49 protein-coding genes, 1 tRNA gene and 2 pseudogenes (2 of these 52 only partly in view) are annotated in these 57671 nt (G+C 72.9%); 28 read left to right on the forward strand and 24 right to left on the reverse strand.

Annotated features, from left to right (window positions below; genetic code table 11):
* From ABD287_RS02680 to ABD287_RS02690, 3 genes are all read right to left on the reverse strand, one after another.
* Positions 1-547 carry the 5' portion of a FecCD family ABC transporter permease gene (locus tag ABD287_RS02680; protein ID WP_425565483.1) on the reverse strand. It extends 476 nt beyond the left edge of the window, so 547 of the gene's 1023 nt are visible here — the first part of the coding sequence; it begins with the start codon at positions 545-547; its stop codon lies off the left edge, out of view.
* Between the two features lie 41 nt (positions 548-588).
* Positions 589-1545, reverse strand: coding sequence for a FecCD family ABC transporter permease (locus tag ABD287_RS02685; RefSeq protein WP_425565484.1), 957 nt, complete (start codon positions 1543-1545; stop codon positions 589-591).
* A 105-nt stretch (positions 1546-1650) separates the two neighbouring features.
* A complete protein-coding gene (locus ABD287_RS02690) occupies positions 1651-2616 on the reverse strand; it encodes an ABC transporter substrate-binding protein (RefSeq protein ID WP_344167531.1) in 966 nt (321 codons plus the stop codon).
* A 264-nt stretch (positions 2617-2880) separates the two neighbouring features.
* Between ABD287_RS02690 and ABD287_RS02695 the strand changes: the two genes are divergently transcribed.
* Both ABD287_RS02695 and ABD287_RS02700 read left to right on the forward strand, forming a co-directional pair.
* On the forward strand, positions 2881-3696 hold the full coding sequence (locus ABD287_RS02695; protein ID WP_344167534.1) for an ABC transporter ATP-binding protein: 816 nt from the start codon (positions 2881-2883) through the stop codon (positions 3694-3696).
* 1 nt (position 3697) lies between these two features.
* Complete coding sequence (locus ABD287_RS02700; protein WP_344167537.1) at positions 3698-6253, forward strand: ABC transporter permease; 2556 nt, start codon at positions 3698-3700, stop codon at positions 6251-6253.
* A gap of 83 nt (positions 6254-6336) precedes the next feature.
* Here ABD287_RS02700 and ABD287_RS02705 read toward each other — a convergent pair.
* Positions 6337-6489: pseudogene (locus ABD287_RS02705) on the reverse strand (IS3-like element ISTesp3 family transposase); the annotation flags it as partial.
* A gap of 13 nt (positions 6490-6502) precedes the next feature.
* Between ABD287_RS02705 and ABD287_RS02710 the strand changes: the two are divergent.
* Positions 6503-6717, forward strand: a pseudogene (locus ABD287_RS02710) (IS630 family transposase); the annotation flags it as partial.
* 104 nt (positions 6718-6821) lie between these two features.
* On the opposite strand, the gene ABD287_RS02715 reads toward ABD287_RS02710, so the two are convergent.
* Positions 6822-7619: a siderophore-interacting protein gene (locus ABD287_RS02715; RefSeq protein WP_344167540.1), complete on the reverse strand. Its 798-nt coding sequence runs from the start codon at positions 7617-7619 to the stop codon at positions 6822-6824.
* Between the two features lie 203 nt (positions 7620-7822).
* On the opposite strand from ABD287_RS02715, the gene ABD287_RS02720 reads away from it, so the two are divergent.
* The 10 genes from ABD287_RS02720 (at position 7823) to ABD287_RS02765 (ending at position 19649) form a co-directional block, all read left to right on the forward strand.
* Positions 7823-8593: a 2,3-dihydro-2,3-dihydroxybenzoate dehydrogenase gene (locus tag ABD287_RS02720; RefSeq protein WP_344167543.1), complete on the forward strand. Its 771-nt coding sequence runs from the start codon at positions 7823-7825 to the stop codon at positions 8591-8593.
* 22 nt (positions 8594-8615) lie between these two features.
* Positions 8616-9770 carry an isochorismate synthase gene (locus ABD287_RS02725; RefSeq protein WP_344167546.1) on the forward strand — a complete coding sequence of 385 codons (1155 nt, stop codon included), beginning with the start codon at positions 8616-8618 and terminating at the stop codon, positions 9768-9770.
* A 5-nt stretch (positions 9771-9775) separates the two neighbouring features.
* The gene (locus ABD287_RS02730) at positions 9776-11398 is read left to right on the forward strand and encodes a (2,3-dihydroxybenzoyl)adenylate synthase (RefSeq protein WP_344167549.1); all 1623 of its coding nucleotides are present in this window, start codon (positions 9776-9778) and stop codon (positions 11396-11398) included.
* Positions 11399-11405: 7 nt separating this feature from the next.
* On the forward strand, positions 11406-12044 hold the full coding sequence (locus tag ABD287_RS02735; RefSeq protein WP_344167551.1) for an isochorismatase family protein: 639 nt from the start codon (positions 11406-11408) through the stop codon (positions 12042-12044).
* Positions 12041-13105, forward strand: coding sequence for a 3-deoxy-7-phosphoheptulonate synthase (locus ABD287_RS02740; RefSeq protein ID WP_344167554.1), 1065 nt, complete (start codon positions 12041-12043; stop codon positions 13103-13105). Before ABD287_RS02735 ends, ABD287_RS02740 begins: the two co-directional genes overlap by 4 nt.
* The gene (locus tag ABD287_RS02745) at positions 13102-14232 is read left to right on the forward strand and encodes a glycosyl hydrolase (RefSeq protein ID WP_344167557.1); all 1131 of its coding nucleotides are present in this window, start codon (positions 13102-13104) and stop codon (positions 14230-14232) included. The genes ABD287_RS02740 and ABD287_RS02745 overlap by 4 nt, the downstream gene beginning before the upstream one ends.
* On the forward strand, positions 14229-16835 hold the full coding sequence (locus tag ABD287_RS02750; protein ID WP_344167560.1) for an alpha/beta fold hydrolase: 2607 nt from the start codon (positions 14229-14231) through the stop codon (positions 16833-16835). The genes ABD287_RS02745 and ABD287_RS02750 overlap by 4 nt, the downstream gene beginning before the upstream one ends.
* A 62-nt stretch (positions 16836-16897) precedes the next feature.
* Positions 16898-17488 (forward strand): chorismate--pyruvate lyase family protein, encoded by a 591-nt coding sequence (locus tag ABD287_RS02755; RefSeq protein WP_344167563.1) that lies wholly within the window; start codon positions 16898-16900, stop codon positions 17486-17488.
* Positions 17485-18669 (forward strand): 4-hydroxybenzoate 3-monooxygenase, encoded by a 1185-nt coding sequence (locus ABD287_RS02760; protein WP_344167566.1) that lies wholly within the window; start codon positions 17485-17487, stop codon positions 18667-18669. Before ABD287_RS02755 ends, ABD287_RS02760 begins: the two co-directional genes overlap by 4 nt.
* Complete coding sequence (locus ABD287_RS02765) at positions 18666-19649, forward strand: glycosyltransferase family 2 protein (RefSeq protein WP_344167569.1); 984 nt, start codon at positions 18666-18668, stop codon at positions 19647-19649. Before ABD287_RS02760 ends, ABD287_RS02765 begins: the two co-directional genes overlap by 4 nt.
* Here ABD287_RS02765 and ABD287_RS02770 read toward each other — a convergent pair.
* The 9 genes from ABD287_RS02770 to ABD287_RS02810 form a co-directional block, all read right to left on the reverse strand.
* Positions 19611-20546: a glycosyltransferase family 2 protein gene (locus tag ABD287_RS02770; protein WP_344167572.1), complete on the reverse strand. Its 936-nt coding sequence runs from the start codon at positions 20544-20546 to the stop codon at positions 19611-19613. The genes ABD287_RS02765 and ABD287_RS02770 overlap by 39 nt on opposite strands.
* Positions 20543-21883, reverse strand: coding sequence for a lipopolysaccharide biosynthesis protein (locus ABD287_RS02775; RefSeq protein WP_344167575.1), 1341 nt, complete (start codon positions 21881-21883; stop codon positions 20543-20545). The genes ABD287_RS02770 and ABD287_RS02775 overlap by 4 nt, the downstream gene beginning before the upstream one ends.
* Entirely contained in the window at positions 21880-22629 is a 750-nt protein-coding gene (locus tag ABD287_RS02780) for a hypothetical protein (protein ID WP_344167578.1), read from the reverse strand. Before ABD287_RS02780 ends, ABD287_RS02775 begins: the two co-directional genes overlap by 4 nt.
* Positions 22626-24437 carry a hypothetical protein gene (locus tag ABD287_RS02785; RefSeq protein ID WP_344167581.1) on the reverse strand — a complete coding sequence of 604 codons (1812 nt, stop codon included), beginning with the start codon at positions 24435-24437 and terminating at the stop codon, positions 22626-22628. Before ABD287_RS02785 ends, ABD287_RS02780 begins: the two co-directional genes overlap by 4 nt.
* Positions 24430-25728 (reverse strand): glycosyltransferase family 2 protein, encoded by a 1299-nt coding sequence (locus ABD287_RS02790; protein WP_344167584.1) that lies wholly within the window; start codon positions 25726-25728, stop codon positions 24430-24432. The genes ABD287_RS02785 and ABD287_RS02790 overlap by 8 nt, the downstream gene beginning before the upstream one ends.
* Positions 25725-26891 (reverse strand): glycosyltransferase, encoded by a 1167-nt coding sequence (locus tag ABD287_RS02795; protein WP_344167587.1) that lies wholly within the window; start codon positions 26889-26891, stop codon positions 25725-25727. The genes ABD287_RS02790 and ABD287_RS02795 overlap by 4 nt, the downstream gene beginning before the upstream one ends.
* Positions 26888-27946, reverse strand: a complete 1059-nt coding sequence (locus ABD287_RS02800; RefSeq protein WP_425565470.1) for a glycosyltransferase family 2 protein — start codon at positions 27944-27946, stop codon at positions 26888-26890. Before ABD287_RS02800 ends, ABD287_RS02795 begins: the two co-directional genes overlap by 4 nt.
* Complete coding sequence (locus ABD287_RS02805; RefSeq protein WP_344167593.1) at positions 27943-28989, reverse strand: YncE family protein; 1047 nt, start codon at positions 28987-28989, stop codon at positions 27943-27945. The genes ABD287_RS02800 and ABD287_RS02805 overlap by 4 nt, the downstream gene beginning before the upstream one ends.
* Positions 28990-29074: 85 nt before the next feature.
* A complete protein-coding gene (locus ABD287_RS02810) occupies positions 29075-32935 on the reverse strand; it encodes an amino acid adenylation domain-containing protein (protein ID WP_344167596.1) in 3861 nt (1286 codons plus the stop codon).
* Positions 32936-33044: 109 nt separating this feature from the next.
* On the opposite strand from ABD287_RS02810, the gene ABD287_RS02815 reads away from it, so the two are divergent.
* On the forward strand, positions 33045-34283 hold the full coding sequence (locus tag ABD287_RS02815) for an alpha/beta hydrolase-fold protein (RefSeq protein ID WP_344167599.1): 1239 nt from the start codon (positions 33045-33047) through the stop codon (positions 34281-34283).
* Here ABD287_RS02815 and ABD287_RS02820 read toward each other — a convergent pair.
* The gene (locus tag ABD287_RS02820; protein WP_344167602.1) at positions 34280-35803 is read right to left on the reverse strand and encodes a carboxypeptidase regulatory-like domain-containing protein; all 1524 of its coding nucleotides are present in this window, start codon (positions 35801-35803) and stop codon (positions 34280-34282) included. The genes ABD287_RS02815 and ABD287_RS02820 overlap by 4 nt on opposite strands.
* A gap of 124 nt (positions 35804-35927) precedes the next feature.
* Here ABD287_RS02820 and ABD287_RS02825 point away from each other — a divergent pair, with 124 nt between their 5' ends.
* From ABD287_RS02825 to ABD287_RS02850, 6 genes are all read left to right on the forward strand, one after another.
* Positions 35928-36278: a sterol carrier family protein gene (locus tag ABD287_RS02825; protein ID WP_344167605.1), complete on the forward strand. Its 351-nt coding sequence runs from the start codon at positions 35928-35930 to the stop codon at positions 36276-36278.
* Between the two features lie 207 nt (positions 36279-36485).
* Positions 36486-38030, forward strand: a complete 1545-nt coding sequence (purF, locus tag ABD287_RS02830) for an amidophosphoribosyltransferase (protein WP_344167608.1) — start codon at positions 36486-36488, stop codon at positions 38028-38030.
* 69 nt (positions 38031-38099) lie between these two features.
* Entirely contained in the window at positions 38100-39188 is a 1089-nt protein-coding gene (gene purM / locus ABD287_RS02835) for a phosphoribosylformylglycinamidine cyclo-ligase (protein ID WP_344167611.1), read from the forward strand.
* A gap of 31 nt (positions 39189-39219) precedes the next feature.
* Positions 39220-40341 (forward strand): cyclophane-forming radical SAM peptide maturase AmcB, encoded by a 1122-nt coding sequence (gene amcB, locus ABD287_RS02840; protein WP_344167765.1) that lies wholly within the window; start codon positions 39220-39222, stop codon positions 40339-40341.
* A gap of 19 nt (positions 40342-40360) precedes the next feature.
* Positions 40361-40516, forward strand: a complete 156-nt coding sequence (gene amcA, locus ABD287_RS02845; protein ID WP_344167614.1) for a multiple cyclophane-containing RiPP AmcA — start codon at positions 40361-40363, stop codon at positions 40514-40516.
* An 82-nt stretch (positions 40517-40598) separates the two neighbouring features.
* Positions 40599-41342: a hypothetical protein gene (locus tag ABD287_RS02850; protein ID WP_344167617.1), complete on the forward strand. Its 744-nt coding sequence runs from the start codon at positions 40599-40601 to the stop codon at positions 41340-41342.
* A 32-nt stretch (positions 41343-41374) separates the two neighbouring features.
* Here ABD287_RS02850 and ABD287_RS02855 read toward each other — a convergent pair whose 3' ends face one another.
* Positions 41375-41569 (reverse strand): DUF3073 domain-containing protein, encoded by a 195-nt coding sequence (locus ABD287_RS02855; RefSeq protein ID WP_344167620.1) that lies wholly within the window; start codon positions 41567-41569, stop codon positions 41375-41377.
* A gap of 187 nt (positions 41570-41756) precedes the next feature.
* On the reverse strand, positions 41757-42836 hold the full coding sequence (locus tag ABD287_RS02860) for a Leu/Phe/Val dehydrogenase (RefSeq protein ID WP_344167623.1): 1080 nt from the start codon (positions 42834-42836) through the stop codon (positions 41757-41759).
* 163 nt (positions 42837-42999) lie between these two features.
* Here ABD287_RS02860 and ABD287_RS02865 point away from each other — a divergent pair, with 163 nt between their 5' ends.
* The gene (locus ABD287_RS02865; RefSeq protein WP_344167626.1) at positions 43000-43833 is read left to right on the forward strand and encodes a DUF8083 family protein; all 834 of its coding nucleotides are present in this window, start codon (positions 43000-43002) and stop codon (positions 43831-43833) included.
* 408 nt (positions 43834-44241) lie between these two features.
* Entirely contained in the window at positions 44242-44451 is a 210-nt protein-coding gene (locus ABD287_RS02870) for a BldC family transcriptional regulator (RefSeq protein WP_189115003.1), read from the forward strand.
* Positions 44452-44715: 264 nt separating this feature from the next.
* Here the strand turns inward: ABD287_RS02870 and ABD287_RS02875 are convergent, their stop codons facing one another.
* The gene (locus tag ABD287_RS02875) at positions 44716-45729 is read right to left on the reverse strand and encodes an aldo/keto reductase (protein ID WP_344167633.1); all 1014 of its coding nucleotides are present in this window, start codon (positions 45727-45729) and stop codon (positions 44716-44718) included.
* A 99-nt stretch (positions 45730-45828) separates the two neighbouring features.
* Between ABD287_RS02875 and ABD287_RS02880 the strand changes: the two genes are divergently transcribed.
* The gene (locus ABD287_RS02880; RefSeq protein ID WP_344167636.1) at positions 45829-46386 is read left to right on the forward strand and encodes a hypothetical protein; all 558 of its coding nucleotides are present in this window, start codon (positions 45829-45831) and stop codon (positions 46384-46386) included.
* Positions 46383-47783 (forward strand): PrsW family intramembrane metalloprotease, encoded by a 1401-nt coding sequence (locus ABD287_RS02885; RefSeq protein ID WP_344167639.1) that lies wholly within the window; start codon positions 46383-46385, stop codon positions 47781-47783. Before ABD287_RS02880 ends, ABD287_RS02885 begins: the two co-directional genes overlap by 4 nt.
* Positions 47784-47850: 67 nt before the next feature.
* On the opposite strand, the gene ABD287_RS02890 is transcribed toward ABD287_RS02885, so the two are convergent.
* Positions 47851-49176, reverse strand: a complete 1326-nt coding sequence (locus ABD287_RS02890) for an ABC transporter substrate-binding protein (protein WP_344167642.1) — start codon at positions 49174-49176, stop codon at positions 47851-47853.
* A 121-nt stretch (positions 49177-49297) separates the two neighbouring features.
* Between ABD287_RS02890 and ABD287_RS02895 the strand changes: the two genes are divergently transcribed.
* The gene (locus ABD287_RS02895) at positions 49298-49699 is read left to right on the forward strand and encodes a hypothetical protein (protein WP_344167645.1); all 402 of its coding nucleotides are present in this window, start codon (positions 49298-49300) and stop codon (positions 49697-49699) included.
* Here the strand turns inward: ABD287_RS02895 and ABD287_RS02900 are convergent.
* The 4 genes from ABD287_RS02900 to ABD287_RS02915 form a co-directional block, all read right to left on the reverse strand.
* Positions 49637-50584 (reverse strand): EamA family transporter, encoded by a 948-nt coding sequence (locus tag ABD287_RS02900; RefSeq protein ID WP_344167648.1) that lies wholly within the window; start codon positions 50582-50584, stop codon positions 49637-49639. The two genes, ABD287_RS02895 and ABD287_RS02900, sit on opposite strands and share 63 nt — an antisense overlap.
* A gap of 65 nt (positions 50585-50649) precedes the next feature.
* Positions 50650-51258 (reverse strand): FMN-binding protein, encoded by a 609-nt coding sequence (locus tag ABD287_RS02905; protein WP_344167651.1) that lies wholly within the window; start codon positions 51256-51258, stop codon positions 50650-50652.
* 17 nt (positions 51259-51275) lie between these two features.
* Positions 51276-52775, reverse strand: coding sequence for a ferredoxin reductase family protein (locus tag ABD287_RS02910; protein WP_344167654.1), 1500 nt, complete (start codon positions 52773-52775; stop codon positions 51276-51278).
* 136 nt (positions 52776-52911) lie between these two features.
* Positions 52912-55242, reverse strand: coding sequence for a hybrid sensor histidine kinase/response regulator (locus tag ABD287_RS02915; RefSeq protein WP_344167657.1), 2331 nt, complete (start codon positions 55240-55242; stop codon positions 52912-52914).
* A 174-nt stretch (positions 55243-55416) separates the two neighbouring features.
* Here ABD287_RS02915 and ABD287_RS02920 point away from each other — a divergent pair, with 174 nt between their 5' ends.
* Positions 55417-55689, forward strand: a complete 273-nt coding sequence (locus tag ABD287_RS02920; protein ID WP_344167659.1) for a hypothetical protein — start codon at positions 55417-55419, stop codon at positions 55687-55689.
* Positions 55690-56400: 711 nt separating this feature from the next.
* On the opposite strand, the gene ABD287_RS02925 is transcribed toward ABD287_RS02920, so the two are convergent.
* Positions 56401-56477, reverse strand: a tRNA-Phe gene (locus tag ABD287_RS02925).
* Positions 56478-57264: 787 nt separating this feature from the next.
* Here ABD287_RS02925 and ABD287_RS02930 point away from each other — a divergent pair.
* Positions 57265-57555: a hypothetical protein gene (locus ABD287_RS02930; RefSeq protein ID WP_344167662.1), complete on the forward strand. Its 291-nt coding sequence runs from the start codon at positions 57265-57267 to the stop codon at positions 57553-57555.
* Between the two features lie 97 nt (positions 57556-57652).
* A protein-coding gene (locus ABD287_RS02935; protein ID WP_344167665.1) for a VOC family protein crosses the window boundary here: on the forward strand, positions 57653-57671 show its start. It continues 353 nt past the right edge of the window; only the first 19 of its 372 coding nucleotides appear in the window; the start codon lies at positions 57653-57655; the stop codon falls past the right edge of the window.

Raw genomic sequence — 57671 nt, forward strand, 5'->3', positions numbered from 1 at the left:
TGGCGTCGCTCAGCTCAGCCCGGCTGACCAGGAAATTGTTGTAGGCGACCAGCATGGCGCTGACTCCGATGCCGACGAGCACCAGCAGGTAACCTTGCGCCCCGCCCCGCAGCGCCAGCAGGTAGACCACCGCCGCGGTGGTCAACCCACCGAGGAACGCCCCAACGGTCGCCTCGGCGGTCCCGCCGCCGAGGACCAGCAGGACCGTCACGGCGCCGGCGGCGGCGCCCTGCCCGAAGCCGATGATGTCCGGGCTGCCGAGCGGGTTTCGGGTCAGCGTCTGGAAGATCGCCCCGGCGACTCCGAGGGCCGCGCCCACCGCCAACGCGGTCAACGCCCGGGGCAGCCGGCGCCGGGTGACGAACAGCTCGGCCATCGGGGAGCCCTCGCCGACGATCGCGCGCGCCGCGTCACCCAGTGGCACCCGATAGTCGCCGACAGACGCCGCGAGGACCAACGCGGCCAGGCACAGCACGAGCAGGAGCAGGCCGACCACCAGCGGCCGCCAGCGGATCCGGAACGAGATCCGTTCCCCGAACAGCCGCACCGGCGCCGCCGGACGTTGCCGGCTTCGGACGACGTCGGCGTTCACAGCTGCGCCATCCGGCGCCGGCGGATGAGCGCGATGAACAGCGGCGCGCCGACGAACGCGGTCACGAGTCCGGCCTCCAGCTCGCCGAGGTCGAGCAGCACCCGCCCGGTGACGTCGGCGGCGAGGACCAGGCACGGCCCCAGCAGCGCCGAGTAGGCGAGCACCCAGCGTTGGTCCGGCCCGACCAGCGCCCGGGCGGCGTGCGGGACGGCCAGGCCGACGAACGAGAACGGGCCGGCCGCGGCGGTGGCGGCGCCGCAGAGGACGGTGATGACCCCGGCGGCGGCGAGTCGGGTGTGGCCCAGCCGTAGCCCCAGCGCCCGGCTGGTGTCGTCGCCGAGGGCGAGGACGTTGAGCGGCCAGGCCAGCGCCAGGCCGGCAAGGACCCCCAAGGCCAGGAACGGCGCCATCGGAACGAGAACGTCCAGGCCACGGCCGGCCAGGCCGCCGACGATCCAGAACCGGAACTGGTCCAGCGCCTTGTCATCAGCCAGCTGAACGGCCCAGGTGTAGGCGATGAGGGCGGCGCTGACAGCGGTGCCGGCCAGTGCCAGCCGCACTGGGCCGGTGGCCCGACCGGTGGCGCCGATCGTGTAGACGATTACCGCCGCCGCGCCGGCGCCAGCGAAGGCGAACCAGATGTACTCCAGCGGACTGGTGAGACCGAGAAAGCTGATCGCCGAGACGACCGCGGCAGCCGCCCCGCCGTTGACGCCGAGCAGGCCCGGGTCGGCGAGCGGGTTTCGGGTCAGCGCCTGCATGAGCGCCCCCGCGACGCCGAGCGCGGCGCCGACGGCGATCGCGAGCACCGTCCGGGGGACCCGCTGGCGCGCCACCACGGCGGCGTCGTAGGAGCCGTCCGGGGCCAGCAGGGCGTCCAGGACGGTCGACAGCGGAAGCGAACGTGCCCCGACGGCCACGCTAGCCAACGCGAGCACGACCAGCAGCGCCAGGCACAGCGCCAGCCCGGCGATCCGGGCGGCGCCGTGCTGGCCGCTGTTGGCCGCCGCTGGCGCGGCCGTCGAGGTTGCGCTGGTCACCGCTGTCGACCAGGCCAGTCAGGCGCCGAGGGCCTTGCTGATGTCGTCGAGCACGACGGTGGCGGCGATGGGCCCGCCGCGGGAGGTCCACGGCACGCCGTCCACAGTGACGACCTTCTTGGCCTGGACGACCTTGAGCTTGGACCAGACCGGGTTCTTCTCGGCCTGGGCCAGCGCCGCCGCCCCGTCGTTGTTCAGGGTGCCCAGGAACAGCCAGTCGGCGTCGAGGACGTCCAGCTTCTCCAGGCTCACCGGATCGGAAGGCCCGGTGCCCTCGGTGAGTTGGCCCGCCGGCCGGCCGAGGCCCAGATCGGCGACGATGGTGCTGGCGAAGTGCTGCTTCTGGAGGTAGGACGGGCCCTGCGGGTTCCACCGGACGAGGCTGACGTCGGCCTTGGCGTTCTTGGCGATCGCGGTCTTGACCTCGCCGACCTTCGCGTCATACGTGGCCAGGACCTCGTTCGCCTTGTCGTTGCGGTTCAGCGCCTCGGCCACGCCCTTAAGGCTGGTCTTCCAGTCGTCCTCGACGGTGCTGGTGACCACGGTCGGGGCGATCGCGTTGAGGTCGGCGATCTGCTTGGGGTCCGGCTTGACGAAGTGGCCGTACAGGATGACGTCCGGTTTCGGGCTCAGCGCGGCGATAGCCTCGACATTCGGCTTGATGATCTCGCCGACGATGGTCGCGCCAGGCGCCTTGTCCTTCAGATAGCCGGCGATGCTGTTGCCCTGGCGGGACTTGCTAGCGCCGATCGGCGTGACGCCGAGAGCGATGGCGGCGTCCAGGTCGGTCTCCGCGAGCGCCACGACGTTGGTCGGCTTGACCGGAACCTTGACCTGCGCGCCGGTCGCGTCGGTGACGGTGCGGGTTTCGCCGGTCGCGGCTGGCGCGGTGGTGTCGCCGCCGCCGCCACAGCCAGCGAGCGCTACCACGCCGGCCACTGCCAACGCGGTGAGCCGCGCCGGCGCGAGGAGCTTGCGAATCATGGTTCTCCCAATCAGGTGAAGGGCGAGCGCCGGCAGGCTAGCAGGCCAGGCGAGCCTTACCTAATCAGGCGACGAGGTCGCGAGGCATCGGGAGGGCTCGCCGTCATGCATCGATACCCCTCCCTGCCCATGCGCCCCATCGGCCGCCGCGGCTAGGGGACCCGAACTCATGATCAACTAACCCGCTGCCCGCTACTGACCCACGCTCCTAGCGTTACCGCCGACAGCAACGTTCTCGGTAGTGCCATAGGTGGCGGCGGTCTGATGGGATTGGGTATCTATCCATGCCAGCCGAAATGGGGTCCGATGGCCGGTTCGCTGGAGCCCCGCTCCGCACCTGTACAGGCGCTGCGCCCGGCGCCGATCGCTTACACCGTCGGCCTCAGAAAGGTCTACGGTGAGGGCGAGTCGCAAGTCCTCGCACTGTGCAATGTAGACATACAGCTTCAGGCGGCCGAGTTCACCGCCATCATGGGTCCGTCGGGATCCGGGAAGTCCACACTGCTGCAGTGCATGGCCGGTCTCGACCATCCCACAGGCGGTCAGGTGGTGGTCGAGGGTGTGGATCTCGGTCGACTGTCCCCGGGTAGGCTCACCGACCTACGCAGGGACCGACTCGGCTTCGTGTTCCAGTCGTTCAACCTGATTCCTCAGCTCACCGCGTTGGAGAATCTGACGCTGTCCGAACGGCTGGGCGGCGCCCGCGTCGACCCCGCCTGGCTGTCGCACCTGACCACGGCCTTCGGCCTGACCGATCGGCTGCACCATCGGCCGGCACAGCTATCCGGCGGCCAGCAGCAGAGGGTGGCGGTAGCGCGTGCGCTGGCCCACCGGCCGGCGATCGTTTTCGCCGACGAGCCGACCGGCAATCTCGATTCCCGTACCGGCGCAGAGGTCTTACGCCTGCTGCGAAACGCTGTCGCGCAGACTGGGCAGACCGTGGCGATGGTGACCCACGACCCCGTCGCCGCCGCGTATGCGCACCGCGTCGTGTTTCTGCGCGACGGCGCTGTTGTCGCCCATCTGGCCTCACCGACCGCAGAAGCCGTGCTGCAGCGGCTTGCCATCTTGGAGGGTTGACATGGTCCTAATGGCGTGGCGGAGCCTGCGTTCGCGGTGGGTCGCCACTCTCGCCTCCCTGCTGGCGGTCGTCGTTGGCACGGCGTTGGTGGTGGCGGCGTTGGTGGTCGGCGCCTCGGCCGAGGCGGGGGGTGCGGCGCAGGCGCAACGGCAGTGGCGGCTGGACGGCGCGGATCTTGTGGTCCGGGTGGGTGCCTCTCTCGAGACGTCGGCCGGCTTGGCGGTGGCGCTCAATGAGAGGCCACGGCTGTCGGAGGCGCAACTTGTGGCTGTCGCGGGGGTCCCCGGTGTGGGTGACCTCGCATTGGACGCCGGCTTCTCGGCATTCGTCGTGCATAACGGTACGCACGTCGGGAACGGCGCCGTCCGCTCCTGGGGGCACTCCTGGGCGACTGCGGTGGCCGATCCGGTCCGTCTGACCAGCGGCGCGGCGCCACAGGGTCGGGACGAGGTAGCGGTGGACGAGGCGGTCGCCCGGGCCGCCGGCCGGAGCGTCGGCGACCGGATCGACGTCCTCACGGCAACGGGTGTCCACCAGTACCGCCTGTCCGGGATTGTGGCGCGAGCAGGCCAGGAGTCCGCGTACGCGGTCTTCTTCGATAACAGCACGGCGGCCGAGCTCGGCGGTGCCCCGACTGTCGGCCTGGTCCGGCTGGACCCGGGTGCCTCTGCGGCCGACGTGACCCGGCGGATTCGCGCGTCGGTGCCAGGCGTCGAGGTGCTGTCCGGCGCCGACAAGGGCGCGACGATGCTGGGACCCACGGAGACGGAAGCCCTCGCCGGCGGCATGGGTCAGTTCATCGGAACGATGTCGGCTTGCGCGCTGTTGATCACCGTGTTCGTGATCGCGAGTACCTTGTCGCTGTCGGTGGCGCAGCGGCGGCGGGAGCTGGCCATGCTGCGCGCGGTGGGGGCCTCACCGGGCCGGGTTCGCCGGCTGGTTCTCGGTGAGGCTGCCCTGCTGGGCATCGTCGGCGGTTTGCTGGGCGCTCTGGCCGGCGTCGCGCTGGCGGCGGCAGGCCTACGGCTGTTCGCCGGTGCCGGGCTCATGCCGGAGGGCCTGCCGTTGGCCGGGGTGCCCAGCGGGGTTCTGGCCGGCCTGGCCGCCGCTGGGCTCACCACGATCGTCGCCGGCAGCCTGCCGGCCTGGCGGGCTTCCCAAGTGGCTCCGAGCGAGGCGTTGCGCGCGGTCTACGCCCCGCCGCGCCGTCTCGGCGCGGCACGCACCGTGCTCGGCGTCGTCTCAGCCGCCGTGGGGGTCCTTCTTCTCGTAACCAGCGCGGTGCTGCAGTCGCCGGTGAACACCCTCAAGGGGGCCATCGCCACATCACTGATCTTCACGGCGGCGCCGTTCCTGGTTCTGGGAGCGTCCTTGTTGGGCCCGGTGACAGTCGGCGTGTTACTGCGCCTCGCCGCTCCGGTGCTGGGACGCACCGCTGGCGGATTCCTGGCTGCCCGGTCGATCGCCGCAGACCGGCGGCGGGCGGTCGGACTTGCAACGCCGCTGATGTTGATGGTTGCGGTGGCGTGTGTGCTCCTGTTCCAGGATTGGGCGACGTTCGCCGGCAAATCGCGCAACTACGAGCAGCGCTTGGCGGCCGAGCTGGTGGTAGCCGGGCCGCACATGCTCGGGGTTCCGTCCGTGGTCGAGCAACGGGTGGCCACTGTGCCGCACGTCGCGGCGGCCTCGGGCACGGTCAGCTCATGGGTGTACGCCACCAGCAAAGGCAGCGCCCCACCCAACGTCGAGGCGCTGGGCGTCAATCCGCGTACGATCTCGGAGGTCCTGGACCTCCCAACGGTCTCGGGCTCGTGGAAGTCCTTCGATAACGAGGCGGTGGCGGTCTCGGAAGCCACTGCCACCGAGCGTGGTTGGCGGCCAGGCGTAATGATCGACTATCGGCTGCCTGACGGCGTTCCGGCGAAGGCGACCGTCGCCGTCGTCTACCGCGGCGACAACACGCTCGCCGGGATGCTCGTGCCGCGTCGCGTACTCCTACCGCACCTGCGTGATCAGTTCGACACCGCCGTCTACCTGCGATTGCGGCCCGGGGTAGAGGTCGCCGCAGCGAGGAAGACGGTGTCCGAGAAACTCGCCGACATCCCGGGTGCAGCCGTGCAGAATCGTTCGGTCCATCTGGACACCATGTCGCAGCAGAGCACGGGCGACAACTGGATCGTGTACCTGTTCGTCGCGATGCTGGCCGGCTACGCCGGGATCGCGGCCATCAACGCGCTCATCGGCTCGTCGGTCGGTCAGGCTCCTCTCTTCGCGATGGCGCGCCTAGCCGGCGCCAAGACGCGACACGTGTTGGGCTGGATCGGCGCCGAGGCCGGATTCGCCGCGCTCTCTGGCGTAGTGCAGGGCACGGTGATCGCCGCCGCGGTGATGATTTCCTACGGATACCTGTTGACATCCGAGCTGTGGCTGCCGTTTCCCGGCGGGCAATACCTGTTGATCTGCGCGACAGCGCTCCTAGTCGCGGCTGTGGGAGCGCTCGCGCCGGCCAGGTTGGCAGTCAGTGCCCAATCCCGTGACTTAACGCAGGGCCGATGACAGATTGACACCGGGGCGGAGCGGGGGCTTGCCCCGGATCTTGAACACGGGGGTTATGCGGCTGCTGCGAGCGTAGCCGGGGGATCGGCGAACGCGCGTCGGCCTTGCGGGGTTTCGCGTTTGAAGGTCGCGTTAAACGACTCGGTGAGGGCGTTGTCGGCCGAGTTGCCCACGGCGCTCATCGATTGGCGGACTCCGGCGGTCTCGCAGGCGGCGGCGAAGGCCTTGGAGATGTATTGGGCGCGTTCAACCCCCCGGTGGCTGGCCCAGCATCCTCGCCTGATGCTGATCACCGGGTGGTCCGCTGCAGCCCCCAAGACAAGCCCGTCGAACGCATCTGGGCCGCGTTGAAAGAACACATCGCCAACACCGCTTCCGCCATCATGGCCGACCGGATACGACAAGCCCAAACGTTTCTTCCGCAACCGCACCACCACCAGAACCTCACCACCGCCGCGCCGTAGGCCACCCGCTACGACTGTGAGGATCCTGCTCCAGGCAACCCTCACGATCGCCTCGATCATGGATGGCTACGACCTACACCTGCCTCAAGATCCACCAGATTGGCCTAGTCCTGCTCGGCGTGGTGATCGAAGTTGGTCTCTCCGCGCTTCCAGTACCCGTCGACCACGAACGCGTCCTTCGGGAGACGTTCCCGCAGGTGGCGGCGGATCGGCCGCAGTGACCCCGCCTCGCCGGCGACCCAGGCGAAACCGTCGCCGGGTGGCAGGTCGAAGGTCGTGACGGCCTCGGCGAGGAGATTGGTCCCGGCCGGCGCGCGGTCGCGCCGGAGCCAGGTGACGGTCGCCGCCGCGGCCGTCGGCAACGACTGTTCCTCGGTCGCGTCGGCCACCTCGACGAACACGTAGGCCCGCGCTCCCGCCGGCAACCACTCCAGCCAACGCGACAGGGCGGGCAGTGCCGTCTCGTCGCCGCCGAGCAGATACCAGTCCAGGCCGACGGGAGGGAGGACCGAGCCGCGTGGGCCAAGGACCCCCACAGCGTCGCCGGGTCGGGCGTTGTCAGCCCAGGTGGCGGCGGGACCGGTTCCGTGGACGACGAAGTCGATGTCCAGCTCGCCGTCGGCCGGCCAGTACGCCCGCACCGTGTAGTCCCGGAACACGTGCCGGGCGTCCCGCTCCAGACCGCGCGGGCCGACGGTCGGCATCAGCGGCGGCTCGCCGCGGCGCTCGGGGAAGAACAGCTTCACATGGTCGGCGGGCGCCTGCTCCTGGAAGCCGGCGAGGTCAGGGCCGGCGAGGGTGACCCGGATCATCCGGGGTGAGATCCGCTCGGTCCGACGCACCCGCAGCAGTCGCGGAACAAGGTCATATCGGACGACCCTGGTCGTGGGCGCCGCGCTCATGCCGGGTCTGCCTGGATGACGCGGTTCGCACCGCGGTTGTTGCTCATGATTGTTCCGTTTCTGCACGCAATGCCTGTTCAGGCAATGCTTCCGAAATATCCCAGGGGCGACGACGGAGGCGGCCCCTGATTTCCCTGCCGCGACGCCAAGGATTACCTTAGGCCAGGCTCTCCTAATATAGAGCCTCATCGAGGGGGTCAACCATGTACGGCGACAGTTTCCGCGGTCGCGTCGCCCTGGTGACCGGCGCGGCCGGCGGCATCGGCGCCGCGGTGGCGGCCGCCCTCGCCGAGCACGGCGCGGCCGTCGCCAGCGTCGACATCGACGCCGACGGACTCAGCCGCGACGCCGGGCGCCCGAACTGCCGGCACTACGTCTGCGACGTCAGCGACGCCGCGCAGGTGGCGGACACCGTCCGCCGGGTCGAACAGGATCTGGGCCCGGTGGACATCTGCGTCAACGCCGCCGGCGTGCTGCGGCCGGGGCCGGCAGCGTGGATCAGCGACGCCGACTGGGCCGCCACCTTCGCCGTCAACGTCACCGGCGTCATGCAGGTCAGCCGGGCGGTCGCCGGACAGATGACCCGGCGGCGGCGCGGCGTCATCATCACCGTGTCGTCGAACGCCGGGGGAGTGCCCCGCGCCGGCATGGCCGCCTACGCCGCGTCCAAGGCAGCCTCGACGATGTTCACCAAGTGCCTCGGCCTGGAGCTGGCCCGGCACGGTGTGCGGTGCAACGTGGTCGCCCCCGGCTCCACCGACACCGCCATGGGCCGCCAACTGTGGACCGACGACCGCGGCGCCGACGCGGTCATCGCCGGCGATCCGGACGCGTTCCGGGTCGGGATCCCCCTGGGCCGGATCGCCGACCCGGCCGACATCGCCGACGCCGTCGTCTTCCTCGCCTCCGACGCGGCCCGGCAGATCACCATGCACGACCTGTACGTCGACGGCGGCGCCAGCCTGCGCGCCTGAGCCCACAGCGAAGGACTCCCCCATGACCGTCGCACCCTGCCCCGCCGACGCCACCGCCACCGAACTGCTCGCCCGGCACACCGCCGACGACGCCTTCTACTTCGCTTCGCCGACCGGCGGGCTCCTGGCCAGCCAGGCCGGCGCCGTCCTCGACGTCGGCGGGGAGCTGACCGACATCGCCGGCGCCGTCGACACCGCCCTCGCAGCCCACCCCGCCGACCGGGTCGTCGTCGGCGCCGTCGGGTTCGACCCGGCCACCCGCGTCCGGCTCAGCGTCCCGGAGCAGGTGTGGCGCAGCGGGCCGTTGCCCACCGGCCTGGCCATTCCGGCCCAGCGGCCCGGAGGGGGGATGCGCGCGCGCCGGGAGTTGCCCAGCTGCGCCCGTTACGCCGCCGGAGTCCAGGCGGCGGTGGCCGAGATGGCCGCCGGCGGGCTGTCCAAGGTGGTCCTCGCCCGGGCGTTGGAGATCACCACCGCGGCGCCCGTCGACACGGCGCTGCTGCTGCGCCGGCTCGCGGCCCGTGACCCCGGCGGGTACCTGTTCGCCGTCGACACCGGGGGCGGGTCGACGCTGGTCGGCAGCAGTCCGGAGTTGTTGGTGTCCCGACGCGGGGCCGAGGTGGTGGCCAATCCGTTGGCCGGTTCGACGCCCCGATCGGCCGACCCGGTCGAGGACGCCCGCCGGGCGCGGGCCCTCCTGACGTCGGAGAAGGACCAGCGCGAGCACGCGGTCGTTGTCGCCGCCGTCCGGGGCGCGCTCGGCCGGCTCGGCGTGGACCTGCGGCCGCCGGCCGCTCCGACGCTCGTGAGCACCACCGCGATGTGGCACCTGGGCACCACCGTCCGCGGCCGGGTCGCCGACCCGTCGGTGTCGGCCCTTCGACTGGCCGCCGCGTTGCACCCCACCCCGGCCGTGTGCGGAACGCCGCCGGAGCGGGCCCGCGAGGTCATCGCGGCCCACGAGTCGGCTGACCGTGGGTTCTTCGCCGGGCTCACCGGGTGGCAGGACGCCGCCGGCGACGGCGAGTGGGCCGTCACGCTCCGCTGCGCCCAGGTACGTGGCGACCAGGTGCTGCTGTACGCCGGCGCAGGGGTGGTGCCGGGCAGCCAGCCCGAGGCCGAGCTCGCCGAGACCGAGGCCAAGTTGGGCACCGTCCTGAACGGACTCGGACTGTGACCGCCGTGTCGGACGGTCCTGAGCTGACCCGGTGGCCGGCCGCCGTGGCGGCGGCGTACCGGACGGCCGGGTACTGGCGCGGCCAGTCGTTCGGGGCAGCGCTGCGCGAATGGGCCCGGCGGTCCGGCGACCGTCCGGCGGCGCTCGACGGCGACCGGACGCTCAGCTACGCCGCCCTGGACGCCGCCGCCGACCGGTTCGCGGCCGGCCTGGTCGCCCTCGGCGTCAGGGCGGGCCAGCGGGTCGTCGTGCAGCTGCCCAACACCGCCGACTTCCTCCCGGTGGTGTTCGGCCTGTGGCGCGCCGGGGCCGTGCCGGTCTTCGCCCTGCCGGCGCACCGGCACAGCGAGCTGGGCTACTTCTGCCGGCACAGCGACGCCGTGGCGCTCATCATCCCGGACCGGATCGGGGGCTTCGACCACAGGAGCATGGTCGACGCCATCCGGGCGCAGGCCCCGACGCTGCGGCATGTCATCGTCGCCGGCGAGCCGGGCCCGCACACCGCGCTGTCCGACATCGACGTCGAGCCGGTGGAGTTGGCTGATCCGGACCCGTCCGGCCTGGCCTTCCTCAACCTTTCCGGGGGCAGCACCGGCCTGCCGAAACTGATCCCCCGGACCGCCGACGACTACCTGTACAGCGTCCGGGTCAGCGTCGAGATCTGCCGACTGGGCCCGGAAACCCGGTACCTGTGCGCGCTGCCGGTGGCGCACAACTTCACCCTCAGCTCCCCGGGCGTGCTGGGCGTGCTCATGGCGGGCGGGACCGTCATCATGTGTCCGAACCCGGCCCCGGACACGGCCTTTCCGCTGATCGAGCGGCGCCGGGCGACGATGACCGCATTGGTGCCGCCGCTGGCGTTGCTGTGGCTGAACGCCGACCGGTCCGGGGTGGACCTGTCGTCGCTGCGGCTGCTCCAGGTGGGCGGGGCCCGGCTACCGGACGAGGCGGCCCGGCGGGTACGCGGCGAGCTGGGCTGCGCGTTGCAGCAGGTGTTCGGGATGGCCGAAGGGTTGGTCAACTACACCCGGCTGGACGACCCGGACGAGGTGGTCAACACCACCCAGGGCCGGCCGATGTCACCGGCGGACGAGGTCCGGATCGTCGACGACGCCGACCGGGAGGTGCCCGACGGGCAGGTCGGGCACCTGCTCACCCGGGGGCCGTACACCGTCCGTGGGTACTTCCGGGCGGCCGCCCACAACGCCACCGCGTTCACCGCCGAGGGCTTCTACCGCACCGGGGACCTGGTCCGGCGCACCCCCGACGGCAACCTCGTCGTCACCGGCCGGGCCAAGGACCAGATCAACCGCGGCGGCGAGAAGATCGCCGTGGACGAGATCGAGGCGCACCTGCTGGCCCACGACGCGGTGCACGACGCGGTCCTGGTCGGGGTGCCGGACCAGCACCTGGGCGAGCGTAGCTGCGCCGTAGTCGTCCTGCGCCCGAAGGCGCAGCGGCCGAGCCCGGCGGCGCTCCGGCGGTTCGTCCGCGAGCGGGGCCTGGCCGGGTACAAGACGCCGGACCGGATCGAGATCGTCGACGAGTTCCCGGTCACCGGGGTCGGCAAGATCAGCAGAGCGGCGCTGCGTGCCGCCCTGCGCCGCACGTTCACCGAGGAAAGGTAGGCCCGTCGTGGCGCTTCCCGCCATCTCCGCGTACCCGCTGCCGCGCGCCGAAGAGCTGCCGGCCAGCGGCTGGTCGTGGCGACTCCACCCGCGTCGGGCGGTGCTGCTCGTCCACGACATGCAGCGGTACTTCACCCGCCCGTTCGCCGGCGCCGAGCCGCTGGGGGCCGCCGTGGCGAACATCGACCGGCTGCGCCGCGCCTGCGCCGACGCGGGCGTGCCCGTCATCTACACCCGCCAGCCCGGCGGGCAGAGCCGGGCCGAGCGCGGCCTGTTGCAGGACGTGTGGGGGCCCGGCCTGCCGGCCGATCCGGAGCTGGAGACGATCGTGGCCGAGCTGACGCCGGCGCCAGGCGACACGGTCCTGACGAAGCGCCGTTACAGCGCGTTCCTCGGCACCGACCTGGCTGACCGGCTCGCCGGCCGCGACCAGATGATCATCACGGGGATCTACGCCCACATCGGAGTGACCGCGACCGCCGTCGAGGCGTTCTCCCGCGACATCGCCCCGTTCCTGGTCGGCGACGCGGTCGCCGACTTCAACGCCGCACACCACGCCGACGCGCTGCGCTACGTGGCCGGCCGGTGCGGGGTGGTCGTCGACACCGACGCAGCCGTGACGGCCCTGGTCGGCGTGCCGGCATGACCACCGGCAGCGTTGCCCGCCCCGCCGCGCCGGCCGGTCCGGCCCAGCCGACTGCCGTCGTCGAGGCGCTCCCCAGCTTGGCGGCGTTGGAGGCGGCGGCGCCGCTGTCCGCGCTGCGGGCTCAGGTGACCGCGCAACGGCGACAGACCAGGGCGGTCCTCGACGGCCACGACGACCGTCTCATGGTCATCGTCGGACCGTGCTCGGTACACGACCCGGCCGCCGGGCTGGAGTACGCCGCCCGGCTGGCCGAAGCGGCCCGGGCGTACCGCGACGACCTGTTCGTGGTGCTGCGTGCCTACCTGGAGAAGCCGCGCTCGGTGCTCGGCTGGCGGGGCCTGGTGCCCGACCCCGGCCTCGACGGCGGCGGCGACCTGACCCGCGGCCTGGTGCTCGGCCGGCGGTTCCTGGCCGACGCGGCCGGGCACGGCCTGCCGCTGGCCACCGAGTTCGTGGACCCGATGCTCGCCCCGCTGCTGGCCGACGCGATCAGCTGGGGCTCGGTCGGCGCCCGCACCGTCCACAGCCAACCGCACCGGGCGCTCGCGGCGGGCCTGCCGATGCCGGTCGGGTTCAAGAACGCCCTGGACGGCGATGTCGGCGCCGCGGTGGACGCCGTCCGGGCGGCGGCGGCCATCCATGTCTATCCGGCCCTCGACGCCGACGGGGCCGCGGTGATCGTGCGCGCGGCCGGCAACCGGGACGGCCACGTCGTGCTGCGCGGCGGCGCCCACGGACCTAACCACGACGCCCATTCGGTGAGCATGGCGCAGGATCTGCTCCGGGCGGCCGGGCTGCCCGTCCGGTTGGTCGTCGACGCCTCGCACGGCAACAGCGGCAAGGATTACCGGCGCCAGCCGGCGGTCGTTGGGGACCTGGCTGACCAGGTCGGCGCCGGGGACCGGGGCTTGGTCGGCGTCATGATCGAGTCGTTCCTGGTCGGCGGCCGGCAGGAGCGGCCCGATCGGTACGGCGTCTCCATCACCGATGGCTGCCTGGGCTGGGACGACACCGCCGCGGCGCTGCGGGTGTTGGCGGCGGCCGCGCGGAGCCGTCGGTGAGCGCCCGCAAGGCCCGCCGGGGCCTGGCGGCGACGACCGTCGCGGCGCTGGCCGCCGTCGTCGCCGTGGTCGCCGCCGGGTGCGACGACAGCGCCGCGGCGCCGCCAGCACCCGCGGCGCCGCGGGTCGCGGACCCGTCCGGCCTGGTCACGACGGTGCGGACCGCCGCCGACGGCGTCCGCGTCGCCGACCTGATCAACCGGCCCCGGGTCGCCGGCGCCTGGCCCAGCGAGGCCGGCGCGTCCGGGGTCAACGGCGACCCTTTGATCGACAAAGCGTCGGTGGAGAACTTCTGCCGGTGGCGCGGCCGCCGGTGCGCGATCGCGCACGCCTTCACCGACCGGCGCGGCTGGGCCCCGATGACCACCGGCAGCGGCTGGATGTTCCAGGCGTTCGCCGGCTTCGAGGGCGCGCTGGTGATCTCACAGGGCCTGGTGCCGGAGGGCCGCGCCGACGACCTGGACGACTGCGCCGCCGGCCAGTTTGACCACCTGTGGCACGGGTTCGGCAAGCTCATGGTCGACCACCGCCGGGCCAGCTCCGTGGTCCGGCTGGGCTGGGAGTTCAACGGCGCGTTCATGCCCTGGCACGGCGGCGACCCGGCCACCTGGACCGCCTGCTACCGCCGGGCCGCCGGACAGATCCGTGCCGCGAACCCCGAGGTGGTCCTGGACTGGACCATCAACGCCCACACCACGCCCCCGAACATCTGCGGCGGTGTCAGCACCGGCTGCTACCCGGGCGACGAATGGGTGGACATCATCGGTATCGACAACTACGACCACTATCCGTCGTCGGCCGACAGGGCCGAGTTCGACCGGGTGGCCCAGGCGCCCGAGGGCCTGTCCTGGCTGTACCGGTTCGCCGTCCGCCGGGGCAAGCTGTTCTCGGTCGGCGAGTGGGGCATCGCCCCCGGGTCGGCCGGCAACCCGAGCCGGGAGAACCCGCAGTTCGTCGACTGGATGCACCAGTGGTTCGCCGCCCACTCCGACCGACTGGCCTACGAGGCGTACTTCCACAGCTGCCACGCCGGGGGCATCCAGTCCACTCTCATCGGACCGGCGTCGGCCGGCTGCCGGCAGAACCCGAACGCCGCCGCCCGCTACCGGACGCTGTTCGGCCGATGAACGACCAGACCAGCGCCGTGCCCGCGATCCCCCCGCTGACCGCCGGGCCGTGGGACGGCTCGACCCTGGACCGGCTGGCCGACATCGCCGCCGCCGCGCCCCACCGCCCGGCCCTGTGCGCCGGCGGCGAGCGCGTCAGCTACGCCGAGCTGCTGCGTCGGGCCGGGCGGATCGCCGCCACGGTTCCGGCGGCCCCGCCGGGCGAGCCGGTGGCCACGCTCGTCCCGCAGACCGTCGCCGGGCTGGTCGGCATCGTCGGCGCGCTGACCACCGGGCGCCCGGTGGCGTTGCTGGACCCGATGCTGCCGGCCGAACGGATCGCGCTCATCGCCGCCCGGGCCGGCGCCAGGACGTGCCTGACCGATCCGGCGCTGCGGCCGCTGGCCGAGGCGGCCGGGCTCACCGCCGTCCACATCGACCCGGCGGCGGGCGGGCCCACCGCCGGCGAAGCAGGCCGGACGGTCCCGTCTCCGCCCGCGGCAGCGCCGACCGACCCGGCGTTCATCGTCTTCACCTCCGGGTCCACCGGGCGACCCAAAGGCGTCTCCGTCAGCCACGCCATGCTCGCCAATGAGGCGTACGGGGGCCGTGAGCGGCTCGGCGTCGGCCCGGCCGACCGGGTGGCGCTGGTGCTGCCGGTGGCGTTCATGGCCGGGCTCACCGTGCTGGCGTTCGGCCTGCTCAACGGGGCCACGGTCTGCCCGCACGACCCGCGCGACGGCGGCGTCCGGACGCTGCCGGACTGGTTGGACGCCGCCGCGCCCACCACGGTCCACTGCACGCCGTCGCTGCTGCGCTCGCTGTTGGCGGTGCTGGACCAGGGGCGACGGTTCCCTTCGGTGCGGCTGGTCACCACCTGCGGGGAGGCGGTGCACGCCCGGGACGTGGCGGCGCTGCGCCCCCACCTCGGCGACACCGCCACTTTCACGAGCTGGTCCGGCTCGTCGGAGATCGGACACCTGGCGTTCCTGCCGATCCCGGCCGGCGCCGCCATGCCGGACGGGATCGTGCCGGTCGGCCGGCCGGCCCCGGGCAAGGAGGTGACAGTCGTCGGCGACGATGGCGCTGTCCTGCCGGCGGGGGCGACCGGCGAGGTCGTCGTCACCTCCGCTTACCTGTCCGGCGGCTACTGGGGCGACCCGGAGCTGACCGCGGCCCGGTTCCGGCGGCTGCCGGACGGCCGGACCGTGTACCGCACCGGCGACCTCGGCCGCTTCGACGCCGACGGGACGCTGCGGCTGCTCGGCCGGCTCGACTCCGCGGTGAAGATCCGCGGCTATCTCGTGGAGCCGGCCGAGGTCGAGGCCGCGCTCCTGGCCTGCCCCCAGGTGTCCGAGGCGGCCGTGGTCCCGGTGCGGCGACCGGACGCCCCGGTGGCGCTGGCCGGCTACGTGTCGGTGCGTCCGGGCGCCGCCACCCCGGCGCCGGCGACGCTGCGCCGTCAGCTCGCCGAGCGGCTGCCCAGCTGGATGACGCCGGCCACGATCACCGTGCTGGCCGCCCTGCCCCGCAACGAGCGCGGCAAACTGGACCGGGCGGCGCTGCCGCCGGCCACCCCGCCAGCCGACGGTCCGGCCCCGCGCGACTCGTGGGAAGCGCTCACCGCGGACCTCTGGGCGCAGGTGCTGGAGTTGGACCGGGCGCCCGTCGACGCCGACTTCCTCGACCTCGGCGGCGACTCGCTGACCGCCGAGGAGCTGCTGGCGGCGGCCCAGCAACGGTTCGGGGTGGCGTTGGACGCCGCTGACCTGGCCGCCGCGCCGACCGTCGCGGGGTTCGCCGCCCGGCTCGCCGCCGGCGCCCGCCGCCGGGCCACCCACCCGACGATGACGACCCTGCGTGAGGGCGAGGGCCCGGCGGTGTGGTGCTTCGCCGGGGCGGGGGGTCTCGGCTTCGGGTTCCTGCCGCTGGCCCGACGCCTCGGCGACCAGCCGGTGGTCGCGTTCCACGCGCACGGCCTGGAACGGCGCGGCCGTCCCGACTGGACGGTGGCGGCCGCCGCCCGCCGGCACGTGCGCGACCTGCTGCGCCGCCAACCCGACGGACCCTACGTCCTGGTCGGACACTCGCTCGGTGGGCTGATCGCGCTGGCGGCGGCCCAGCTGCTGCGGGCCAGCGGCAGCCAGGTGGCTCTGGTGGCGCTGCTCGACACGTACCTGCCCGACCAGGCAGGCACGATGGCCTACCAGGGACCGTCCGCCGCCGACCCCGCCCCCGCCGCCGGTGCCCGTCGGGTCGGGCGCTGGACCGGCGCCGTCCGGGCGCTGCTGGGCGACGACCGGCGGCTGTGGTCGCACCGCCTGCGGCTGCCGCTGGCCGGCGTGGCGCAGTTCGACGGCATCACCCAGTACGGAGTCTTCTTCCAACAGGGTCACCTGCTCACGCGGCTGCACCGCCCTCGGCCGTGGGACGGGCCGGCGCTGCTGCTGCTGGCCGGCGACAACCCCGCCAACCAGGACCGTTGGTCGACCGTCCTCACCGGCCCCACCGAGCTGCGGCGCCTGGACTGCGACCACCCGTCGATCCTGCGTGAGCCGCACGTCGCCCTGGTCGCCGAGGCGATCGCCGGGCGGCTGGGCGCCGCTGCCGGGGCGGCCCGGTGACCGCCGTCCGGACGCGTTGGCTCCGTGGGCGTCGCCGGCTCGGCTGTCCTGCTGGACCGCTGGTGGGGGAGCCGCTCGGGCGGCTGGTCCAGCTGGTCCTGCGCGGCGACGGGCTGACCACCACCGCGCTGGAGATCCTCACCGGTCAGCCGGTCCAGGTGGTGGTCCGGCAGCACTGCCGGCAACCGCTGCCGTCCGCGGGGGCCGCTGACGCCCCCGGGTACACCGGGGTGCTCGGCGTCGACGCCGGGGACGAGGCGGCCGCGCTGGAGCTGACCGCGGGCGACGACGTGCTCGTCCGCGAGGTCCTGCTCATCGGCGCCGACGGCCTGCGTTACGGCGCCGCCCGACTGGTGGCCGCCGCCGGCCGGCTGCCGACGCCACTGGCCCACCGGCTGGCCACCACCGACGAGCCGATCGGCAGGCTGTTGGCGGCAGCTGGCGTGCCGGTGGTCCGGCAGCTGCGGGACTGGGGTCTGCGTCGGGCCGGCGACCGGGCCCCGCTGCTGGTCGGCGACCTTCTCCCGGACGCGCGGGTGCCGGCGCGCACCTACCTCATGCGCCTGCGTGACGGCGCCCCGCTCGCGCTCATCACCGAGTGGTTCGCCCCGACGGTGTTCGCCGCAGACCATCCGACCGGCGGCGCCCGGTGACCCGGACGCAGGTCGCGATCGTCGGCGCCGGCCCGGCCGGGCTGACCCTGGCGCACCTGCTGCGCCGCCAGGGCGTCGAGGCCGTGGTGCTGGAACGCCGGACCCGCGCGCACGTGGAGTCCCGGCTGCGGGCCGGCGTCCTGGAGCAGCCGACGGTCGACCTGCTGCGCGAGCTGGGTCTGGCCGCCCGCCTTGATGCTGAGGCGATGACCCACCGCGGGGTGCGCCTCCGGTTCGCCGGGGCCACCCACCGGCTGGACCTGTCCGGTCTGACCGGCGGGCGGGCGATCACGATCTACGGCCAGCACGAGCTGGTCAAGGACCTCATCGCCGCCCGGCTCGCCGACGGCGACCCGATCCTGTTCGAGGTCGACGAGGTGGAGCTGTCCGGTCTGGACGCCGATCCCGTGGTGAGGTACCTGCGCCACGGACGCCGCCGCGAGCTGCGCTGCTCCATCGTCGCCGGCGCCGACGGCTTCCGCGGGGTCACCCGCGGCTACCTGCCGGGGACGGTGTTCGAGCAACTCCAGCCGTTCGCCTGGCTGGGCATCCTGGCCCGGACCGCGCCGTCGTCCGACGAGCTGGTCTACGCCGCGCACGAGGACGGTTTCGCCCTGCACAGCATGCGCGGCCCGGCGCTGACCCGCCAGTACGTGCAGGTCCCGCCGGACGTCGACGTCGCGGCCTGGCCGGCCGAGCGGATCTGGCAGACCCTGCGCCGCCGGCTCGGCCACGGCGACGGCCTCGACCTGCCCGTCGGCCCGATCCTGGACGTGACCGTGGCGGCGATGCGGGCGGTGGTGACCGAGCCGATGCGGCACGGCCGGCTGTTCCTGCTCGGCGACGCCGCGCACATCGTCCCGGCCACCGGCGCCAAGGGGCTGAACCTGGCCGTCGCTGACGCGGCCGCTCTCTCCTACGCGATCGGCGCCTGGGCGGGCGGGGCGCCGGCGGAGCTGGACCGCTACAGCAGCCGCTGCCTGGACCGGGTGTGGCGCACTCAGCGTTTCTCGGTCTGGCTCAGCCAGCTCACCCACCGTCTGCCCGGCGAGGACGCCGTCGACCGGCGGCTCCGCGAGACTGCCCTGTCCGAGCTGGTCAGCTGCCCGCACACCGGCGCTGCGTTCGCTGAGCGTTACGTCGGCCAGCCCCTGCCGACCCCGTGGTGGTGGAACGGGTGAGCGTCCCTCGGCTGTCGGTGGTCATCCCCAGCTACGGGCGCCCGGGACTGCTGGCCCGGGTCGTCCCGGCGTACCTTTCGCAGCGGCCGGACGAGGTGGTCGTCGTGCTCGACGGGCCGCAGCCGCAGGCGCGGGCGGTCCTCGACGCGCTGACCGACGCCCGGCTCCGGGTGCTGGAGCTGCCGACCAACCGGGGAGCGGCCGCCGCCCGGGCCGCCGGAGCGCGGGCGGCCATCGGCGACCTGGTGCTGATCAGCGACGACGACATCCTGCCGGGGCCCGGGATGCTGGACCGGCACCGCGCCTTCCACCGCCGGGTCCGGCACGGGGTGCTGGCCGGGTACCTGCCGGTGGAGCTGGGCGCGCGCGGTCCCGGCCAGGTGGCCGCCCGGCTGTACGCCGCGGACTACGAGCGGGCCGCCCGCTGTTGGCGGCGGCGGCCCGAACAGGTGCTCGACGGGTTGTGGGGCGGCAACGTCAGCCTGCCGCGGTCGCTGTACCTGGCCGCCAGCGCCGACCCGGACGGGCCGGCCGGCTACTTCGAGGACATGGAGTTGGGCCTACGGCTGCGCGCGCTGGGGGCGACCGGCCACTTCGACCCGGACGCCGTCGGCGCCCACCTGTACCGCAAGTCGTCCCGGGATCTGGTCGCCGACGCGGCTGCCCGGGGCGCGGCCGCCCGGTTGATGCGTCACCGGTGGCAGGGTCAGGTGGGTCTGCTGCACGCCGCTGACGAGCCCGCCTGGGTGCGGGCGCTGCGTCGCGCGGTGGCCGTGGCCAGCCAGGTCCCCGGGATGGTCCCGGCGGTGGTGTGGCCGCTGCGGGCGGCGTTGGCCGGCTGCGGGCGGCTGCGCCGTTGGCGGGCCGAGGAGCTGACCGGTCGCCTGCTGCGCGGGGTGGTGGAGACCCACGCCTATGCCAGGGCGGGACGGGCGGCGGGGTCAGCCGGTCGGCCGGTCGAGCAGCCGGGACGCCCATGAGCCGAGCCGCCACCGCACCGGCGCCGGCAGCACGAGCAGGAGCGCGAAGGTCGACAGCGCGGGCAGACCGGGCCGCCCGCGGAGCACCGCGTCGCGGGCGATCCGTAGCGCCGGGCCGAGCTGGCCGTCAGCGACCGCCATCGGACCGCTGACGGTCAGCAGGAAGTCGCCCAGGGTGCGTCGGTCCAGGCCGGCGGCGTGGGCGAACGCGACGCTGCGCCGCCATCCGTCGGCGGGCGAGCCCGCGGACGTCCCGGGCGGGTTGACCCGGTACCGCACCAGCGGCGCCTCGACGATGACGACGCCGGCGTCGGGGCGCCTGTCCACCCGCAGCAGCCACTCCCAGTCCTCGTGCAGGGCCAGATCCTCGCGCAGCGGCTCGGCCAGTAGCAGCTCCCGGTCACACAGGATGGTGGAGGAGCCGCCGAGGCCGGTGCGCTGGCGCAGCGAGCACCGTCGGAACAGCCGGTGCGGCAGCGGAGCGCCGGCCGGTAGCCCGCCGCCGGGGACCGGCTCGAACAGGGTCCGCCCGGCGGCGTCGACGTCCCGGCACAGGCTGATCACGGCCGGCCGGCGAGTGGGCGCCGCCTGGTAGGCGGCCACCTGTTGGGACAGTTTCGACGGGAGCCACTCGTCGTCGTCGTCGCAGAAGGCGACGAGGTCCCCGACCGCGGCCCGGGCGCCGGTCATCCGCATCGCGGCCGGGCCGGCGCCGTGACCGGGCAGCGCCCGCGCCCGCGGATCGGCGAACGTCGGCGGCGGGCCGTCGCCGTCCACCACGACCAGCACCTCCACCGGCGGACGGGACTGCGCCAGGGCGGCTGCCACCGCCCGTCCCAGGGTGTCGCGGCCGACCGTGGGGATGACGACGCTGACGGTGGGAGCGGCGGCGGTCATGCCGGTTCCCGGGCGGCGCGGCGCTGCCCCGGCGGTCGCCACCGCGGCCCGGGCGGCCAACGCCGCAGCCCGGCCGCCCCGGCCACCATCGGCCACATCAACACCGCCTGCGCGCACACAGCGACCATCATGCCCGCGGCGACCCCGGTGACCCCGTGTCGGGCGCCGTACCACCCGGCGGCGATCTCCACGGCGGACGAGCCGACCGTGGCGGCGCCGGCCAGTCCGAGCCGGCCGCGGACCCGGCAGACGGAGATGAACAGCGCCTTGATCCCCGCCGGCAGGGTCATCGCGGCCATGAGGACCAGCGCCGCCCAGGCGTGCGGGTACGCCGGCCCCAGCAGGCCGAGCACCCACCGGCCGAGGACGGCCGCGCCGACCACGCCGGCCACGGTCACCGCCGCCGTCACCGCCAGCGACAGCCGTAGGTCCCGGCGCAGCCGGTCCTGTTCCCGGGCGGAGACGGCGAACAGCGCGGTGGACAGGTGCGTGGTGATCGCCCAGCCGAACGAGGCGATCTGCATGGCCAGGTAGAAGCCGGCGTTGCGGGCGTTGCCCAGCAGACTCGCCACCAGCATCGGCAGGACCAGCGACGGCACGTGCGCGGAGACGTTGATGATGTGGTGGCCGAACGCCTGCCCGCCCAGACCCCGCAGCGCCACCGGCCCGGCCGGCCTCCGCAGCCAGCGCCGTCGCGCCGGGGTGCGGGCCAACACGACGAGCACGGAGGCGACCGAGCCCGCCACCCAGCAGCCGAACACCGCCGTGGCGGACAGGTTCCCCAGCGCCGCCACCGGCAGCAGCAGGGCCAGCTTGCCGGCGGCGAAGGCCGCGTTGCGCAGCAGCTGCCACCCGGGGCGGCCGGCGCCGACCAGCGCGAGGTCAAGCACGTTGGTGGCGGCCTGCGCGGCGCAGCCGACGGCGAACAGGGCCACCCCGGCGGCGCTGGTGTAGAGGGCCGACCCACCGGCCGCCGGCGCCCAGCCGCCGGCCGACAGCCACCCGTACCCGCCCGCGCCGAGGCCGCCGACCAGGAGTCCGGCCCCGGCGCTGACCAGCAGCGCGGCGCTGACCAGCCGGAACCGCGCGGCGCGGTCGCGCCCCAGCTCGCTGATGAGCAGGCTGCCCAGGCCGAGGGTGCAGGCCGACCCGATCAGCTGCATGGCCGCGATCGCGGCGGCGGCGGCGCCGACCTGGGCGGGGATGGCCAGCCGCGCCGACAGGGCCCAGAACGCGAACCCCAGCGCGGCGGTGACCACGGTGGACCCGTAGAGGGCGGCCGCTCCGCGCAGCACCTGGCTGGACCGGGCGGCGAGTCCGGCCGCCGCCGCGCTCACAGCAGCACCGCCGACACCTCGTACCGGCCGGCGGCCCCGCCGGAGATCCGGGCCCGGACAGTCCCGGCCCGGTCCGCGGTCAGCGTGCGGGTCCACGACCGGCCGGCCGGGACGGTGACGTAGTCGCTGGCCGGCTGGCTGCCCGGCAGCTCGACGACGACCACGTAGCTCACCGGGCGTCCCTCCCGGTTGGTCAGGGACAGCTCCACCGTGCGGGACGCGCCGGGCGTCGGAGTCAACCCCACCTGGGTGATAACCGCGGCGTCCGCCCGCCGTTCGCTGTGGACGGCCACCGCCAACGCGCTGGCGCCGAGCACGACGGCCGCCACGACCCCGGCCACGGCGGCAACGGTGGGCGCGCTGGCACGGCCCGGCTGGCCGGGCGTCGCCGGCCGGCCGGGCGCCCCCCGGCGGCAGCGGATCAGGTCGATGACGGCCAGCGTCCCTGTTACCAGGCACAGCGCGCCGACCGTCCAACCCCGACTCGCGGGGACGTCGAACAGCTCGGCCAGCAGCGGCAGCGCCATGCTCAGGCACAGCGACCCGGCGACCGCCAGCGCGGCCCGGCGGCCGGCCGGGCCGCCGACCCCGGCGACCCGCAGCGCCAGCCATCCGGGCACGAAGCCGGCCAGGGCCAGCCCGGACGGGACCTGGACGAGCGGGAGACGCGCGACGACGCCGACGGCGTACAACGCGCACAGAACCAACGCCGCCACCGCCGGCCCGCCAGCGCGCGCTCGGCTCACCAGGCGTACCGCGAGTTCGACAGGTCGTAGACCCGGATGACTCCGTCGTCGAAGGTGACGCCGACGCCCTCGACGGCCGCGAACTTCTCCAGCGCCCCGGCCGGCAACGGACGCGTCGGGTCGGCGTCCGACGGCGGCGGGTCGAGGAAGTAGCTGCCCCGCGGCGCGGGGACCTGGGTGAGACGCCGGTCGGCCACCACGTAGCGGATCCGCAGATCCTGCACGGCGCTGCGGTCGGCGTAGTCGAACCCCGGCCGGTGGAACAGGGCGGCGGCGTGGCCGACCGGGTCGAGGCCGCCGATCGTGCCGACGACGGTCTGGTTGCCGAAGTCGGCGACGAACCGTCCGCCGGCGGGCAGGCGCCGGCGGGACCACCAGCCGAGCTCCATGGTCCGGGTGTCGACCGCGGCCTCGTAACCGGCGGGCAGGTGCCGGCCGGGCAGACGTAGCCAGTACGGCGGCCACCCCGCGGTGAGGCCGCCGCAGAACACCACCATCAGCGCCGCGCCGACGCCGAGGCGCCACCGGCGGCCCGCCAGCGTCGCCGGCGGCAGCTGGGCGAGTCCGAGGGCCAGCGCCAACGCCACCAGCAGCGTCAGGTACGCCGGGGCGCGACCGGCCAGCTCCTCCCCGCGCGGGCTGACCACCCGGATGACGACGATGGCGCCCTCGACGGCGGTGACCGCCGCCATCGTCGCCGCGAGCAGCAGCCGGCGGGCCCGCAGCGCCCACCACCCCAGCGCCGCCGTGGCGCCGGCCAGCACCAGGATCGCCGCCAGCGACAGCGCCGTCTCCACCAGCGGCTTGGCGCCGGCCGAGCCGGCTACAACGTCCGGACGGACCGCGCCGAGCCGGGCGAACGTCTGAGCCAGGGCCACCAACGGCCCGCCCAGGTAGTCGACCACCTGCGGGGCGACCAGCCAGACCCAGGCCGCGGCGAGCGCCCAGGCCCCGCCGGCCAGCGTCGCCAGCGGCCGAGCCGCCGGCCGCAGTCGCCGGATCGCCGCCCCGGCCGCCGCGGCCAGCGTCAGCAGCGCGAGGGCGACGACCATCGTCAGGTGGTGGGCGACCACGACGGCCCCGGCGAACAGCAGCCCGGCCGCCAGCCGTCGCGCCGGTCCGGCCGGCTGTCGGAGCAGGCTGACGGCCTGGGTCAGGCACAGCGCCAGCATCGGCAACGCCGGCGCGGTGTAGAGGAACATGGCGGTGAAGAAGCCGTGGTTGGGGTTGCACAGGTACACCAGGGCGGCCAGCGTCAACAGCTCCGGCCGGCTGGTGACCTCGCGCAGCAACAGCAGCAGCGCCGCGGTCAGCAGCATGGCGCTCGCGGCGCAGACCAGCACCGCTGCCGGGTGAAACGACAGGCCGGTGGCACGCATGACGGTCAGGGTCAGCGTCTCCAGGCCCGGGAAGCGGGGGCTGATCGGCAGGCTGTGGTTGGTCGGGAACTGGCGTCCGGCGTCGGCCATGCCGAGGGTGGTCTGCCAGTGCTGTAGCTCGTCGGCGAACCGGAAACGCAGCGGCGCGTACGCGAGCTTGATGACGAACTGGGCGGCGGTGAAGCCGAACACCGCCAGCAGCCGCCCGGCTGGCGAGACGCGTGGGCTGAGCACTGCCGCCGCGACGGCCCCGATGAGCAGCAGCTGGCCCGCCCAGTAGACCGGGTGCGCCCAGCCGGCCCCGGCGCGCGCGGCGGCGAACGCCACGCTGACGGTCAGCGCGGCCAGCCCGGCGCCGACCAGCGGCGCCACCGCCGGCCCCGCCAGCCGCCCGGGCGGCGCCGACGCCGGGGCGGTCGGCTCAGCCACGGCGTCCGCCGAGGACACCGCGGACGTACCGCCACGGTCCGACGGCCATGCCCCGCAGGTTCGCCCGCATCAGCTCCGGCGGCATGCCGTCCCGGACGCCCACGTTGCGCAGGCTGCCCGGCGACGCGACATCCCGCAGCGCGGTCGGCGCCAGGCCCAGCAGCGGCCACAGCAGACCGGGGCGACGGCGCAGGAGGCTGGCGTAGAAGGCGGTGAGGGCGACGCCGTAGCCGTGCAGCTGGGCGTGCAGGGCGGCCTCGTCCCGGCGGTGGAAGTGCCGCACCACCGCCGACGGCCGGTACAGCATCGTCCGGCCGGTCAGCAGCAGCCAGGTGAAGATCGCGGTGTCCTCGCCGCCGCAGGCGGGGGCGCCGGCGCCCAGGGCCGGGTCGAACCCGCCGATGTCCCGCAACGCCGCGGTCCGGAACGCCATGTTGGCGCCGACGCCGAACGGCGGCAGCGGGTACAGCGGGCTCTGCCGCATCTGTCCCGGATCGAACACCGCCGGGGTGAATCCGCGACCCTTGCTGTGCCCGCCGAACGCCTCGTACCAGGCCTGCGCCGCGGTGGCGATCTCGGCGGGGACGACCAGGCCGGACATGCCGGCGGCGTCCGGGCGTTCGGCGAAGCCGCGGACCACCTCGGTCACCCAGTGCCGGTCGGCGATCTCGTCGTCGTCGATCCAGGCGACCAGTTCGGTGTCCACCTCGGCCAGCGCCCGGTTACGGGCATGCGAGAGCCCTGGTGTCGTGGCCACGATCCGCCGCACCGGATGTGGTCCGGTGTGCGCGGCGACCACCTCGGCGGTGGCGGCGGAGGTGGGGGCGTTGTCGACGACCAGGATCCGGGTCCGCGGGTAGGTCTGCCGGGCGAGGCTGTCCAGGCAGACGCGCAGCGGCCCGGGGCGCTCCCGGGTGCAGACGACGACGGTCACCGCCGGCCCGTCGTCCAGCGCCGCCCGCCGGCCGGCCGGGAACGCGGTCGGGCCGGCCGGACCGGCCCCGGACACCAGTCGGCCCGGGTCGGCGTCCGGCCATCGTCGGGTGATCGCCTCCGAGCACTGTCGCCACACGGCGGCGGCGATGTCGGCGGCGGCCAGTCCGTCGCCCAGGGGCACGGTGACCAGCCCCAACGGCTCGGTGTGCAGGCGCGCCAGCAGCCAAGCCCGGCCACGGCGGACGCCGTCCGGGCCGGGGTTGGGCAGGTCGGCCATGCCGTCGGCCAGCTCCACATCGGCGACCAGGTCCGGCGGGGCGCCGACGTCGGGACCGGCCGGTTGGGGCGCGTTCACGCGGCGGCCGGCTTGGCGCGGTCGCCGGTGACCTCGGCGAACAGACGGTGGTAGGCGTCGACGACCTCGGTCCAACTACGCGGGTCCGCGAACCGGCCGCCGGCCAGCGGCAGCGCCCGGCAGATCGCCGCGGCCAGGGCGTCCGGATCAGCGGGGGGAGCGAAGACCGCACCGGCGTAACCCTCGGCCGCCTCGCGCAGCCCGCCCACGTCGCTGACGACCACCGGCAGGCCGGCAGCCATGGCGACGTGCAGCGGACCGGACGCTGACGAGCGCCGGTACGGCAGCGCCACGACGTCGGCGGCGGCGAAGTGCCCGGCCACCTCGGCGTCGGTGACGTACCGGTTCACCACGGTGATCCGGTCCCGGCGCGGCGAGCGTTCGACGGCGGTCAGCGGCGCGGTCCACCCTTCCCACGTCTCGCCGACGATGACCAGCCGGAGCCGGTCGGCCACCGGCGCGTCTAGCCGCTCGAACGCCGCCACCAGGTCCTCCACCCCCTTGTAGGGGCGGATCACGCCGAAGTAGAGCAGGGTGATGATCCCGTCGTCGGCGGCCTGCGGACGTGGCGCCGGCCGGTGGTGGTCGTACGGGCCGTGCGGGGCCAGGGCGGTGGGCGCGGCGGCGATGGGGTAGTGCCGGGCGAGCTCGCGGCGGTCGAAGTCGCTGTGCACGACATGGCCGTCGACGTTCCTGAGCAGGAGGCCCATCACCGTCTGCACATAACGGCGGGCGCCGGGGATCCGCAGCTCGCCGGTGTCCTGGACCTCGTGCCACTCCAGTAGCACCCGGGCGCCGCGACGACGGGCGTACCAGGCCAGCAACGCGTAGCTGTGCAGGACAGCGCCGGTCCACCACTGGAGCACCAGCAGGTCCGGCGCCTGCCGGCGCAGGAACCGCAGCGCCGCTGGCAGGGTGCGCCACCAGCTCCAGTCGAGTCCGTCGTGGACGGCCACCGCGGGATCGTAGCGCAGGTCATGAACGGGCACCCCGACCCGGCGCCGACCCGGGTAGAGCACGGCCGGGATGAGCTGGCGCATGAGCAGGGCGGAGACCGCGCCCCGTTCGGCGAGGGCGTTGGCCACCCGGCAGGTGTAGTAACTGATCCCGGAGGTGAACCGGAACCCGGCGCCCACCACCGTGACCCGTCGGGGTGGGCTCATCGGCTGGACGCGGCGTCGACCGGTCGCGCCGCGCACTCACAGGCCGCCACCGCGACGGCGGCGGGAGCGGCGGCGGGCCGGGCCGCGTCGCCGCGACGGCGCAGCCGCTCGGTGAGCAGCGTGCGTAACACCCGCAGGCCGTCGCGGGGGGCGCTGAGGTTGCTGACCCCGTGCAGCCGGCACAGCTCCACGCTGGCCACCTCCCGCACCCGCAGACCGGCCAGCGCCACCCGGCAGTTGAGGACGGTCTCGATCTCGAAGCCGTCGCCCCAGCGCAGCCGATCACCGGCCGGGTAGTGGTCCGGCAGCCGCAGCGCCGGCAGGATGTCCCGCCAGAACGCGTTGTAGCCGTAACACAGATCGGTGTAACGGGTCCGGTACAGCAGGTTGGTAAGCCAGGTCAGCGCCTGGTTCCCCCAACCCCGGACCCGGGTCAGATCCTCGCTGCCGCCGCCGGCGACGGCCCGGCTGCCCTTGGCGAAGTCGGCGCCGTCGCGCAACGCCGCCACGAACCGCGGGATCTCGGCCGGGTCGGCCGAGCCGTCGGCGTCGAACATGACGACGATGTCACCGGTGGCCGCGGCGAAGCCACAGACCAGGGCGTTGCCCTTGCCACGGCGGGTCTGCTGGACCACCACCGCGTCCGGGCGGGCACGTAGCGCGGCGGCGATGGTGTCGTCGTCGGAGTGTCCGTCGACGATGACCACCTGGTGCTCGGCGGGAAGTCGGGGCAGCACCACGGCGAGGTTGCGGGCCTCGTTGCGGGCCGGCACGACCACCGTGACCGTCGGGCACTCGGGGGGGCGCGGACGGTCAGCGTGGGCGCCGGCCGGGACACCACCACCGACGCCGGAACCGCGGGCACCGGTCCGGTCCGCAGTGCGCGCAGTCGGCGCCGGGCCGGTAGTGCTGGTGCGCGCGGCGGGAGTGGCCGCAGACGCAGACGCCGAACACCGACAGGCACCTCCGCTGGACGAGTCGAGCCCGTCCAGGGTAGGGCGTGGCGGCCAGGTCGACGTCCTGCCGCGGGGGACGGCGCGCCGGCTGCCGGTCACGTCAGATCGACCGCGGCGACGACGCCGCCGGTCTGACTGGCCGCGTACACCCGGTCGCGGGTGGCGTCGATCGCCAGGCCGAGGGTGGCCGGCACGGCGTCGACCCGGCGGACGGTGTGGGTGTCGCTGTCGATGATCGACACACCGCCGGCGGGGGTGAAGTGGGCGACATAGATCCTGTTGGTAAGTGGGTTGGCCTCGACGGACACCGGGGCCTCGCCGACGGTCGCCCGGCCGACCACGGTGTGTGAGCCGCCGTCGAGCACGCTCACCGTGCCGCTGGCGTAGTTGGAGACGTACACCTTCCCGGTGACCGGGTTGACCGCGATGCCCAGCGCGTACGGCTCGACCGGGACCGTGTCGATGACCTGGTCGGTGTCGCCGTCGATGACCGAGACCGAGGTGCCGTCGGCGCGGCGGGCGGCGTTGGCGACGTACACCCGGTTGGTCTCAGGGTTGACCGCCACCTTGGCCGGCTCGACCGGGCCAATCGTGATCATCTTGAGCAGGTTCAGGGTGCGGGCGTCGAGGACGGCGACCTGACCCTGGTTGGTCAGGGTGACGTACAGCTTGCCGGTGGCGGGGTTGACCGCCATGCCCCGGGGCTGGCCGTCGAGCGTGACGCCGGCCGTGACCTGTAGCCCCCGGGCGTCGATCTTGACGACGGAACGGGTGAAGAGCTGGTCACCGGCGTACAACAGCGGCTTGGTCGGGTGGGCGGTGAGGCCGAAGGGGCTGACCTGGCCTAGGTCGATCTCCCCGACGACGGCGCTGGCGTCGCCGTCGATGGCGAAGACACGGCGGCGCGGCTCGCGGTCGCTGACCCGCCACGGGTTGCCGACGAAGACCTGGCCCAGCGACGGGACGGCGGCCAGCTCGTACAGGGCGCTCCCGTCGGTGACGACCTGAACCTGGTTGTCGCGACGGCGGCGGGCGGGCGCGGCGGTAGCTGCACCGGGCAGGGTCACGGCCGTGGCTGCCACGACGGCGCCGGCCAGAATCGAGCGACGGGAGAGGCTGACGGTGGCGTGGGGGTGCGGCACGACGTGCTCCTCGCGTAGGAACAATGACGGGCGTCAACGTAGCTAAGGCTTGCCTTATCTGTCCAACCGTGGGATGAGGCTCACGTCACCGCAGCCGTTCGGCGATCGCCGCGCCGATCCGGGCCAACTGCGCCGGCTGGACCAACTGCGGATGAGTGCATTCCAGATCCAGACTGACCAGCCCACCGGTGACATAGGGCAACCAGCCGGACCGGGTCAGCCAGGTCTCCGGACGCGGCGCGACAGCCGCCACGAACAACGCGTCGCCGTCGAACACCTCGTGCCGGTGTTCCCGCATCAGCCGGGCGTTGAGCCCGACGACCGTGGCCACCGCGTCCAACGCCGCGGGGTCCAGGGTGGCCATGGCGTTGCCCCGATCACGTAGCGCCGCCAGCACCGCGTCCCGGGTGACCGGCGCGCCGTCGAGAACCGACTCGTCGCTGCCGGCCATGTGCAGCAGGGCCCGCAGCATCGCTGACTCGTCCGGGGCGGGCAGGTCCCGCCACTGGTCAGCCGGGTAGGCGTCCAGCAGGGCCAGCAATGGCACCCGCTCGCCGCCCCGGCGTAGGCGGGCGGCCATCGCCTGGGCGATCACGCCACCGACGGACCAGCCCGCCAACCGGTACGGGCCCGCCGGCTGAACCCGCCGGATCTGGTCCACATAGTCGTCGGCCATCTGGTCGATGCTGGTCGGCGCGGCGGTCGGGTCCAGCAACGCCCGCGACTGTAGGCCGTACACCGGCACCTGTCTCGGCAGTGTGGCGAGCAGGCCGGCGTAGCTCCAGGCCAGCCCGCCGGCGGGATGAACGCAGAACAACGGCGGCCCGGCGTCCGCGGTGGCCGGGCGTAACGGCAACAGCACCCCCAGCGCCCCGTCGCTGACTGTGGGGTCCGCCAACGCCCGGGCCAACCCGGCGGCGGTCGGAGCCGCGAAGACCGCGCCGAGCGTCAATGCGACGCCCAGGGTCGCCCGTACCTCGGACACCAACGCCGCGGCCCGCAGCGAGTGCCCGCCGAGGTCGAAGAAGTTGTCCGTCGGTCCCACCCTCGGCACGCCGAGCGCCCGGGCCACCAGCTGACACAGCAACTCCTCGTGCGGGTTCCGCGGCGCCTGGGTCCCGCTGGCGACCCAGCGCGGCGGCGGCAGCGCGCCGCGGTCGAGTTTGCCGCTGGTGTTCAGCGGCAGCTCCGCCAGGAGGGTGACCGTGGCCGGGACCAGGTGGTCCGGCAGCCGCTGCGCCACCCGGGACCGGACCGCCTCAGGGTCGCAGTCGGCATCGGGCGCGGCGGTCACGTAGCCGCAGAGCCGGTCCGGGGCGTCCGGCCAGGTGAGCACGGCAGCGGCGGCCACGGTCGGGTCGGCGGTCAGCGCCGCCTCGATCTCGGCCGGTTCGATCCGGAAGCCCCGGACCTTGATCTGCCGGTCGGCCCGGCCGTGGAACTCCAGGGCCCCGTCACGGCGCCAGCGGGCCAGGTCGCCGGTGCGGTACATCCGTTCGCCCGGCCCGCCGAACGGGTCGCCGACGAACCGCTCCGCGGTGAGGTCCGGCCGGCCCAGATAGCCGGTGGCCAGCTGCGCGCCGGCCAGGTACAGCTCGCCGATCACCCCGGGCGGCGCCGGCCGGCCGGCCGGGTCCAGCACGTACAGGCGGGTGTTGTCCACCGGCCGGCCGATCGGCACCGGGCCCGGCTCGTCCGGGGCGCAGTCGTGGCAGGTGACGTCGACCGACGCTTCGGTCGGCCCGTACAGGTTGTGCAGCGGCGCTCCGACCTGCCGTGTGAACGTTCTGACCAGCTCGGCCGGCAGCTCCTCGCCGCTGCACACCACCCGGCGCAGCGTCCGACCGCACGCGCCGGCCTGACCGGCGTCGAGGAAGGCCCGCAGCATCGACGGCACGAAGTGGACGGTGGTGATCCCGGCGTCGCGGATCAGCTCGGCGAGGTAATCCGGGTCCCGGTGACCGTCCGGGCGGGCCAGGACCACCGTGGCGCCCTCGGTCAGCGGCCAGAAGAACTCCCACACCGACACGTCGAATCCGTACGGCGTCTTCTGCAACACCCGGTCGTCCGGCGCCAGACCGAAGTGCCGTTGCATCCACAACAGCCGGTTGACGATCCCCCGGTGCGGGACGACGACGCCTTTGGGCGCCCCGGTCGACCCGGAGGTGTAGATGACGTACGCCGGGTCCTCCGGCGTGGCCGGTCGAATGCGGACCGGGGCGGCGGCGCCGGTCACCGCCGCCGGGTCCAGCCAGGGCGTGGCGCCGGCCCGCTCGACGGCGGTCGCGGCGTGGGCGAGCAGGCACACCGGCGCGGCGGCGGCCAGCAGCTGCGCGGTCCGCGCCGGGGGATGACTCAGCTCCAGCGGCAGGTACGCCGCCCCGGCCTTGAGCGTGGCCAGCAACGCCACCATCAGGTCCAGGCCGCGCGGCAGCGCCAGCGCCACCAACGACCCCGGCCCGGCCCCGCGGGCGACCAGCTCGACAGCCAGCCGGTCCGCACTGCGGTGCAGCTCGACGTAGCTGAGTTGGCCGTCCGGCGCCACCACCGCCAGGTCGTCGCTGGTCGCGTGGCGTTCCAGCAGCTCGGTGAGCGTGACCGGCGGCAGCGGCGCGTCGGTGTCGTTGAAGTCCCGTAGCACCTGACGACGCTCCGCCGGTGTGGCGATCTCCAGCTCGGCCAGCGGCGCGTCGGGGTCGGCGGCGGCGAGCTGGTCCAGCAGGTGGGACAGCCTGTCCCGGTGGGCAGCCACGGTCGCGGCGTCGTAGGCGGCCGGGTTGGCCGCCGCGGACAGGCGCACCCGATCGCCGGCGGGGTCGGGCCACAGGCTGAACTCCAGATCGGGCACCGGCCCGGTGGCCAGGGCTGTCACCTCCGCGAGGGCGTCGCCGAAGCGCAGCGGCTCCGGGTAGGGCTTGATGTTGACGCTGGGCCCGGCCAGCCGACGCCCGCCGCCGACCAGCCCCAACTCGCGTTGCAGATCCTCGTACCGGTAGCGGCCGTGGCGGCGTAGCTCGCGCAGCGCGGCCCGCACCTGCCGGACCAGCGCGCGCAGGCTCCCGCGGTCGTCAATGACGAGCCACAAGGGCAGGACGTTGACCACGGTGGACGGGATCCGGGCCGCGGCCGACCCGAGCCGGTTCATCAACGGCAGGCCGACCGCCACCTCGCTGGACCCGGTCACCCGGCGCAGGTAGACCGCGGTGGCGATCATCGCCAGCTCGGCCCAGGCCACCCCGAGGCTGTCGGCGACCGCGCGCAGGCCGGCGCAGGTGTCGGCAGACAGGACTCCGGCGACCCGGTGCGGGACGTCGGGCGCGGCCACCACCTCGGACAACGACATCGCCGGGGGACGGGCGGCGAGGTGGGCGTGCCAGTGCTCCCGGTCGGCGATCCGTCGGGGCGAGTCCCGGTACGCCCGCTCGTCGGCGACCAGCCGCTCGGCGGGCGGAAACCCGACCACGGTCGTCTCGTCCCGGTAGACGGCGGCGACCCGGTCGGCCAGCAGGGTGAACCCGTATCCGTCGAGCAGCAGGTGATGGGCGCGCAGATACCAGACGACGTGGTCCTCGGCCAGGATCAGCAGCGCCTGGGCGAACATGCCGGGGCGGTCCATCGGCACGCCGGTGGTGTGGTCGGCCCTCATCCAGGCCGCGGCGGCGCCGGCCGGGTCGGGCTCGGCGCGCAGGTCGCGGATCGGGCAGCCGGTCGGCGGGCCGGCCGTCGCCCGCTGGCCGTCCGGGCTGTCCCGCACTGTGATCCACAAGTTGGCGGCGGCTGCCGTGACCGTGTCGATGGCGGCCAGCAGCCGCGCCGTCCGGACGGCGCCGCGCAGGCTGACGGCGTGCGCGCACAGGTAGGCGGGGTTGGCCGGCGCCAGCTGTTGGGCGTACCAGAGCGCCTGCTCGGCCGTGGTCAGCGGGCGACCTTCGGCGCTGCGGTTCAACGGTGACCTCCGGGGTGGTCGGAACGTCCGGACGACAACCGCGTCCGGGCGCGGTTAGGCTAACCTAATCGATTGGCGACGATCCTGTCCCATCCGCGAAGGCCGATACGTGACCAGCTACCCGCCCGTTGGCGATCCCCGTTCCTGCGTGCCGCCGGACCGGCCCCGTCCGGATCCGCCGCCGTTGGCGCAGAGCCCGGCCGTGGCGGCGCTGACCCGCGACCCGTCACGGCTGCCGGAGTTCTGGGCGGACGTGGTTCGGGCCGGCACACCGCTGATCGAGCCGGACCCCGTGGATCCGGGGCACGTCATCGTCACGTTCCTCTGGCGCGGCCGGGCCGGCGAGGTGCTGGTGCTGGCCAACAAGCTGACCGACCGGTTCGACCTGGCCGCCAGCCGGATGCGGCGGCTCGACGGCGCCGACCTGTGGTGGTTGTCGTACCGCCTGCCGCGAGGCTGGCGGGGCAGCTACCACTTCGCGGTCCGGGCCAGCGCCGGCCACGGGTTCGGCTGGGTGCGCTCCAGTCTGCGCCCGGACCCGCACAACGACCGCGTGCTGCCCCGCGACCACGGCCCGCCGGCCTCGATCGCCGAGACCGTCGCCCTGACCGGGGGACGTCCATGGCAGGCCCGGCCTGGCGTGCCGACCGGCATGCTGACGGTCGGTGACGTTCCGAGCGCGCGCCTCGCCGGCGCCAGACGGGTGTGGCGGTACGTTCCGGCAGCGTCCGGGCCGTACCGGACGCTGGTGCTGCTCGACGGCCAGATCTGGGGGCCGTTGCTGCCGGTGGCCCCGCTGCTGGACAACCTCATCGCCGACGGCGCCCTGCCGCCGGTGGTGGTCCTCATGCCCGACTCGGGCGAGGGGCCGGGGCGGGCCGGCGACTACGCCTGCCGGGACGCGTTCGCCGACTTCCTGGCCGACGAGGTCATCTCGGCTGCCGGGCTGCCGCTGGTCGGCGGTCCGGACGGGACAGTGGTGGCCGGACAGAGCCTGGGCGGGTTGGCCGCCGCGCACGCAGCGTTACGGCGGCCGGACCGGTTCGGTGCGGTTCTCACCCACTCCGGGGCCTACTGGTGGCCCAACGCCGAGGGCGCGGAACCGCAGTGGCTCGCTGAGGAGATCCGCCGGCGCCGACGGGCCCCGCTGCGCTGGGACCTCTCGGTCGGCCAGAACGAGTGGATCAGTCTGACGCCGCACCGTCGACTGCGTGACGCGCTCATCGATGCCGGCCACCGGGTCCATTACGAGGAGTACCCCGGTGGTCACGACCGGGCCTGCTGGCGTGAGCTGCTCGGGCCGGCGTTGGCCCGGGTGTTCGGCGACGGCCCGGGCCTCGGCGTCTAGTCGTCCATCCACTCCATCATGCGACGTTCGTACTGCTCACGGGGGCTGGGCTGCGGCTGTCGGCCGTCCGGGTCGTAGCCGGGCAGCCGCCGGTCGGACGGTTCCGGCGAGGTCCCCACGGCGCCCAGGTAGGAGCCGGGTGTCAACGGCTGGCTGGTCTGCCCGGTGAAACGCCCGGTCGGCTCGTCGTACAGCTGGGTGGCCCCGGCGTCCTGCTGGCGCTCAGGTCGCGCGTGGGACGTCCCGTATCCCTCGCCGTAGGCGGGCGGGGTCGTCTGGGTCGGCATGTCCCCGTAGGCAGGGATCGGGGCCAGCGTGGCCGTGTGCGGCGGCACGCCCTGGACACCGGGCGGGAGCCCGTACGGGTCGGCGTACTCGTCGCGGATCGCCGGCTGGACGACGGTCGGCGCGTTGGACAGCGCCGACGACGGCAGCGCCGCCGTGTGCGCCGGGGGCCCCGGTGGCTGGCGCGGGAAGTGGGGCTGCGCCCCGACGCCGGAGGCGCCGTTGCGGTCCTGCCGGCGCCGCAGGATGAGCAGCACGAGCGCGCCCACGCCGAGCGCCAACATGAGCCCGCCGACGAGGATGAGGATCCAGGTCAGCGGGCCGGAGGAGTCGGAGCTGGTGTTCCGGGCGCCGCCCGGGCCCGGCTCCTCCGCCGGAGGCTCGGCGGGCTCCTCGGTGGGCTCGACGCTGGGTTGGGCGCTCGGGCTCGGACTGGGACTGGACTGGGCCTGTGGCCGCAGCGTCAGCCGGACGTCACGCCGGTCCTCGCGGGGGGCGATCCGGATGGTCTGCCGGGTGGTGGTGAAGGTGGCGGCGGAGGCGGTGAGGACGATCTGTCCGGCGTACAACGGTCGGTCGTTGCGGGGCCGTAGCCAGTACCGCCCCTCCCCGTCGGTCTCCACGGTGAGGAAGTTGCCGACGGAGTCCTGTCCTTTGACGAGGGCGCCGGCGACTCCGTTGCCGCTGTCGGCATGGGCGACCCGCCCGCTGATCTGCCCGACGGACTGGGGTCGGTCAGGCCCGACGACCTCCATCTGCACATCGCGGCGCGCGTTGCCCGCCGAGATGGCGATGCCGGTGCGTCGGCGTTCCCCGGCGGGCACATCGCCGGCGGTGATCTTCGCGGAGAAGGTCTGCCGCTCTCCCGAGTCGAGGGTGAGGAACCGCCCGCACTGCCCGGAGCAGCGCAGGTTGTCGCCGGTGCGGATACCCACCTGGCCGACGAACATGGTGCCGTTGTTGGCGACCTCGTAGCTGACGTTGGCCTGTCCGCCGCTTCTGAGCTCGACGGAGTCCACGTCGACGGTGAGCTCGATCTGCGGCTCGGCGGCCTGCGCGCGGGCCGGGGTCGCCACCGGCGCGACGGAGGGCTTGGCCGCCGCGGGACCCGCGCCGACGAGGGCGACAGTGGCGAGGCCGCCGATCGTTACTGCGATCGTCGCGACCAGCCGCAGCCCCGTCGTCGGCCGGGCGCCGTTCGACTGTTGCCTCGTGCCTACCTGCGACGTGCTCACCCGCCACCGCCTTCCGGTACCAGCTCCACGGTCACACCGGTGGTCACTATGCCCCGCGTTGGCGACGATGCGCCATCCCGGGGTCGGCGGACTCTTCGTCGTCGGCGCGTCGTATCGTCCCTGCGTGCCCGAGGAGAGCGGAACGACGCCGGCCGTCTCGGGGGTCCTCGCCGCTCTCGACGCGGGAGAGTCACCCGACCTGGCCGTGCTCCGGGACGCCGTCCGAGCGCTGTTGGGCGAGCTGGCGCGGCGGTCGCCGGGGCGGTCCGTCGAGGTGCGGGTCCCACCCTACGGCGCGGTGCAGTGCGGGCCGGGCCCGCGTCACACGCGGGGCACGCCGGCCAACGTGGTGGAGATGGATGCGCTCACCTGGGTTTTGCTCGCCACCGGGCGGCTGACCTGGGTGGACGCCGTCGGTCAGGGCCGGGTGGCCGCCAGCGGGACGCGATCGGACATCTCGGTTTTTTTACCCTAAATAGTGATCTAAGGGACCGCAGTGCCGGGCCAGCCGGCCTCGGCCGTCGCCCGCGGCCTCGCGTACACTCGCCAGTAACCCCCGCTCGCCGCGTTCAGCCCGTGACCAGCCGAACTGTCCCGCCTCCGAGCGCCGATCCCGGCGCGGTCGCGGGCCAGCCAGGCCGGCAGCCCGGAGCCGACGCACGACCAGCACGAGGAGCCGCAGGTGCCCCGAGGCGACGGCCGGTTGAGCCACGACCTCGACCCCCAGGAACCCGGCCCCAAGGACGAGTGCGGCGTCTTCGCCGTCTGGGCGCCGGGCGAAGAGGTCGCCAAGCTCACCTACTACGGTCTGTACGCGCTCCAGCACCGCGGTCAGGAGGCGGCCGGAATGGCCGTCGGCGACGGGTCACGGGTCGTCGTCTTCAAAGAGGTCGGCCTGGTCTCGCAGGTCTTCGACGAGGCCACCCTCGCCAGCCTCAACGGCCACCAGGCCATCGGCCACACCCGTTACTCCACCACCGGCGGGTCGACCTGGGAGAACTCCCAGCCCACGCTGCGTGGAACGGGTTCCGGCACCCTCGCCCTCGCCCACAACGGCAACCTCGTCAACACCGCCGAGCTGCACGCCGAGGCGCGCAGGCGCGGCCTCAAGGTCGAAGGCAGCTCCGACACCCACGTCATCACCGCGCTGCTGGCCAGCCGCCCCGACCTGCCGATCGAGGCCGCGGCGCTCCAGGTCCTGCCGACGGTGCGGGGGGCGTTCAGCTTCGTCTTCATGGACGAGACCACCCTCTACGCCGCCCGCGACCCACACGGCGTCCGGCCGCTGGTGCTCGGCCGTCTGGAGCGCGGCTGGGCGGTGGCCAGCGAACAGGCAGCGCTGGACATCGTCGGCGCCAGCTTCGTCCGCGAAGTCGAGCCCGGCGAACTGCTCACCATCGACGAGAACGGCCTGCGGTCCAGCCGGTTCGCCGCGGCCGAGCCCAAGGGCTGCGTCTTCGAGTACGTGTACGTGGCCCGCCCCGACGCCACCATCGCCGGCCGCAACGTCTACGCCGCCCGCGTCGAGGTGGGCCGCCGGTTGGCTGCCGAACACCCCGTCGAGGCCGACCTGGTCATGCCGGTCCCGGAGTCCGGCGTCCCGGCCGCGATCGGCTACGCGGAAGCGTCCGGCATCCCGTTCGGCCACGGCCTCACCAAGAACGCCTATGTCGGACGGACCTTCATCCAGCCCTCGCAGACCATCCGGCAGCTGGGCATCCGGCTCAAACTCAACCCGCTGCGCGACGTCATCCGGGGCAAGCGCCTCGTCGTCGTCGACGACTCGATCGTGCGGGGCAACACCCAGCGCGCCCTCATCCGGATGCTGCGCGAGGCGGGCGCCCTTGAGGTGCACATCCGCATCTCGTCGCCGCCGGTGAGCTGGCCCTGTTTCTACGGCATCGACTTCGCCACCCGCGCCGAGCTGATCGCCACCGGCGCCGACGTCGACGGCGTGCGCCGGTCCATCGGCGCCGACTCGCTCGGCTACGTGTCGCTGGACGGTCTGGTCGCCGCGACCGAGCAGCCGAAGACGCGGCTGTGCCGGGCGTGTTTCGATGGCGTGTACCCGATTGAGCTGCCGGCGTCCGAGCTCGGCAAGCACCTTCTGGAGGGCGCCCCGGACCGGGTCGCCGCAGAGCCGCAGCCGGACCGTCCCGGCCTGCCGGACGGCGCCACGCCGTTGCTGGCCAGCCAGGGCGCCGGGGACGCCCTGCGCCGTCCGTAGCCGCCGGCGTCGGGCAGGCCGACCGCCGATCGACGCGGACCAGCCGCGTACAGGAAAAAGGGGAGAACCGTGACGCAGGTGACCGAGCGCGCTGCCGGCCGGCAGCGGTCAGCGACGTACGCTGCCGCCGGAGTGTCGATCGAGGCCGGTGACAGGGCCGTCGAGCTGCTCAAGGGTCAGGTTCAGCGCACGATGCGCCCCGAGGTGATGGGCAACATCGGCGGGTTCGCCGGCCTGTTCCGCCTCGACCTCACCAAGTACCGCAACCCCGTGCTGTCGGCGTCCACCGACGGCGTCGGCACGAAGCTGGTCATCGCCCAGCAGATGGACATCCACGACACGGTCGGCATCGACCTGGTCGCGATGGTGGTGGACGACCTGGTCGCCTGCGGCGCCGAGCCGCTGTTCCTACAGGACTACATCGCCACCGGCGAGGTCGTCCCGGAGCGGATCGCCGAGATCGGCGCGGGCATCGCCGACGGCTGCCGGTACGCCGGCTGCGCGCTGCTGGGCGGCGAGACCGCCGAGCACCCGGGCGTCATGCGTCCGCACGAGTACGACATCTCCGCCACCGGTGTCGGCGTCGTCGAGGAGGACGCGATCCTCGGCCGTGACAAGGTCGAGATCGGTGACGCGGTCATCGCGATGCGCTCGTCCGGCCTGCACTCCAACGGCTACTCGCTGGTCCGCCACGTGCTGCTGGGCGCCGGCCGGATGCGGCTGGACACCCTCGTCGAGGAGTTCGGAGCGCAGCGCACCCTCGGCGAGGAGCTGCTGACCCCGACGACGATCTACGCCAAGACCTGCCTCGACCTCATGGTCGAGACGGATCTGCACGCGCTGTGCCACGTCACCGGCGGCGGCATTCCCGGCAACCTGGTCCGGGTGCTGCCGGACGGCGTCGACGCGATCGTGGACCGTTCCACCTGGCGTCCGCAGCCGATCTTCGAGCTGGTCCAGACCAGGGGCCGGATCGACGACCCGGAGATGGACGCCACCTTCAACATGGGCGTGGGCATGTTCGCGATCGTCAACGGCGAGGACGCCGACCGGGCGCTGGCCTTCCTGGCCGGCCGGGGCGTCGAGGCGTGGCAGACCGGCGAGATCGTCGAGGGCGACGGCCAGGTACGGACGGTCGGGTCGCACACCCGCGGCTGATGTGACCACCACACGGGGGGCGTTCTCCGGGATGCGCGGCATCGCGGAGACGCCCTCGTACGTGGTCATGCAGCCGACCACCCTCTGCAACCTCGACTGCGCCTACTGTTACCTGCCGTGGCGCGCGGCGGACCGTCGGATGTCGGTGGAGGTGGCCGAGGCGGTCGCCGCGGGCGTCGGGGACTGGGCCGAGGCCGGACGATTCTCGGTGGTCTGGCACGGCGGCGAGCCGCTGGCGGCCGGGCGCGAACACCTGGCCGCGCTGATGGCCCCGTTCCCCGCCGGTGTCGAGCACCATGTGCAGACCAACGCCACCCTCGTCGACGACGCCTGGTGCGAGTTCTTCCTGGCCACCGGGATGCGGGTCAGCGTGAGCGTGGACGGCCCCCGCGAACGCAACGGTGACCGGGTCAACCGCGGTGGCCAGCCCGCCTACGACCGGATCATGCGCGGCATCGGGGTGCTGCGCCGGCACGGGATCGGTTTCTCGGCGCTGTGCGTCGTACCGGAGCCGACCCCGGACCGGGCCGTCGAGCTGTACGCGTACTTCCTCGACCTGGGCTGCGATGTCCTGGGCATCAACATCGAGGAGCAGGAGGGGGTCAATGCCCGGGTCAATGACCACGCCGCCGCCGACGTGCGCGGTTTCTGGTCGGCGCTCACCGCCGCCTGGCGACGTGACCCCCGCCTGCACCTGCGGGAGATCGAGTGGTCGCTGCGGTACGCGGCCGCGGTCCTTGACGGCGATGAGGACGCTGTCCTGCCCAGGCAGCTCGACCCGATTCCCACCGTCGCCCACGACGGCGCCGTGATTCTCCTGTCACCGGAGTTGGCTGGGTTCTCCCATCCCCGGTACGGCGACTTCTCCACCGGGAACGTGCTGGCCACGCCGTTGCCGGAATTGCTGCGGGGCGCCGTGGCCACCCCATGGATCGCCGAGTTCCTCACCGGCGTCGAACGGTGCCGATCGGAATGCGCGTACTTCGGTTTCTGCGGCGGCGCTCACGCTGCGAACCGCTACTTCGAAATCGGCCGATTCGACGGTACGGTGACCAATCACTGCCGAAACAGCAAGATGCGCCTCTGGGAGGGAGTTCTCGACCATGTCGAGGAGCACGAACAGCCCGGGCCTCGAACCGCCGCACGTCCATGACCCGCTCCGGGACCGGGTCATGGCGACCCGCGACGGCCTGACCGCCCTGCTCGCCGAGGCCGCGACCGCCCGGGGCGCCCGCGCGGAGGCCGGCGGCGACGGCTCGGCGGTGTGCGCGTGGAACCACTTCGAGAACATCCCGACCTTCTACAACTGGAACAACCGCCCTCGTTGATCGACCCGGCGTGCCGGGGCGAACCAGGACCGTCGATGTCGTCCGCGACAGCCGCGCGGCAGGCGCCGGTATCGTTGGGGGAATGTGGTCTCGGGTGGCATTGGTCGGTGTCCTGGCGGCGACGATGGTCGGCTGCGGCAGCCGGCAGGACGAAGCGGACGACGGCCCGACTGTGGTGGCGTCTACCACCTGGGCCGGCGCCTACGCCAAGGCCGCCGGCGCGACGGACGTCAGGGTTCTCAACGGCGCTGTCCAGACTGACCCGCTGCGCACGCCGCAGCCGTCGGAGTTGGCGACCGCCGCCGCCGCGGACTTCGTCGTCTTCGCCGAGTCAGATCCGTTCGCGGCCGAGTTGAAGGCGGCGGCCGGCGACGCCGTCCTGGTGCCGGTGACCCTGCGCTACGACCGTGCCGTCATCAGCGACGAGGTGACGCGCCTCGGCGGCATCCTCGGCGCCAGCGTCGCCGCCCAGCAGTGGGTGACCGACTTCCAGGCCACCTGGGACGGTATCCAGGTCGCCGGTCGTAGCCTCAACCCGATCCCGCCGTGGCGGGTCGTCGCTGAGGAGAACGTCGCCGACTGGGCCCGCTTCATGGGCCTGAACCTCGTCGGCGTCTACCAGCGGGGCGCGGTGGCAGCGCCCCAGCTGGCGAGGCTGCGCGCCGCCCGACCGAAACTCCAGGTCGACGACGCGGACAAGCTGGGGGCGCCCCCGGAGCTGGGAACGCCGAACGTCGCGGTGTCGAACTTTCCGCAGGACGACCTGGACATGGTCCCGTTGATCCGCCGGAACACGGAAATCTTCACCGACGCGTTTAACAGCTGAGTCGGTGGGCGTCGGCCGGGTGCGAGGCGAGATCAGCGGGAGGGACTGGCCCAGTCGTCCGCTTCGTCTACGTCTTCGTCCGGGTCGAGCTCGTCGACGTCGTGAGCCGACTTGCGGCTACCGTCGGAAAGCTCGCGCTGCAGCGCAGTGAGATCGGTGTTCGGGGAGTGGTATTTCAGCTCCCGGGCCACCTTCGTCTGCTTCGCCTTTGCACGGCCGCGCCCCATGGCGACCCCCTCGCACAAATGACGGGGCAGCACGAAGGCAGGCCCCGATAAAGTCCGGCATCTCTCGTGGTTCATACGGTACATGGGTACGGCGTGCTTCGGCACCTCGGGGCCGGAGCCGTGATCGAAGCCGGACCGTGGCTGTCGGGCAACCGGAGCGGTGGCCCGACAGCCGGAGCGTGGCCGGTCAGGGCAGTCGGATCGTCCGGAGGCGTCCGATATCGGCCATTCGACGCTCAGCGAGGCGGTCGGCGGCCGCCGCGGGGGGCACGCCGTCGGCGTCGGCGAGCCGCATAATCTGTCGGGTGGTGTCGAAGATCTGGGTGGCGCGCTGCTTGGCCCGGGCGAAGTTGAAGCCCTCGATCTCGTCAGCCACCTGGATCACGCCGCCGGCGTTGACCACGTAGTCGGGGGCGTAGAGGATGCCGCGGTCGGCGACGAGCTTCTCGACGCCCTCGTGGGCGAGCTGGTTGTTGGCGGCGCCGGCGACCACCTTGGCGCGCAGCACCGGAACCGTGTCGTCGTTGAGCGCCCCGCCGAGCGCGCACGGCGCGTACACGTCGATGTCCGAGGTGATGAGCGCGTGGGTGTCGGCGACCAGGTCGACCTGTGGATGGGTCTGCCGGGCCCAGTCCAGCGCCCTCTCCGAGACGTCAGTGGCGACGACCTCCGCCCCGTCCTCCAGCAGGTGGCCGACCAGGTAACGGCCGACCTTGCCGAGGCCGGCGACGCCGACCCGCCTGCCGCGCAGCGTCGGCTCGCCCCAGGCGTGTTCGGCCGCCGCGCGCATGCCCTGGAAGACGCCCCAGGCAGTCAGCACCGAGGAGTCGCCGGCGCCGCCGTGCGCCTCGGACCGGCCGGTGACGAAGTCGGTCTCCCTGGCGATGATGTCCATGTCCTGCACGTAGGTGCCGACGTCACAGGCGGTGTAGTAACGGCCGCCAAGGGACTCGACGAACCTGCCGTAGGCGCGCAGCAGCGCCTCGGACTTCATCTGGTCCGGCTCCCCCCAGATGACCGCCTTGCCTCCGCCGAGGTCGAGGTTGGCCAGGGCGTTCTTGTACGCCATGCCACGCGAGAGGTCCAGCACGTCGGCGACGGCGTCGGCCTCGCTGGCGTACGGGTAGAACCGGGTTCCGCCCAGCGCCGGACCGAGCGCGGTGGAGTAGATGCCGATAATTGCCTTGAGCCCGGACTGTTTGTCCTGGCAGAACACGACCTGTTCGTGGCCGGCGGTCTCCGGTCCGGTGGTGCTGAATACGCCCATGACTGCTCCAACTGCTCGTTCCGCGACGCCTTCGGGTGGCGCCGCCGTCCAGGGTCTCCGGCCTGGGTGGCGCCGGTTGCATGGTGAGCGTAATGGGAGTTAGGGCCGCGGCACGGACCACGTCGACCGGCGCTTTCGCAGGTCCGCGTGCGAAGATCTCGCGGTGCCGTCGCAGTTCGCCTCCTATCTCCGCGTCTACGAGCCTCTCGCCGCCTTCGACCGGCCGCGGCAGGAGCGGTGGCGGCGGTACATCGACGGTGGTCACGTCGTTGCCCAGTCGGAGGGGCCGGTCCGGCAACGGGCGGCCGTCTGGTCGGCGATGGGGGCGGTCTGGGCCCGGTTGCCTGAGTTGCCGGACGAGGCATATGTGCTGGAGGTCGCCGGCGCCACCCTGGTCTGCCCGTGGAATCTGCGGGTTCGGGTGGCGCAGGCAGCGTTGGTGGCGCGTGACGGCGTGCCCCCGGTGCTCGCGGACGCGTTCGTGCCGCCGGCGCTGGTGAGCCAGGCGCAGCTGCTCGTGGACGAGTGGCGCGACAGCGACGCGGCCGGGGCGGCCGGCGGCCGGCTGCACGAGCAGGTGGCGACCTGGGGCGTTCCGCTGCGCTGGTTCGTGTTCGTGGAGCAGTCCGAGCGGGAGCTGTCGTTGCGGGCGCCGCGCTTCCTGCGGTACCGCACCGAGATCTCCAAGGCCCGGCGCCGGGCGCACCGGGGGGTGTCCGTGCTCCGCAAGTCGGTGGGCGATGCGCCGATCACCGACGCTTTGGAGGAGAGCGCCCGATGGCTGGAGGAGTTCCACCCGCGGTCGGTGGTCGAGTTGGATTACGGCGGCCTGGTCGATCTGCTCACCGACGAGGAGTTGACCGACGACGACTCGCCGAGGCTGGCCGCTGCGGGGCTGACTGGGCTGGGCCGCGGGGAGGCCGGATCGGCGACGTCGGCGTACGAGAAACTGGTCGATCGTTGGCGTGCGGTTCAACTCCAGGAGCGGTGCAACTAATCTTGATATTCCCGCCGGACCGCGGGGCCGGGTAGTCTCACGCTGAACCTGAGTCACGTTCGCGACAGGCGCGCCGTCGTCGAAGCGAGCGCGAGCGGCGACGAGGGCTGCCGTTGACCGGCGCTGGCGGCGTTTGCCGTTGAGCTGGCCAGGGTATCGACGACCGCGATGACGCCCGAGTCGTGTGGATGGTTTCAGCTGGTAAACCGCTGAATAGCAGCGGTCTATTTACCTGCATTTAGATGGATTCGCGGGATAAAACCTGTCAAAAAATGGTCAATCATCATCCATCCATCCACGTACCTTCGACCGTTCGGCCCATGTCGGACATCGTGGACTAGCCGGACCATGAATATGCGTCGACCGGCGGGACCCCGGTTGTCGTTTCATCCCCTTTGGAGGAACTCGATGGCATCGCGTACCCACGAACCAGAGCCGCTGCTGACCCCGGCCGAGGTCGCGTCGATGTTCCGCGTCGACCCGAAGACCGTGACCCGGTGGGCGAAGGCGGGCAAGCTCAGCGCTATCCGGACTCTGGGCGGTCACCGCCGGTACCGGGAGTCCGAGGTACGCGCTCTGTTGCAGGGGCAGATCCCGATGCAGCGTCAGGGCGACTGAACGACGCGATCACCGATCCTGCGCCGGCTGGCGCGTCCGGTGTGAACCTGCTGGGCTGGTGGAAGCGCGGGGCAAATCCGCGCCGCCACCAGCCCTGACGCTTCCACGGGACTGTCCGCGTCAGGCCGCTCCACTCGCGACCTGGTCGGGACCGTGGCGCGTTCGGTGCGGATCAGGCGTCCCCATGGTGGCAATTGCATGAAGGGCGCCCGGCGACTACAACGTTCCGGCGAGGCTTTGGTTACGGGTGTGCGAGCCCTCGGGTCAGTCGCGCCAGCGGCGCGGGTCCAGCAGCTGCGCCGGCAGCTCGGGGATACCGGAGCGGACCCACTCGCGCTCGCTGGTCGTCAACGGATCGCGGCGGGCGAGCAGCACATGGGCGCGCAGTTGGCCGGCGGTCTCCGCACCCACCACCAGGGACGTCACCCAGGGCAGTGACAGCACGTACGCCAGGCACAGGTCGTCCCGGCCGGCGCGGCCGAGTTCGTCGGACATCTTGTCCAACGTCGAGATGAGACTATCGCGGTCCCCGTCGTCAAGCTTGGGCCAGCGCACCGAACGGCCAGCTGCCAGCAGGCCCTGGAGGAAGACGCTGCGGGCCGTCACGACCAGGTCCGGCCGAGCCAGGAGGGCTGTGGTCAGCCCCGGGTCGAGCCACCGGCCGTCGAGGATGTTGCAGGGGAGCTGCAAGTAACCCAGCTCGGGAAGCTCCAGCGCCAACCGCAGCTCCGACGGGTCCTGGACGGAGACCCCGATCCGGTGCGCCTGGCCGTCGGCCAGGTAACGCCGTAGTCGTTGCCAGGCGGCGCCGTGGGCGTACGCGGCGTCCGCGGCGCGGTGCAGCAGCAGGGTGAGCCCGCGTTCCCGGCCGAGTTCGCCCATGCTCCGTCCGACGCTGGCTTCGACCGCCGCCGCGGCGGCCAGGTCCGGCGCGAGACCGACGAATCGCTCGCCGGCGAGCACCTCGGCCAGCGGCGCGATCTTCGTGACGACGTCCAGTCGGGTCGCCGCTTCGAGCTGGTCCGAGGCGAGCGCCCGGAGCGCCGTGCCGACGCGACGTTCGCTGAGGCCGTAGGCGCGGGCGGTGTCGATGTGGGTGACGCCGACCGAGGCCGCGGTTCGCAACAGCTCGACCGTCGTGGGGTCGGCGCCGTCAACGGGTGGGGCCCCGTAGGCGCCGCCGAGCTGGGCGGCGCCGAGCAGCAGCACGGACTGCCGGTATCCGCCGCGCCACCGCTCGGGTAGCCGGGTCGGGAGGGCGGCGGGGGCGTGCGGCATGGGGTCCTCCGTTGCTGTTTTGAGACGGAATAACGGTACCAACACCATTTTTCTATGAATCGTGCCGGTTAGATGGGTTTGGTCCCTAATCTCGCTGTGGTGGCCGCCCACCCCCGGCTGCTGAACCTCATCGGCAGCCTCTGCGTCGGCGGCGTCGCCGCCGCCATGGCCCTTGGCCTGCCCGCGCTCGATCGGGCGCTGCCCGCCGAACGTCGACCGCCCGCCGACCGTCCTTACCTGGTCGGCGCCGGGGTCCGCCTGCTCCCACCCGAAGGCGCCCTCCTCGACCTCACCGCGACCCGGCCCGGACCGCGCGCCGGCGCGGTCCGGTTCCAGCTGGGCGCGGTCCGGATCGTCGTCGTCGCCGGCCCGTTCAGCGGCGACCTGGCAGCCGCCGAGCGGCGCCTCCGCCGCAAGATCACTGCGCGACGCGGTGTGCAGGTGACCGGGCCGCAGGCCCCCACCAGCACCGATGCCGGCGTGCCCGGTCTGAGCGGCGGATACGCCAGCCCAGGCCGGATCGGCCGGTTCCAGGTCTTCCTGCACCGGGGCATCGCCGTCGAGATCACCGTCAGCGGTGCTGAGAGCGACCTGGGGGCCGTCATCGACCGCGTGGACGCCAGCGCCCGCTCGCTCGCCTTCCGGACCGGACGGTGAGCATCGAACCGGACCCACCGGCAGCCATCGGGCCGAACGCGACAGTCGACATCGGCCCGAGACAGATCAGCAACGTCGGCCTGGCCCGCAGCGCCCGCAGCGCCCCGGTCCGACCCGCGCCGCCCGGCCTCGACCTCGGCAACCCGCTGCTGCTGCCTGCGTTCTGGCTCACCATCATCCTGATGGGACTGGGCGCGGCCAAGGTCGGCGGTGTGCTGCACGAGGCCGGGCAACGGCACCCCACCGCCACCGCGGCGGCCATCATCATGTTCGCCATCTACGCCGTGCCGTTCTGGAGTCTGCTCGGCGCCCTCGACTATCTCGAACGCGAGCCACCCGCGCTCACCGCCACCGCCTTCGCCTGGGGATGCCTGGTCGCCACCGCGCTCGCTCTGGACGCCGGAACCGCCCTCCACGACATCATCGCCAAGACGATCTCCCCGGCGTTCGCTGTCGAGTGGGGGCCCGCGTTGGCCGGGGCCGCTGTCGAGGAGGTAGCCAAGCTGCTCGGCATCCTGGTGATAGTCCTGATCGCCCGGGAACACATCAACAGCGTCCTCGACGGTTTCGTGTACGGAGCGCTGGTCGGGCTGGGGTTCCAGATCGTCGAGAACATGATCTACGCGACGAGCGCGGTGGCGCTCGCCGGCCGCGGCGACCAGATCGACCCGGTCGTCACCACTTTCCTGCTCCGTGGATTCCTCGCCGGGCTGTGGAGCCACACGCTGTTCAGTGGGCTTGCCGGGCTGGGGGTGGGGTACTTCGTGGTCCGGACCCAGCGGTCCCGCCCCACCCGGATCGCCATGATCGGGCTGGCGCTGCTCGGCGCCTGGGCCTGTCACGCCTTGTGGAACAGCCCGTTCTGGGCTGACGGCTTCGGGCAGGGCCCGCTGGGCATCCTGGTGGTGCTTGTCCTCAAAGGAAGCCCGGCTCTGGGCATGATCCTGCTGGTGGTGTGGTCGGCGCACTCCCGCGAGGCCGCCTACTACCTGCACCAACTCGACGCGCTCGGGGACCGGCATGTCATCACCCCCGACGAGCTGCGCGCCCTCGGCAGCGGTCGGCTGCGGGCGCAGGCCCGACGCCGGGCGTCGGCGCGGGCAGGACACCGGGCGGCCCGCGCCGTGCGCGGTCTCCAGACGGCACAGGCACGGCTGGCGGTGGCCCTCAGCCGAGCAGCCGTCGCCGGCCCGGAGTCGACGCAGGCCGACGCGGATGTCAGCCACTGTCATCGTGAGGTGCTGCTGCGCCGGGCGAGACTGGAGGAGCTCGGACACCCGGAAGCGACTGCTGGAAACGTCAGCGCCGTGCTGCCGCGGATGGCGATCGCCACCGCCGTCGGGCTCGTCGCGCTGGCCGCGATCTGGGCGGCTATCCAGGCCATCGGGCCGGCCTGAGCGGCCCACGCGACGCGGGTCCGCAGGACCGCCCGGCCCGGAGCCAGGTCCCGTCAGCGGCGCCGGTTCAGGACCGAAGGTTGATGTTCTCCTGCGCCATGGCCCGGATGACGGCGGCTGACTCGGACAGTCCGATCACGAGGACCGAGTCGGGGGCGAACCCGCGGACCTCGCGGGCGCCGGCGCCGAAGTCGACCGGGCCGTCGCCGGTCAGCGGGTACCGCATCGTCTTGATGTGATCCTCGGAACGCCCGGCGCTCAGCAGCGCGGCGCGGACGTTCTCCTGTAGGCCCACCCCGTACGCGTCGTCCCGGGCGATGATGACGACCTTCTGGGCGCCGTCCCGCATGATCACGTCAGCGAGGGCGGTGCCCTGGAGGGCGTCCGAGGGCGCGGTCCGGAAGTACAGGCCCTCGTCCTGCGCCGAGCTGAGATCGGCCGCGGTGTTCGACGGGGAGAAGAGCACGAGGCCGGCGCGGACCACGTCCGGCAGCACCGCCCGCGCCACACCCGACGTGGCCGGGCCGATGATGACGTTGACATCCCGGGCGATGTGGGCAGCGACCGTGCGCTTCGCCACCTCCGGCTTGGTGCCGTCGTCGCCGTCCAGCCACTGGACCGAGGCGCCGAGCGCCCCACCGGCGGCGTTGACCTCCTGGATCGCCAGGGCCGCGCCGGCGCGCATCGGCGGGAAGACGTTCGCGCCGTCGCCGGTCTGCGGCAGCAGCCCGCCGATCCGCAGCGGCCCCCCGCCCGAGGCGGTCCCGGATGTCGCCGGCGCCTGGGCCCGGCTGCTGGCCGTCTCGTCCCCCGCGCCGACGAACTCGGTCTTGCCGTCGTCGATCTGGTCCCGTTCGCCGAAGTGCAGGGTGGCGTACGAGGCGGTCGACGGCTCGCCGGCGTCAGTGAAGCCCGAACGGCGCAACGACATGCCCCGATAGCGGAGGTCACGCCCCTTGGTCGCCAGTTTCAGACATGACTTGACGGTGTCGCACAGCTCGCCGCCGTTGGTGACGGAGTTGACGAACCTCGCCAGTTGCCGGGAGTCGCTGGTGCCGGCCAGCTCCGCGGCCAGGACGCTGATGACGACCGCGTCGTACGCCTCGGCGGAGTAGGTGAAGTCGGTGAGCTTGTCGTCGACCGCGCGTAGGCGGCTCTTGAAGTCCTCCGGCAGCTGGGTCAGCGGTGTGGTGCCCTTCATGCCGGCGAGCGCGCCCGGGGTCTGGGCGAACGACTCGCCGAACGAGTTGTTCATGTTGCCGTCGGCGCCGTAGATGCGGACGTTCATCGGGGCGCCGCGACCCTCCGCGGAGCTGTCAGAGCAGCCGCCAGCGGCGAGCAGCGTCAGCGACGCGGCCAGGAGGGCGGCGCCTGCCGAGCGACGAGATCGCATGAACGACTGTCTCCCTCCCGAAGAGTCACCAGCGAAGATTACCCCTCGCCGATGGGTTGCGCACCGGCTGATCGGGGGTGTGATTAGAGCCGGGTTGACCTCGCTCCCTACCGTGGCAGGCGTGATCCAGTTGAGTGATGACGCGGTGTGCGATGCGACACAGATTCTGGCGTACGCCGCGGACGGGGATCATCCGGCGGTCGTGCTCCAAGAGGTACGGAGCGTGATCGAACGGTCAGGTTTGGGCGCCGTCTATGATGTCGTGTTATGTCTGGCCGACACTGTGCTCAGTGACCGGACCCTCGCCGGCCCGCCGGCGGCCGGGTGCGCGCTGAGCTTCCCGGGCATCGATGCCGCGCCCTACGACCTGCGTTGGACCGCCCGCTTCCTCAGCGCTTACGCCTGCGCCGACGCCGACACCCACGCCGCCCTGTTCGGGGCCGCCGCGGACGACGGCCGGCTAGTCGAGTGCGTCGCCGCCCTGGCCGCCTCCACGGTGGCCACGCTGCGGCTGGCGGCCTGACGTCCAGACCGCGCCCGCGCTGGCCGCGACCACCAGAGCCACCGCCGCCCAGCCGCCGGGCCCCAGCATCTGCCCCAACAGCAGCCAGCCCGCCAGCGCCGCCACCGCCGGCGCCAGGCTCATCAGCACCGCAAATGTCGCGGCGGGCAGCCGTCGCAGCGCCAGCAGCTCCAATGAGTACGGCAGCGCCGAGGAAAGCAAGGCGACCACCGCGCCCCAACCCAGAACGGCCGGACGAAGGAGGTCGGCGCCGGCGGTCGCGATTCCCAGCGGCAGACTCAGCACAGCGCCGACCGTCATCGCCATCGCCAGGCCGTCGACCCGGGGGAACCTCGCCCCCGCCCGCGCGGACAGCAGGATGTAGGCGGCCCACATGGCCGCCGCCCCGAGCGCGAAGGCCGTCCCCGCCGCCGTCAGCTCTCCGTAACCCCCACCGCCGAGTAGCGCGACCCCGGCGAGCGCCAGACCCGCCCACAGCCAGCGGACGGCCCCCCGGGAGCCGAACACCGCGACAGCCAACGGGCCCAGCACCTCGATCGTCACCGCCGGTCCAAGCGGAATCCGGGCGATGGCCTCATAGAAGAGCAGGTTCATGGCGCCGAGCGCCGTGCCGAAACCAGCCACCACCGCCCAGTCGGACCGACCGTGGCCGCGGAGCCTGGGCCGGAACAGGACCAGCAGCAGGACCGCCGAGACGGACAACCGCAACGCCGCGACGCCGGTGGGCCCCACCTGCGGAAAGAGCAGCGTGGCGACGGCGGACCCGACCTGTTGCCCAGCCATCCCGCCGGCGACCAGCCCGACAGCCTTGGCCGTCCCGGCCACCGGGGCGGCGCCCGGTGGGGCGGCGCCGGACGGCCCCGCCGGTCCCGGCAGCTGCTCCATGCGCCGAGGTTAGCGTCCCGGACGAGCCGACAATGACGGCCCTGCGGCCGGTGTGGTGACGGTCGTCAGCTCCGGGCTCTGTCGATGGCCGACTGGAGCGAATCGCGGTACGAACTGCTGGTGAAGGTGGCACCGGAGACGGCGTCGATGGCGGCGCTCTGCGCGGTGAGCACCGCCGCGTTCAGCCGGGGCACAGCCCGGCTGTTGATCAGCGCTGAGGTCGGCGCGTTGTCGGGGAAGGTCGCCGTCGACCTGATGATCCTGCCGTTGTCGACGATGATGGTGACCTGGACGGTCCCGTACACGTTTCTGTCGCCGTCACCCCGGAAGACGCCGCTGGGCTCGCTCGGCCGGCTGGGGGTCCGGCTCGGCGTCGGCCTGGACGTGGGTTCGCCGGTAGGCGACGGGCTCGGCCGGTCGCTCGGCGAGCTGGTCGGCTCAGCCGACGAGCTTTCCGACGGCGATGCCGACGGCGACAATGACGCCGAGGGCGACGGCGAGGCGTCGTCGCGGCCGGGGTTCCCGTCAACCGGCAGGGTGCTGGGCTGGTCGTCGGCCGCGGGCCGTCCGGCATCGTCGGCTGCGAGCGCCACCGGCGTGACCCCGAGCTTGGCGCCGGCCAGGATCGCGACGCCGGCCAACGCGCCGATAATCGCCCCTGTGGTCCGGTTCATGGCGCGCCTCCTGAATTTCAGTTCTCGAATGGATCGACGTGGATCTGCCGCCTGGGCACCCCGAGCCGGCGCAGGGTACGGACCAGCCTCCGGATCAGCTTGGGCGGCCCGCAGAGGTAGACATCGCGCTCAGGCAGGCGTGGCGCCAGGTCCCGCAGGCCGTCGGCGCTGAAGGCGTACCGGGGTTCGCGGTCCTTGCGGCCGCCGGTGACGTAACGGACGGTCAGTCCGCGCTGGACCTTCAGGCCCTGCAACTCCCTGTCGAAGATCACGTCGCGGGTGTCGCGGGCCCGGTACACAAGAACGGTGTCCGGGGGCATCTTCTCGGCAAGCGCACGGATCGGCGCGATCCCGTCGCCGACAGCCACCAGCAGGGCGCGGTCGCGTACCCGCCGATCGGGAGTGAAGTCGCCGCCCGGTCCGTACGCCCAGACCCGCGTGCCGGCCCGGAGGCTCTTGAAACGCGCGGCCCGGCGGCCGACCACCCTGACAGTGATCCGTAGCCACTGCTCATCCGGCGGCGCCGAGAGCGAGAGCGGGCGTGCGTGCCGCCACAGGCCGCCGGTGAGGAAACGCCATCGGAAATGCTGTCCGGCCTGGCCGAACCGGTCGAGCCGCCGGCCCGTCAGGTAGATCGAGACAGTGTCGGGGGATTCGGTCCGCACATGGGACACCCGCAACCGGTGCCGCAGGTTGAACCAGATCGGGGCAATGAACCGCCCCCAGACCAGGCAGGCCAGAGCCGTCGCGTAGAGGCCGACCCAATACCAGTAGCCATAGCCCTCCCGGACGTCGGCCCCGCCAGCGAACTGGTGTCCGAACCCCAGCAGGAGCACCGCGTAGGTGCCGCGGTGCAGCAGCAGCCGGACCCCGTACGGCAGGCAACGCCGGACGACGCGGATCGCGGTCAACGCGATCACCGCCAGGAGGCCCGCGGCGACGAAAGCGTTCCGCAGGTCGTCGTCGGCGCCGATGAGGCCCTTGCCCGCCGCGACGACGTCGACCCCCTGGGCGGTGGCCCTCGGCACGACGATTACGGCGGCGTGCGCGAGGGTGACGAGCAGCAACGGCAGGCCCAGTCCGTGGCGCCACCGCAGCAGGTCACGGGACCCGACGGAGTTCTCCAACCAGGCCATGCGGCTCGCCAGAACAACCTGCGTCAGCAGCAGTTGGCCGGTGACCAACCCGGTGACCCGCGCCAGCGCCCCGAGCCGCAGGTCCGGATCGAGCAGGTCGGCCGGATCGCTGCGGAGCCACCACACCGCGACGCTGCCGGCCAACGTCGCCCAGAACAGGAGGACGAGCAGAATCCGGTCGCCGGCGCGGTTGACGGGCCGCGACGGCGCTGGCGCGGCGGGGGCCGCGGGCGCCCGGCGTTTCGCCCGCGGCGTCGACGTGACGGGGACCCGTGGCCGGTGCGGACGCACGTTCGGCTCGCCGACTCGGTGCCGGCCCGACGTGGGCGCCTCGGCGACCCGGTGCTGGCCCGTGGCCGGCGGCTCGCCGAACAGCCCCACGCGCGGAGCATGGTGGAAGCCCATGTAGTCACCCGCCTTCCGCGCCGCCGACACCGCCCTGAACTGGGCTGACGTCCACACAAAGACTCACGCGGTTCTACGGGTGTTGGTTCGGAACAGGGCCGACGGATGTCGGTCAGCCCACGGGACGATCAAGCACTTCCTGGACCATCGCCAGCAAATCGGTCTCGGTGAAGGGCTTCGACAACAGGACCACGCCGTCGTCCAGCGTCCCCTGGGCCGTGAGCACCGGCTCGGCGTACCCGGACATGAACATCACCCGCAGGCCGGGCCGCAGCGCCGTCGCCCGCTCGGCGACCTCCCGCCCCAGCATCGTCGGCATGATCACATCGGTGATGAGCAGTTCGATCGCCCGGTCGGGCTGCTCCAGCAGCCGCAGCGCGTCGGGGCCGTTGTCGGTGGTCAGCACCACGTAATTGTGGCGCTCCAGGATCCGGCGGGTGACCTCGCCCAGCGCTCGCTCGTCCTCGACGACCAACACCGTCTCCCCCCGGCCCCGCCGCGGCCGGGCGACCGCCGGCGGCGGAGGCTCCGCGGCATCGTCGGTGACAGGAAACAACGCCGTCACCGTCGTGCCGCGCGCCGTCTCCGAGCGCAGCCACACATGGCCGCCGGCCTGCGTGATGATCCCGTACACGGTGGCGAGCCCCAAACCCGTCCCCTCGCCCTTGGGCTTGGTCGTGAAGAACGGGTCGAACGCGTGGGCGGCGACCTCCGGAGGCATCCCCGTGCCGGAGTCGGTCACCCGCAGCCGCACATAACGGCCCGGCTGGACAGACGGCTGCTGGGACTGGAACGCCCCGTCCACCTCAAGATTGTCGGTCTCGATCACCAGCCGGCCGCCGGACGGCATCGCGTACCGGGAGTTCACCGCCAGGTTCATCAGGACCTGCTCCAACTGACCCGGGTCCGCCCGCACCAGCCACAGGTCGTGCCCCAGCGACGTGCTCAGCTCCACATGCTCGGCCAGCGTCCGCCGCAACAGCGCCTGGACCTCCTCCACCGCGGCGTTCAACGAGATCACCTGCGGTCGGACGACCTCGCGGCGTCCGAACGTCAGCAGTTGATGCGTGAGGGCGCTCGCCCGCCTCGCCGCCCGCTGGATCTGCTCCAGGTCCCGACGCGCGTCCTGCCACCGCAGATCACCCTCGTCCATCGCCTGGTTCAACTCCTCGGCGATGAACTCCCCGTAGTTGAGGATCACGCCGAGCAGGTTGTTGAAGTCGTGGGCGACCCCACCGGCGAGCTGCCCCAGACTCTCCAACCGCTGGGTCTGCTGCAGCCGGGACTCCAGACGCTCGCGCTCGGCCTGAGCCTTGAGGCGCTCGCGTTCGACGGTCGCCTCGATCCGGTCGGTCACGTCGCGAATCGACGCCGACACCAGCAGACCGTCCTCGGACTCGAACGAGCTGAGGCTGATCTCGGCCGGGAACTCGCTGCCGTCCTTGCGCCGGGCCCACAGCTGCTTGTTGTTGTGCCCCATCGGACGGGGGCGCGGGTCGGCGAAGTAGCGATCCCGCAGCTGAGGGTGCGACGGTCGGTTGCCGGTCGGCACCAGCGTCTCGACGGGCTGTCCGAGCAGCTCGTCCCGCCGGTAGCCGAGCAGCGCCTCGGCCTGGGCGTTGGCCAACACGATCCTGCCGTCCACCGCGACCCCGACGATCGCGTCCGGGGCGGCTTCCAGGAGACCCTGGAACTTCGCCTCGGAGAGCTCCTGCTTGGTGAGGTCGCGGGAGACCGAGGCGGCGCCGATGATCCGCCCGAGCCGGTCGTAGACGGGCGAGATGCTCACTGAAACGATCATTATTCGGCCATCGGCGTTGCGACGGCGCATCCGGCGCCGGTCGATCCGCTCGCCCCGGGCGATCCGGTCCAGCAACTCCCGCTCCTGGTCGTGCTGGTCATCAGGGACGATCGCGAAGATCCGCTTGCCGACGATCTCGGCCGCCGGGTACCCGTAGATCCGCTCCGCGGCGGCGTTCCAGCTGGTAATTGTCCCGTCGAGGGTGCGGCTGACCACGGCGTCGTGCGAAGATTCGACGATCGACGCGAGCAACGCCTGGGCCTGGGCCTGGGCGAGCCGGTCGGAGACGTCACGGACCGCCGCGGCGACCATCCGGCCATGTGGCGTGGCGATCGTCGAGAGGCTTATCTCGGCCGGGAACTCAGTGCCGCCCTTGCGCCGGGCTGCCAGCGGAGCGCCATGCCCCATCGGCCGCGGCCGGCCGTCGAGCTGGTACTCGTGGCGATGGCTCGGGTGCTGGCTCCGCGCGGCGTCCGGGACCAGAATCTCGACCAGCTCGCCGACCAACTCGTCGCGACGGTAGCCGAACAGCCGCTCCGCCTGGGCGTTGATCAGCTGGATGTAACCCGTTTCGTCCACCAGCAGAATGGCGTCAGGAGCGGCCTCGAGGAGTTGGGCCGTCAGCAGCTGGTTCTGCTCCACGGGCACCTCCAAGAGCTGCTTCGTTACCGTGTGATTTCAACCATATACTCAGGGTAAACTGGTGGCGAGAGATGTTCGTTTATCGGCCCTCTTCGGGCAGACCACAGATCGCATCCAACGCAGCGCGCCGAACCGCTCCACCCCGGCGGCCAGACGCCCCGCTACCGTGAGCCGGTGGCTAGCTTCCGAGGTACCGGCTCCCTGATCCTCTCCGACGGCGCCACCGTGCCCGTCACCGTCGACCTGCGCTCGCGCACCGACGGAACCGTCAGAGTCTGGGGTGGCCACATCACCGCCGTCGATGACCTGACCGCTGCCGCCCTCACCCGCAACATCGGCAACGTCATCACGCTGACCCTCGACATCGGAGAGCAGGGACAAGTCCTCATCCGTCAGCTCGACAACGGCGCCGCCGAGGTCGCAGGGGCCGGCCCCGCCCCGTTCTGAGCCGCGGGCAGGACAACGGCCGGTGTCGCCCCGGCGCGACCGGTGACTGGGCAGGCTGGCTGACCCACAGCGCAGGGCGGCGCCACCAGACAGGCGCTGACGCGTCGCAGCGCCACCTGGCCGTCGCGCCGCCCGCCCAGGTCCGGGTTGGACCAGATTCGTCAGCGCGCTCGCATTCCAGTGCGGGACTCCGGTGACGTCGCGCTCCGCGAGCAGCGCACGGGAACCCCGACATCGTTCGTTCTTGCGGGTCGAGCTGAACCGTCGCATCGGATCGTGCCGCAGCCGGAACCGGTCGTGGACGGTGCCCCGCCAAACTGCCGGCGAGCCGAAGATCGGCATCGTCGTCCCACTGTGGCAACGCGAAGGTCGTGTAGTGACCGCCCAAATGAGACAACGACCGACTGGAGCCTGTCCCTGCGCAGGGCCGCTCCAGCTCCGGGCTGGCGTGCGCGCCGACGGCGCGGTCCCCGCCTATGGGTTGCCGAACGCCAGCCGGCCCGGCTGGCGGATTGCCACCCGTTTCCAGATGCCACTGACATACAGATGATGGGGAGTGCGCCGGCTACCACGGAACGACCAGATGGTCCGGCGCCCGGGGCGCTCCTGTCGAGACTGAGCAGGGGCGGCTCGTTCCTGGCGCAACGCCTCGGCCACCGTGCCCAGAATGCTCTTGCTGGCGATGCGGCTGGTGTGTTGCTGCGAGGTTCGTGGTGGCCAGGGGCGGGGTCGAACCGCCGACCTTCCGATTTTCAGTCGGACGCTCGTACCAACTGAGCTACCTGGCCGTGTGCGCATGCGCCGGGTAAGGATAACAGAGCCCGTGGTGTGTCCTTGGCGGGGGGCCAGCGGCGGAGTCGCGCGCTTTGCCCCGCTTGCTGTGACGTTCAGTAGCGAAACCTGCCCTTCGTCGTTACGTGTTGTGATTGTGTTGTGGGTGAGTTGCCCGTGCTGTTCCCGGGTCCGGGCAGCGGTGTGCGTGTCCCGGTTGGGCGATGTTTGTGGGTGGGGAATCCGTGCTGGTGGGCGCTGGTCCGTCTGGGCGCCTGTCGGTGGGTCGACATCCGAGCACGTGGGGAGCACGCGGGAGACCAGTGTGGTCGGTCAACGTTGGTTGCTGTGGGCGACGAGTAGACCGTGGGCCAAGCGCTGACTGTGGCGCACGGGTGCCGGTTCTTCGTCTGTCCGGCCTGCGGGATTGGACTCGAACGCCGAGGGTTGTGGGTAGGCCCTCAGGTGGGTGGGGGGTTAGAGTTGTGACCGGCTGCGGCGGGGTGCGTTGACGGGGGCGGTGGCCGTCTCGTGGCAACTCGCGGGCCGCTTCGCTGACGGCCAGTTCATGGAGGTTCCCGGGGTGGGTGTCCTGCCGGTCGTGGCGGCGGGCGCGATGAGGGTAGTGCTGGCCACTACGAACCCCATGATCCGCGAGACACGCCCTAGCCGGGTGTCTGACCGTGATGGCGATTGTCTCCAGCGGCGAGCCCTTGTTGAGCTTGGTCATCCGCTTCTGGCTTGACGAGAGGTGCGTCCGCTCGTGCCGAGGAACGAGTGTCCACCCTTTGGTTGGATGAGGCCATGGAAACGAGCGACGCCGAGCCGTCCCCAGATTGTTTTCGGCTCACGGTAGACGGTGATGTCTTCGACGTTGCGTACGACCCGACGCAGCCAGGCGCCTATCACTACACCCGAGTCACCGGCCCTGCGCCGGGTTATGGGTTCACCAGCCGGCGGTCGGATCACGGCAGAAACACGACAGCGGAGCACGTGGAGGCTATTCGGTCCTTCCTCGACGTGTTGGACCCCGTGACCGGTTACATGGAGGATGACCCAGACGACGACGGCGAGGATGACACCGTCGAGCAGTGACGCTGCGCCGGTGCTCCAATTGGCCGGACCCCTACACGGTCCCATCCGCCCATGCCGCTGGTGGCGCGGTGAGCCGCCCAAGGAGTTGACTGGTCACATGCGTATCTCACGAGTGG

It is taken from the genome of Pilimelia columellifera subsp. columellifera, assembly GCF_039532605.1.
Classification (GTDB): domain Bacteria; phylum Actinomycetota; class Actinomycetes; order Mycobacteriales; family Micromonosporaceae; genus Pilimelia; species Pilimelia columellifera.

Coding starts and splice junctions, on each gene's coding strand:
- ABD287_RS02740 (WP_344167554.1), top strand. CDS start 12,041: ATGACCACCGGCAGCGTTGCCCGCCCCGCCGCGCCGGCCGGTCCGGCC.
- ABD287_RS02870 (WP_189115003.1), top strand. CDS start 44,242: ATGGCATCGCGTACCCACGAACCAGAGCCGCTGCTGACCCCGGCCGAG.
- ABD287_RS02795 (WP_344167587.1), bottom strand. CDS start 26,891: ATGAGCCCACCCCGACGGGTCACGGTGGTGGGCGCCGGGTTCCGGTTC.
- ABD287_RS02905 (WP_344167651.1), bottom strand. CDS start 51,258: ATGAACCGGACCACAGGGGCGATTATCGGCGCGTTGGCCGGCGTCGCG.
- amcA (WP_344167614.1), top strand. CDS start 40,361: ATGGCGACCCGCGACGGCCTGACCGCCCTGCTCGCCGAGGCCGCGACC.
- ABD287_RS02850 (WP_344167617.1), top strand. CDS start 40,599: ATGTGGTCTCGGGTGGCATTGGTCGGTGTCCTGGCGGCGACGATGGTC.
- ABD287_RS02700 (WP_344167537.1), top strand. CDS start 3,698: ATGGTCCTAATGGCGTGGCGGAGCCTGCGTTCGCGGTGGGTCGCCACT.
- ABD287_RS02715 (WP_344167540.1), bottom strand. CDS start 7,619: ATGAGCGCGGCGCCCACGACCAGGGTCGTCCGATATGACCTTGTTCCG.
- ABD287_RS02720 (WP_344167543.1), top strand. CDS start 7,823: ATGTACGGCGACAGTTTCCGCGGTCGCGTCGCCCTGGTGACCGGCGCG.
- ABD287_RS02770 (WP_344167572.1), bottom strand. CDS start 20,546: ATGACCGCCGCCGCTCCCACCGTCAGCGTCGTCATCCCCACGGTCGGC.
- ABD287_RS02690 (WP_344167531.1), bottom strand. CDS start 2,616: ATGATTCGCAAGCTCCTCGCGCCGGCGCGGCTCACCGCGTTGGCAGTG.
- ABD287_RS02860 (WP_344167623.1), bottom strand. CDS start 42,836: ATGGGCGTATTCAGCACCACCGGACCGGAGACCGCCGGCCACGAACAG.
- ABD287_RS02930 (WP_344167662.1), top strand. CDS start 57,265: ATGGAAACGAGCGACGCCGAGCCGTCCCCAGATTGTTTTCGGCTCACG.
- ABD287_RS02695 (WP_344167534.1), top strand. CDS start 2,881: ATGGGATTGGGTATCTATCCATGCCAGCCGAAATGGGGTCCGATGGCC.
- ABD287_RS02750 (WP_344167560.1), top strand. CDS start 14,229: ATGAACGACCAGACCAGCGCCGTGCCCGCGATCCCCCCGCTGACCGCC.
- ABD287_RS02890 (WP_344167642.1), bottom strand. CDS start 49,176: ATGCGATCTCGTCGCTCGGCAGGCGCCGCCCTCCTGGCCGCGTCGCTG.
- ABD287_RS02875 (WP_344167633.1), bottom strand. CDS start 45,729: ATGCCGCACGCCCCCGCCGCCCTCCCGACCCGGCTACCCGAGCGGTGG.
- ABD287_RS02900 (WP_344167648.1), bottom strand. CDS start 50,584: ATGGAGCAGCTGCCGGGACCGGCGGGGCCGTCCGGCGCCGCCCCACCG.
- ABD287_RS02725 (WP_344167546.1), top strand. CDS start 8,616: ATGACCGTCGCACCCTGCCCCGCCGACGCCACCGCCACCGAACTGCTC.
- amcB (WP_344167765.1), top strand. CDS start 39,220: ATGCGCGGCATCGCGGAGACGCCCTCGTACGTGGTCATGCAGCCGACC.
- ABD287_RS02855 (WP_344167620.1), bottom strand. CDS start 41,569: ATGGGGCGCGGCCGTGCAAAGGCGAAGCAGACGAAGGTGGCCCGGGAG.